This is a genomic window from Mycobacterium sp. Root135 (assembly GCF_001426545.1).
In the GTDB taxonomy this organism is placed as follows: domain Bacteria; phylum Actinomycetota; class Actinomycetes; order Mycobacteriales; family Mycobacteriaceae; genus Mycobacterium.
The window spans coordinates 171,608-229,278 of sequence record NZ_LMEZ01000007.1; the positions used below are offsets into that span (position 1 = coordinate 171,608).

Annotated in this window: 55 protein-coding genes (2 of these 55 running past the window's edge); 16 read left to right on the forward strand and 39 right to left on the reverse strand. The window is 66.4% G+C overall.

Features of this window, described 5'->3' with window-relative positions; translation table 11 throughout:
* From rsgA to ASD37_RS21080, 4 genes are all read left to right on the forward strand, one after another.
* Positions 1–690, forward strand: partial view of a ribosome small subunit-dependent GTPase A gene (rsgA, locus tag ASD37_RS21065; protein WP_056555974.1) — the 3' portion only. The gene continues 291 nt to the left of window position 1, outside the view; the window shows 690 of its 981 coding nt (coding positions 292–981); its start codon lies beyond the left edge, outside the window; its stop codon occupies positions 688–690.
* Between the two features lie 2 nt (positions 691–692).
* Complete coding sequence (locus ASD37_RS21070; protein WP_056555977.1) at positions 693–1,343, forward strand: class I SAM-dependent methyltransferase; 651 nt, start codon at positions 693–695, stop codon at positions 1,341–1,343.
* Between the two features lie 12 nt (positions 1,344–1,355).
* Positions 1,356–2,204, forward strand: a complete 849-nt coding sequence (locus ASD37_RS21075; protein WP_056555980.1) for an aldo/keto reductase — start codon at positions 1,356–1,358, stop codon at positions 2,202–2,204.
* Positions 2,205–2,400: 196 nt separating this feature from the next.
* A complete protein-coding gene (locus ASD37_RS21080) occupies positions 2,401–3,249 on the forward strand; it encodes an aldo/keto reductase (protein WP_056555983.1) in 849 nt (282 codons plus the stop codon).
* A gap of 66 nt (positions 3,250–3,315) precedes the next feature.
* On the opposite strand, the gene ASD37_RS21085 is transcribed toward ASD37_RS21080, so the two are convergent.
* The 6 genes from ASD37_RS21085 to ASD37_RS21110 all read right to left on the reverse strand — a co-directional run bounded on the left by ASD37_RS21085 (position 3,316) and on the right by ASD37_RS21110 (position 10,336).
* Entirely contained in the window at positions 3,316–4,542 is a 1,227-nt protein-coding gene (locus ASD37_RS21085) for a fatty acid desaturase (protein WP_056555986.1), read from the reverse strand.
* A gap of 69 nt (positions 4,543–4,611) precedes the next feature.
* The gene (locus ASD37_RS21090; protein ID WP_056555989.1) at positions 4,612–5,757 is read right to left on the reverse strand and encodes a ferredoxin reductase; all 1,146 of its coding nucleotides are present in this window, start codon (positions 5,755–5,757) and stop codon (positions 4,612–4,614) included.
* A 92-nt stretch (positions 5,758–5,849) separates the two neighbouring features.
* On the reverse strand, positions 5,850–6,356 hold the full coding sequence (locus ASD37_RS21095) for a hypothetical protein (protein ID WP_156721005.1): 507 nt from the start codon (positions 6,354–6,356) through the stop codon (positions 5,850–5,852).
* Positions 6,357–6,703: 347 nt separating this feature from the next.
* On the reverse strand, positions 6,704–7,918 hold the full coding sequence (locus tag ASD37_RS21100; RefSeq protein WP_056555995.1) for an IS110 family transposase: 1,215 nt from the start codon (positions 7,916–7,918) through the stop codon (positions 6,704–6,706).
* A 132-nt stretch (positions 7,919–8,050) separates the two neighbouring features.
* The gene (ppk2, locus tag ASD37_RS21105) at positions 8,051–8,902 is read right to left on the reverse strand and encodes a polyphosphate kinase 2 (RefSeq protein ID WP_056555998.1); all 852 of its coding nucleotides are present in this window, start codon (positions 8,900–8,902) and stop codon (positions 8,051–8,053) included.
* A gap of 24 nt (positions 8,903–8,926) precedes the next feature.
* A complete protein-coding gene (locus tag ASD37_RS21110; RefSeq protein WP_056556002.1) occupies positions 8,927–10,336 on the reverse strand; it encodes a wax ester/triacylglycerol synthase family O-acyltransferase in 1,410 nt (469 codons plus the stop codon).
* 166 nt (positions 10,337–10,502) lie between these two features.
* Between ASD37_RS21110 and ASD37_RS21115 the strand changes: the two genes are divergently transcribed.
* Positions 10,503–11,018: an Rv3235 family protein gene (locus ASD37_RS21115; protein WP_200959956.1), complete on the forward strand. Its 516-nt coding sequence runs from the start codon at positions 10,503–10,505 to the stop codon at positions 11,016–11,018.
* 4 nt (positions 11,019–11,022) lie between these two features.
* Here ASD37_RS21115 and secA read toward each other — a convergent pair whose 3' ends face one another.
* The 12 genes from secA to ASD37_RS21175 all read right to left on the reverse strand — a co-directional run bounded on the left by secA (position 11,023) and on the right by ASD37_RS21175 (position 24,608).
* Entirely contained in the window at positions 11,023–13,881 is a 2,859-nt protein-coding gene (secA, locus tag ASD37_RS21120; protein ID WP_056556007.1) for a preprotein translocase subunit SecA, read from the reverse strand.
* 137 nt (positions 13,882–14,018) lie between these two features.
* Positions 14,019–14,651, reverse strand: a complete 633-nt coding sequence (hpf, locus tag ASD37_RS21125; protein ID WP_370073082.1) for a ribosome hibernation-promoting factor, HPF/YfiA family — start codon at positions 14,649–14,651, stop codon at positions 14,019–14,021.
* A 338-nt stretch (positions 14,652–14,989) separates the two neighbouring features.
* On the reverse strand, positions 14,990–15,613 hold the full coding sequence (locus ASD37_RS21130) for a ComF family protein (protein WP_056557448.1): 624 nt from the start codon (positions 15,611–15,613) through the stop codon (positions 14,990–14,992).
* A 171-nt stretch (positions 15,614–15,784) separates the two neighbouring features.
* Positions 15,785–16,075: a hypothetical protein gene (locus ASD37_RS21135; RefSeq protein ID WP_056556013.1), complete on the reverse strand. Its 291-nt coding sequence runs from the start codon at positions 16,073–16,075 to the stop codon at positions 15,785–15,787.
* Positions 16,076–16,166: 91 nt separating this feature from the next.
* The gene (locus ASD37_RS21140) at positions 16,167–16,556 is read right to left on the reverse strand and encodes a hypothetical protein (protein WP_235568494.1); all 390 of its coding nucleotides are present in this window, start codon (positions 16,554–16,556) and stop codon (positions 16,167–16,169) included.
* Positions 16,553–19,114: a WXG100 family type VII secretion target gene (locus tag ASD37_RS21145; RefSeq protein WP_056556020.1), complete on the reverse strand. Its 2,562-nt coding sequence runs from the start codon at positions 19,112–19,114 to the stop codon at positions 16,553–16,555. Before ASD37_RS21145 ends, ASD37_RS21140 begins: the two co-directional genes overlap by 4 nt.
* A 3-nt stretch (positions 19,115–19,117) precedes the next feature.
* Complete coding sequence (locus ASD37_RS21150) at positions 19,118–19,405, reverse strand: WXG100 family type VII secretion target (RefSeq protein ID WP_056556023.1); 288 nt, start codon at positions 19,403–19,405, stop codon at positions 19,118–19,120.
* Positions 19,402–19,704 (reverse strand): WXG100 family type VII secretion target, encoded by a 303-nt coding sequence (locus ASD37_RS21155; protein ID WP_056556026.1) that lies wholly within the window; start codon positions 19,702–19,704, stop codon positions 19,402–19,404. Before ASD37_RS21155 ends, ASD37_RS21150 begins: the two co-directional genes overlap by 4 nt.
* 119 nt (positions 19,705–19,823) lie before the next feature.
* Positions 19,824–21,569, reverse strand: coding sequence for an MtrAB system accessory lipoprotein LpqB (gene lpqB / locus ASD37_RS21160; protein WP_056557450.1), 1,746 nt, complete (start codon positions 21,567–21,569; stop codon positions 19,824–19,826).
* A 20-nt stretch (positions 21,570–21,589) separates the two neighbouring features.
* Positions 21,590–23,239: an MtrAB system histidine kinase MtrB gene (gene mtrB / locus ASD37_RS21165; protein ID WP_056556029.1), complete on the reverse strand. Its 1,650-nt coding sequence runs from the start codon at positions 23,237–23,239 to the stop codon at positions 21,590–21,592.
* Positions 23,236–23,922 (reverse strand): two-component system response regulator MtrA, encoded by a 687-nt coding sequence (mtrA, locus tag ASD37_RS21170; protein WP_056556032.1) that lies wholly within the window; start codon positions 23,920–23,922, stop codon positions 23,236–23,238. The genes mtrB and mtrA overlap by 4 nt, the downstream gene beginning before the upstream one ends.
* A 56-nt stretch (positions 23,923–23,978) precedes the next feature.
* Positions 23,979–24,608 carry a dTMP kinase gene (locus ASD37_RS21175; protein WP_056556035.1) on the reverse strand — a complete coding sequence of 210 codons (630 nt, stop codon included), beginning with the start codon at positions 24,606–24,608 and terminating at the stop codon, positions 23,979–23,981.
* A gap of 85 nt (positions 24,609–24,693) precedes the next feature.
* Here ASD37_RS21175 and ASD37_RS21180 point away from each other — a divergent pair, with 85 nt between their 5' ends.
* The 4 genes from ASD37_RS21180 to ASD37_RS31605 all read left to right on the forward strand — a co-directional run bounded on the left by ASD37_RS21180 (position 24,694) and on the right by ASD37_RS31605 (position 30,302).
* On the forward strand, positions 24,694–25,500 hold the full coding sequence (locus tag ASD37_RS21180) for a WXG100 family type VII secretion target (RefSeq protein WP_056556038.1): 807 nt from the start codon (positions 24,694–24,696) through the stop codon (positions 25,498–25,500).
* Positions 25,497–25,799, forward strand: a complete 303-nt coding sequence (locus tag ASD37_RS21185) for a WXG100 family type VII secretion target (RefSeq protein WP_056556041.1) — start codon at positions 25,497–25,499, stop codon at positions 25,797–25,799. Before ASD37_RS21180 ends, ASD37_RS21185 begins: the two co-directional genes overlap by 4 nt.
* Positions 25,800–25,828: 29 nt before the next feature.
* Complete coding sequence (locus tag ASD37_RS31595) at positions 25,829–28,861, forward strand: hypothetical protein (RefSeq protein WP_156721007.1); 3,033 nt, start codon at positions 25,829–25,831, stop codon at positions 28,859–28,861.
* A 358-nt stretch (positions 28,862–29,219) separates the two neighbouring features.
* Positions 29,220–30,302, forward strand: a complete 1,083-nt coding sequence (locus ASD37_RS31605) for a hypothetical protein (protein WP_156721009.1) — start codon at positions 29,220–29,222, stop codon at positions 30,300–30,302.
* 149 nt (positions 30,303–30,451) lie between these two features.
* Here the strand turns inward: ASD37_RS31605 and ASD37_RS21205 are convergent, their stop codons facing one another.
* The 9 genes from ASD37_RS21205 to ASD37_RS21240 all read right to left on the reverse strand — a co-directional run bounded on the left by ASD37_RS21205 (position 30,452) and on the right by ASD37_RS21240 (position 39,320).
* Positions 30,452–30,838, reverse strand: coding sequence for a hypothetical protein (locus ASD37_RS21205; RefSeq protein ID WP_056556052.1), 387 nt, complete (start codon positions 30,836–30,838; stop codon positions 30,452–30,454).
* Between the two features lie 362 nt (positions 30,839–31,200).
* Positions 31,201–32,241 (reverse strand): lipopolysaccharide assembly protein LapB, encoded by a 1,041-nt coding sequence (locus ASD37_RS21210; RefSeq protein WP_056556056.1) that lies wholly within the window; start codon positions 32,239–32,241, stop codon positions 31,201–31,203.
* Between the two features lie 141 nt (positions 32,242–32,382).
* Positions 32,383–33,699, reverse strand: a complete 1,317-nt coding sequence (locus tag ASD37_RS21215) for a lipase family protein (protein WP_082570364.1) — start codon at positions 33,697–33,699, stop codon at positions 32,383–32,385.
* Between the two features lie 164 nt (positions 33,700–33,863).
* On the reverse strand, positions 33,864–35,330 hold the full coding sequence (ahcY, locus tag ASD37_RS21220; protein ID WP_056556059.1) for an adenosylhomocysteinase: 1,467 nt from the start codon (positions 35,328–35,330) through the stop codon (positions 33,864–33,866).
* A 117-nt stretch (positions 35,331–35,447) separates the two neighbouring features.
* Entirely contained in the window at positions 35,448–36,110 is a 663-nt protein-coding gene (locus ASD37_RS21225) for a TetR family transcriptional regulator (RefSeq protein WP_056556062.1), read from the reverse strand.
* Positions 36,111–36,139: 29 nt separating this feature from the next.
* Entirely contained in the window at positions 36,140–36,319 is a 180-nt protein-coding gene (locus tag ASD37_RS21230; RefSeq protein WP_056556065.1) for a rubredoxin, read from the reverse strand.
* Complete coding sequence (locus ASD37_RS31115) at positions 36,316–36,489, reverse strand: rubredoxin (protein ID WP_082570315.1); 174 nt, start codon at positions 36,487–36,489, stop codon at positions 36,316–36,318. The genes ASD37_RS21230 and ASD37_RS31115 overlap by 4 nt, the downstream gene beginning before the upstream one ends.
* Positions 36,486–37,745, reverse strand: a complete 1,260-nt coding sequence (locus tag ASD37_RS21235; protein ID WP_235568495.1) for an alkane 1-monooxygenase — start codon at positions 37,743–37,745, stop codon at positions 36,486–36,488. Before ASD37_RS21235 ends, ASD37_RS31115 begins: the two co-directional genes overlap by 4 nt.
* Positions 37,746–37,847: 102 nt before the next feature.
* A complete protein-coding gene (locus ASD37_RS21240; protein WP_056556071.1) occupies positions 37,848–39,320 on the reverse strand; it encodes an APC family permease in 1,473 nt (490 codons plus the stop codon).
* A gap of 57 nt (positions 39,321–39,377) precedes the next feature.
* Between ASD37_RS21240 and ASD37_RS21245 the strand changes: the two genes are divergently transcribed.
* Complete coding sequence (locus tag ASD37_RS21245) at positions 39,378–40,790, forward strand: NAD(P)/FAD-dependent oxidoreductase (RefSeq protein ID WP_082570316.1); 1,413 nt, start codon at positions 39,378–39,380, stop codon at positions 40,788–40,790.
* Here the strand turns inward: ASD37_RS21245 and ASD37_RS21250 are convergent.
* The 5 genes from ASD37_RS21250 to ASD37_RS21270 all read right to left on the reverse strand — a co-directional run bounded on the left by ASD37_RS21250 (position 40,747) and on the right by ASD37_RS21270 (position 45,904).
* Positions 40,747–41,667 carry a cation diffusion facilitator family transporter gene (locus ASD37_RS21250; protein WP_056556074.1) on the reverse strand — a complete coding sequence of 307 codons (921 nt, stop codon included), beginning with the start codon at positions 41,665–41,667 and terminating at the stop codon, positions 40,747–40,749. The two genes, ASD37_RS21245 and ASD37_RS21250, sit on opposite strands and share 44 nt — an antisense overlap.
* 13 nt (positions 41,668–41,680) lie before the next feature.
* Entirely contained in the window at positions 41,681–42,907 is a 1,227-nt protein-coding gene (gene manA, locus ASD37_RS21255) for a mannose-6-phosphate isomerase, class I (protein WP_056556077.1), read from the reverse strand.
* 3 nt (positions 42,908–42,910) lie between these two features.
* The gene (locus ASD37_RS21260; protein ID WP_056556080.1) at positions 42,911–43,984 is read right to left on the reverse strand and encodes a hypothetical protein; all 1,074 of its coding nucleotides are present in this window, start codon (positions 43,982–43,984) and stop codon (positions 42,911–42,913) included.
* Positions 43,981–45,378: a phosphomannomutase/phosphoglucomutase gene (locus ASD37_RS21265; protein WP_056556083.1), complete on the reverse strand. Its 1,398-nt coding sequence runs from the start codon at positions 45,376–45,378 to the stop codon at positions 43,981–43,983. The genes ASD37_RS21260 and ASD37_RS21265 overlap by 4 nt, the downstream gene beginning before the upstream one ends.
* A gap of 115 nt (positions 45,379–45,493) precedes the next feature.
* Positions 45,494–45,904, reverse strand: a complete 411-nt coding sequence (locus ASD37_RS21270; protein ID WP_056557454.1) for a DUF3499 domain-containing protein — start codon at positions 45,902–45,904, stop codon at positions 45,494–45,496.
* 132 nt (positions 45,905–46,036) lie between these two features.
* On the opposite strand from ASD37_RS21270, the gene ASD37_RS21275 reads away from it, so the two are divergent.
* The gene (locus tag ASD37_RS21275) at positions 46,037–46,459 is read left to right on the forward strand and encodes a metallopeptidase family protein (RefSeq protein WP_056557456.1); all 423 of its coding nucleotides are present in this window, start codon (positions 46,037–46,039) and stop codon (positions 46,457–46,459) included.
* Positions 46,460–46,481: 22 nt separating this feature from the next.
* Here ASD37_RS21275 and ASD37_RS21280 read toward each other — a convergent pair whose 3' ends face one another.
* A complete protein-coding gene (locus ASD37_RS21280) occupies positions 46,482–46,751 on the reverse strand; it encodes a WhiB family transcriptional regulator (RefSeq protein WP_200959973.1) in 270 nt (89 codons plus the stop codon).
* A 438-nt stretch (positions 46,752–47,189) separates the two neighbouring features.
* Here ASD37_RS21280 and cofD point away from each other — a divergent pair, with 438 nt between their 5' ends.
* Genes cofD through ASD37_RS21295 form a run of 3 tightly spaced genes read left to right on the forward strand, consistent with a single transcriptional unit; the run spans position 47,190 to position 50,132 of the window.
* Positions 47,190–48,203 carry a 2-phospho-L-lactate transferase gene (cofD, locus tag ASD37_RS21285; protein WP_056556088.1) on the forward strand — a complete coding sequence of 338 codons (1,014 nt, stop codon included), beginning with the start codon at positions 47,190–47,192 and terminating at the stop codon, positions 48,201–48,203.
* Complete coding sequence (locus tag ASD37_RS21290) at positions 48,200–49,558, forward strand: coenzyme F420-0:L-glutamate ligase (protein ID WP_056556092.1); 1,359 nt, start codon at positions 48,200–48,202, stop codon at positions 49,556–49,558. The genes cofD and ASD37_RS21290 overlap by 4 nt, the downstream gene beginning before the upstream one ends.
* A gap of 28 nt (positions 49,559–49,586) precedes the next feature.
* Positions 49,587–50,132, forward strand: coding sequence for an NUDIX domain-containing protein (locus tag ASD37_RS21295; protein WP_056557458.1), 546 nt, complete (start codon positions 49,587–49,589; stop codon positions 50,130–50,132).
* On the opposite strand, the gene ASD37_RS21300 is transcribed toward ASD37_RS21295, so the two are convergent.
* From ASD37_RS21300 to rfbD, 3 genes are read right to left on the reverse strand one after another with little or no spacing between them, the layout of a single operon-like run.
* On the reverse strand, positions 50,114–51,202 hold the full coding sequence (locus ASD37_RS21300) for a sugar phosphate nucleotidyltransferase (protein WP_056557460.1): 1,089 nt from the start codon (positions 51,200–51,202) through the stop codon (positions 50,114–50,116). The genes ASD37_RS21295 and ASD37_RS21300 overlap by 19 nt on opposite strands.
* 16 nt (positions 51,203–51,218) lie before the next feature.
* Positions 51,219–52,118 carry a glycosyltransferase family 2 protein gene (locus ASD37_RS21305; protein ID WP_056556095.1) on the reverse strand — a complete coding sequence of 300 codons (900 nt, stop codon included), beginning with the start codon at positions 52,116–52,118 and terminating at the stop codon, positions 51,219–51,221.
* Complete coding sequence (gene rfbD / locus ASD37_RS21310) at positions 52,115–52,996, reverse strand: dTDP-4-dehydrorhamnose reductase (protein WP_056556098.1); 882 nt, start codon at positions 52,994–52,996, stop codon at positions 52,115–52,117. Before rfbD ends, ASD37_RS21305 begins: the two co-directional genes overlap by 4 nt.
* Before the next feature lie 68 nt (positions 52,997–53,064).
* Here rfbD and ASD37_RS21315 point away from each other — a divergent pair, with 68 nt between their 5' ends.
* Both ASD37_RS21315 and ASD37_RS21320 read left to right on the forward strand, forming a co-directional pair.
* Positions 53,065–54,543, forward strand: coding sequence for an LCP family protein (locus tag ASD37_RS21315; protein ID WP_056556102.1), 1,479 nt, complete (start codon positions 53,065–53,067; stop codon positions 54,541–54,543).
* A complete protein-coding gene (locus ASD37_RS21320) occupies positions 54,540–55,253 on the forward strand; it encodes a TIGR03089 family protein (protein ID WP_370073083.1) in 714 nt (237 codons plus the stop codon). The genes ASD37_RS21315 and ASD37_RS21320 overlap by 4 nt, the downstream gene beginning before the upstream one ends.
* Here ASD37_RS21320 and ASD37_RS21325 read toward each other — a convergent pair.
* The 3 genes from ASD37_RS21325 to ASD37_RS21335 form a co-directional block, all read right to left on the reverse strand.
* Entirely contained in the window at positions 55,234–56,367 is a 1,134-nt protein-coding gene (locus ASD37_RS21325; RefSeq protein ID WP_082570317.1) for a cellulase family glycosylhydrolase, read from the reverse strand. The genes ASD37_RS21320 and ASD37_RS21325 overlap by 20 nt on opposite strands.
* A 79-nt stretch (positions 56,368–56,446) precedes the next feature.
* On the reverse strand, positions 56,447–57,610 hold the full coding sequence (locus ASD37_RS21330) for an acyl-CoA dehydrogenase (RefSeq protein ID WP_056556108.1): 1,164 nt from the start codon (positions 57,608–57,610) through the stop codon (positions 56,447–56,449).
* 54 nt (positions 57,611–57,664) lie between these two features.
* On the reverse strand, positions 57,665–57,671 hold the end of the coding sequence (locus tag ASD37_RS21335; protein WP_056556111.1) for a class I SAM-dependent methyltransferase. The gene runs 827 nt beyond the window's last position; the window shows 7 of its 834 coding nt (coding positions 828–834); its start codon lies beyond the right edge, outside the window; its stop codon occupies positions 57,665–57,667.

Sequence of the window (57,671 nt, forward strand, 5' to 3'; positions counted from 1 at the left end):
CGACGAACGGTGTTGCGGCGCACCGCCGACGACACCGATCCGACCGAACGCGTCCTCGTCGCCAACGCCGACCAACTGCTGATGGTGGTCGCGCTGGCCGACCCGCCGCCGCGCACCGGCTTCGTCGAGCGGTCCCTGATCGCCGCCTACGTCGGCGGACTCGAGCCCATCCTGTGCCTCACCAAGACCGACCTGGCGCCCCCGGAACCGTTCGCGGCGCAGTTCGCCGGGCTGGATCTCACCGTCGTCACCGCCGGTCGCAGCGACGACCTCGCCGTCGTCGACGATCTGTTGGTCGGCAAGTTGACGGTGCTGGTGGGCCATTCCGGCGTCGGCAAGTCCACGATGGTCAACCGACTGGTGCCCGAGGCCGGCCGCGCGGTCGGGGTGGTATCCGGCGTCGGCAAGGGCAGGCACACGTCGACTCAGTCGGTGGCCCTGCCGCTGCACGACTCGGGGTGGGTGGTCGACACTCCGGGAATCCGGTCCTTCGGGCTTGCCCACATCGCGCCCGCCGACGTCATGCTGGCATTCTCCGACCTCGCCGAAGCCATCGAGAAGTGCCCCCGCGGCTGCGGGCACCTCGGGCCGCCGTCGGATCCCGACTGCGCACTCGACGAGCTGACGGGCCACACTGCCGACCGCGTCGCCGCCACCCGCCGACTGCTGACCGCGATGGCCGCCGACTAGGGATGGACTTCCTCGACCGCACGCGCGACGGGTATGACGCCGCCGCAACGGGGTTCGCCGCGTTGTTCGAGAACTACCTCGACGACAAGCCGATCGAGAAGGCCATGCTGGCGGCATTCGCCGAGCTGGTACACGCCACCGGAAACACCTCGGTCGCCGACGTCGGCTGCGGCACCGGCGTCACCACCAGGATCCTGGCCAGCCTAGGCGTCGAACCCACTGGAATCGACCTGTCCCCCAACATGATCGCCGAAGCGCGCACGCGAGCTCCCGAACTCGGATTCGAGGTCGGGTCGATGACCTCGCTCGAGCTCCCCGACACGAGCATCGGCGGAGTCTGTGCGTGGTACTCCACCATCCACGTCCCGGATTCGCATCTGCCGCAGGCGTTCTCCGAATTCCACCGCGTGCTCGTCGGCGGCGGTGTCGCACTGCTGGCCTTCCAGGTCGGCGACCGGCCTCGGCGATTGACCGAGGCGTTCGGCACGCCACTCGACCTGGAGTTCATCCGGCGCGAACCCGCAGCCGTCGCCGCCACGCTGGAGGCAGCCGGGCTGCCCGTCTACTCGACCACCGTGCGCGAACCGGACGACGACGGCGTCCAGACCACTGCGCAGGCCTTCCTCGTCGCGCGCAAGCGCTCCGCTCGATAGCCTGAGACGGACATGACACCGGTACCCGAGATCACGCTCAACGACGGCGCACGCATACCCCAGCTCGGATTCGGCGTCTACAAGGTCGCCCCCGACGAGACCGCGGCGGCGGTCAGGACCGCGCTCGAGATCGGCTACCGCCACCTCGACACGGCGGCGATGTACCACAACGAGGCGGGCGTGGGCCGCGGCATTCGCGAAGCGGGCGTCGACCGAGCCGACGTCTACGTCACCAGCAAGCTCGACAACGGATTCCACGAACCAGACGCTGCGCGTATGGCATTCGACGACACGCTCACCGCGATCGGGTCGGACTACGTCGACCTGTACTTGATCCACTGGCCGCTCCCCACCCGCTACGGCGGGGACTTCGTCTCGACCTGGCGCACCCTCGAAGAGTTCGCAGCCGACGGTCGCGCACGCAGCATCGGGGTGTCCAACTTCCACGTCCCGCACCTCGAGCGGCTCGCGGCTGAGACCGACACCGTGCCCGCCGTCAACCAGGTGGAGGCACACCCCTACTTCACCAACGCCTCGGTCCGGGACTACTGCAAGCAAGACGGCATTGCGTTCCAGGCCTGGTCGCCGCTGGGCCGCGGCACGCTGCTCGACGACCCGGTCATCCAGCGGGTGGCTGCGGCGGCGGGCAGGTCGCCGGCTCAGGTGGTGCTGCGCTGGCATCTCCAACGCGGCGACGTGGTGTTTCCGAAGTCGGTGTCACCCCGACGCATCGCCGAGAACTTCGCGGTGTTCGACTTCGCACTCGGTGCCGACGACGTGGCGGCGATCGACGGCCTGGACCGGGGCGCCGCCGGCCGCGTCGGCTCCAACCCCGACACGTTCGACGTCATCACGCGGTGAGATCCCGACTCACCGAGATTCGCACCGCCGCACTAAAGATCACCCGACGCGCGATATCCGTGCCCGTGAACGGGTGCGACGCTGAACCGCGTCCCCGCCAGCGTTCGTGTATCGACGAGACCGCGTCTGACCACGGTTTGTGTTCCGGCCTAAACGGGCACGCACAGGAGGGCAAATTGCCAAAGGAGGCTCATTCATGACGAACGTACCAACGATCGAACTCAGCACCGGTGCGCACATTCCGCAGCTCGGATTCGGCGTCTACCAAATCGATCCCGACAAGACCGCAGATGCGGTCAAGACGGCACTGGACATTGGCTACCGACACATCGACACCGCCGAGATGTATCAGAACGAGGCCGGTGTCGGCCAAGGCGTGCGCGATTCCGGGCTGGACCGCGCAGACGTGTTCGTCACCAGCAAGCTCAACAACGGTTTCCACGAACCCGATGACGCGCGCAAGGCGTTCGACGAGACGCTGAGCAAGCTCGGCTTCGACTACGTGGACCTCTTCCTCATCCACTGGCCGCTGCCGACGCGCTACAACAACGACTTCATCTCGACGTGGCAGACGCTGGAGGAGTTCCGGCGTGACGGGCGGGCCCGCGCCATCGGCGTGTCGAACTTCCAGGTCGCGCATCTCGAGCGGCTGGCCAACGAGACCGACACCGTGCCCTCGGTGAACCAGATCGAGGTACATCCGTACTTCGTCAACGACGAGGTGCGTCAGTACTGCATCGAGCACGGCATCGCCGTGGAGGCGTGGTCCCCCATCGCCCAGGGAAAGGTGCTCGACGACCCGGTCGTCACGCAGATCGCCGAGGCGTCGGGCAAGTCCCCCGCCCAGGTGGTGCTGCGTTGGCACATCCAGCGCGGTGACATCGTCTTCCCGAAGTCGGTGACGCCCAAGCGGATCGAAGAGAACTTTGCGCTGTTCGACTTCGAGCTGAGCGATCACGACGTCGACGCGTTGACCGCACTCGACAAGGGCGAGGAAGGCCGCACCGGCCCGAACCCGGACACGTTCGACTACATCCCGGACTGACCTCCCCACGCGAAGACGGCGGGGAGATCGCGAATCGCGATCTCCCCGCCGTCTTTTCGTAAGGCGCTAGGCAGCCTGCTTGGCGCGCCGTCGGGCCCGCACCGCGGCGATGGCCGACTTGAGTCCACCACGCTCGCTGGGCTCGAGTTCGGCGAACATGCGCTCGCTGCGTGTCTCCGGGGCGTCGTCAGCAGTGTCGCGCAGGAACTTGTCCGGCAATGACAACTTGGCGATGGTGCGCCACGTCTTTCCGTACTGCACCGCGAAATTGCCCGTCGTGTAAGGCAAGTCGTACTTCTCGCAGATCTGCTTCACGCGCACGCTGATCTCGTGCAACCGGTTGCTTGGCAGGTCCGGATAGAGGTGGTGCTCGATTTGGTGGCACAGGTTGCCGCTCATGAACCGCAGCGTGGGTCCGGCTTCGAAGTTGGCGCTTCCCAACATCTGTCGCAGGTACCACTGGCCCCTGCTCTCGCCAACCATGTCGGTCTTGGTGAACTTCTCCGCACCGTCGGGGAAGTGACCGCAGAAGATCACGGCGTTGGCCCAGACGTTGCGGATGACGTTGGCGACCGCGTTGGCCGTCAGCGTCGACTTGTACGTGGCACCTGGCGACATCGCCGTCAGCGCGGGGTAGGCGACGTAGTCCTTTAGCACCTGATGACCGGCCTTGACGCCGAACTCGCGGATGCGCTCCATCGTGGCTTCACGGTCGTCGCGGCCCTTGGAGATCTTTCCGAGCTCGAGGTGCTGAAGTCCGACGCCCCACTCGAATCCGATCGCCAGGAGCGTGTTGAACAGCAAGTTGCCGTACAGGTTGAACGGCGTCCACTTGGCGTCCCGGGTCACGCGGATGACGCCGTAGCCGACGTCGTCGTCCATCCCGAGGATGTTGGTGTACTTGTGATGCATGAAGTTGTGGGTGAACCGCCAGTGTTTGGACGCGCCGCTCATGTCCCACTCCCACGTCGAGGAGTGAATCTCGGGGTCGTTCATCCAGTCCCACTGGCCGTGCATGACGTTGTGGCCGATTTCCATGTTCTCGACGATCTTGGCCACGCCGAGTGTCACGGTGCCTGCCCACCACGCCGAGCGCTTGGAGCCCGCGGCCAGCATCAGCCGGCCTGCGACCTCGAGTGCGCGCTGTGCGGCAATGGTGCGGCGGATGTAGCGGGAGTCGCGCTCACCGCGGGAGTCTTCGATGTCCTGCCGGATCGCGTCCAGCTCGTTGCCCAGATTTTCGATGTCCGCTTCAGTCAGATGCGTGAATGCGGGTACGTCGGTAATTGCCATCGTTCAGCCTCCTGTCAACTGCCTACGCTAGCGTAACCTACGATCCCGTAGGTTACTAGCCGGTAAAGCTCAGACATCCAGCACGCAATCGCCAGACGCTGCGGAAACGCACGTCTGCACCCGGCTGCCCGGCTCGTGCTCGACGCCGGTTCGCAGATCCCGGACGTGCCCCTCGACGAGCCCGACGACACAGGACTGACAGATACCCATCCGGCATCCGAACGGCATCCGAATCCCCGCGTCCTCGCCCGCATCCATCAGCGACGTGGCGGCGTCGACCTCGACGGTCTTGCCGCTGCGCTCGAACGTGACGGTTCCGCCAGTGCCGTGCACGGGCGCCCGCGTGGCGGCAAACCGCTCCAGGTGCAGCCGGTCGCCGATCCCCTCCGCCGACCAGACGCGGTGCGCGTCGTCGAGCATGGCCCCAGGGCCACACGCCCACGCCTGACGCTCGCGCCAGTCGGGTACGACCTCGGCCAGCTTGGCCAGGTCGAGCCGGCCCTCCGTACGCGTCGAACGCACCGTCAACCGGTACCCGTCGTGCGCGTCGTGCAGCCGGGCCAGTTCGTCGGCGAACATCACGTCGGATTCGGTCGGCGCGGAGTGCACGTGGACGACGTGACCCGGGGCGCCGATGCCGTCGCGGCGCGCGAGCGTCCGCAGCATCGACATCACCGGCGTGATGCCCGATCCGGCCGTCAAGAACAACACCGACGGGGGCGCGGGATCCGGCAGGACGAAGTTGCCCTGCGGTGCCGCCAGCCGCACGATGGTTCCCGGGCTCACGCCTCCCACCAGGTGACTGGACAGGAAGCCCTCGGGCATCGCCTTGACGGTGATCGTGATGGTGCGGTCCCGGGTGACGGGAGTCGAGGTCAGCGAATACGACCGCCAGCGCCAGCGACCGTCCATCAGCACGCCGATGCCGACGTACTGACCGGGCTCGTAGCCGAAGTGAAAACCCCAGCCCGGCTTGATCACCAGTGTCGCGGAGTCGACCGTCTCGCGGCGCACCTCGACCACGCGGCCGCGGAGTTCACGCGCCGACCACAGCGGGTTGGCCAGCTTCAGATAGTCATCCGGCAGCAACGGCGTGGTGATGCGCCCGACGACCGAACGCAGTGCCTGTAAACCAGGATGCTTGGTGCCGCCCTTGGGAATTGGGCGAATGGTGTCGGCCACGTTGGCCGCAATCTTGATCTCGTTCTTGGCCATGACGGCTCCTGCTCACCTTCGCCTGAATGTCCGCGAGCCAGCTCGCGGCCAGCAACCTACGGTACCGTAACTTAGGGCGTGCCAGCCAGACCTCAGAGCAGCTCGAGCAGAAACGGCAACTCCTGGGTGGCGTACCAGGCCAAGTCGTGGTCCTGCGCGTCACCGACGGTCAGTTCGGCATCCTCGTCCCCGAAATCTGCCAGGTCGACCACCTCGATCGCAGCCCTGACGGACGGCTCCGCTCCCGCGTTGTCGAGGTACGCGGCGACGACGTCGCCGACGCCGATCGGCCCCGCCAACCTCACGACGGCGTCGTCGAGATCCGGGCGGATCGTCGCGCCCTCGACGTCGGCCACCAGCACCGCCCGCCGCAGCGGAAGCCCGCCGGTATCACTCCCCTCGGCGGCCAGCAGTCGCAACGACGCCAGCGCGGCCTCGCGCAGCGCGACTTCGGCAAGTTCGTCGTCGTCGCCTTCCGCGTAGGACTCCCGCAGCGTCGGAGTGACGGCGAACGCCGTCCCGCTCAAGGCATGCATGGACTGATCGGCGACGAGGCGCTGAAGCATGGCCAGGGTCGCAGGAATGTAGACACGCACCAGGGCAGACTAGCTGGCTGTAGGTCGAGTCAAGGGGTGTGGAGGCCGTAGTGGGCCGCCGCCCGGGGTGGGGCGTGATTTAGTGCGTCCGGTGGTGTTGCTTGGAGTTGACGGGTGCCTGGCGCCCACGCTGATGTATGCAACCTCGGGTGGGTTATCTGGCGTCGTTCGGGCTGCCTATGGAGGCGAAGGGCCGGGTGCCAAGCTAGTCACGGCGTAACCCGATGAGGGGTCCGCCATAGCGGTCACGGCATCTGATCCGGCCCTTCGTCCCGTCCGTCTAGCGTGGCACTACCGACGGAAGTTGTGAAGGGGGTCTGATCAGTCCTTTCGCGGTTGGTGTCGAGGGTTCAGGCCCAGCGCGTGGGCTCGTAGCTGGCGTGGTCGCGCACGAGTGCGTAGGCGATCCGGTTGGCGCGGTGGGCCAATGCGCAGGCCACGACACCCCCGTGTTTGCCGCGGTCCTTGAGGCCATGGGCATAGCTCTTGGACGCCGACTCGGTGAGCCACAATCCGACCCCGAGGTCGATCAAGGCGCGGCGCAGCGCCACGCTGCCTTCGCGACTGATGCCGCCGTCGCGGCGTTTGTGAGCGGATTCGTATTGCATCGGCGACAGTCCCGACGCGCGGTAGATTTGGCGTGGTCCCGGCCAGCGTTTCGGATCACCAAGGGCGGCAGCATAGTTGGATACTCGAACCGTGCCCCAGCCTGGCACCGAGGTCAATGTCGCGTATGGGCTGCGCGGCAGCAACGATTCCAGTGCGGTTTCCGCGGCGTGGATCTGATCGTCGAGATCGGCCAGCAACACCAGGTCCGCAGCCAGTATCCGGCGCGCGATCACCGCGTCGCGGGTCGGTAGCGCGTCGCGGGCCGCGGCGACCACACGCTCGGCGACCGGGCGGCGCAGTTGCAGATCGCGGACCGCGGCGAACCGGATCAACCGGGTGACCCCGAGCCTGGCCAGCCGCGCCGGGTCGGCGAACTCGGCGGCGATCAGCCGGCCGATCTTGGTACCCAGCACGTCGGGCAAGGCAAGGGTAAGACCCGGGAACGCCCGGTCCAGCTGCCCGAGCAGCTGATTCTTCGTCGCGGTACGCGTGGCGACCCGCCGACCCCGATGCACCGCCCAAGCGCTCACCTCACCGATCACGGCATCGCGATCGGTGACCGGGCGTCCGTACCCGGCCAGCACCAGCTCGGTGATCGCCTCCACGTCGATCGCATCGGTCTTGATCCGGCGTCGACCCTGCACGCGACGCTGCTCGGCGACCTGAGCGGGGTTGAGTTCCAACACTTCCCACCCATCGGGCCAGCGATGATCGAGCACCGGACGGTGGTAGTGACCGGCGGCCTCCACGCCAACCTTGACCTGCACCGAAGCAGGCGCAGCAGCCAACACGCGAGCCGCCGCCGCGGCCAGGCCCGACCCAGTCATCGCGAACTCCGAAGGAGCCACCAGCCGATGACGAGACGCGTCAGTCACCGAAAACACTGCCGAGGTCTTGCCGACATCGACGGCAACGACAATCGTGGACGACGTGACTGGAGCTACATGCACAGACACAACAACACCTCCGGGGTGTGTCAGGAGGTCCACGTGCGTCACCACACGGACCCCGAAAAGGAATCATTTACAGATCCCTCCTGACACCTCCGGAGGCGTTTGAGAAGGACTAACTCGATCTATATCAGCGGTCTACTCCCTGTCCCCGATCAACGTCGCGACATGGTCGGGCACGTACGTCGACGACGAACGCGGCGGACGCTCGTAGGTCTTGCTGACGATGGCTCGCTCCGGCAGCGTCACCCGTGGAAGGTCCACCTCGTGGTAGTCGACGGTCGAGAGCAGATGGCTCATCATGTTCAGCCGGGCGTGCTTCTTCACGTCGGACTCCACCACGTACCAGGGGCTCGCAGCGGTGTCGGTGTGCGCCATCATCTCGTCCTTCGCCCGCGAGTAATCCTCCCAGCGGTACACCGACTCCAGGTCCATCGGACTCAGCTTCCACTGCCTGACCGGATCATCCATCCGCGATCTGAACCGTCGAAGCTGCTCGTCGTCGGATACGGAGAACCAGTACTTGCGAAGGAGGATGCCGTCGTCGAGCAGCATCTGCTCGAAGATCGGCGTCTGACGCAGGAACAGTGAATGTTGTTCGGGCGTACAGAAACCCATGACCTTCTCGACGCCGGCACGGTTGTACCAGGAGCGGTCGAACAGCACGATCTCGCCCTTGGCGGGCAGCTCGGCAACGTAGCGTTGGTAATACCACTGGCCGCGTTCGGTGTCGTTGGGCGCCGGCAGGGCGGCAATCCTCGCGACCCGGGGGCTCAGATACTCGGTGATGCGTTTGATGGTGCCGCCCTTGCCCGCCGCGTCCCGACCCTCGAACACGACCGCGACGCGGGCCCCGGTGTGGCGGGTCCACTCCTGCAGCTTCACGAATTCGGTTTGGAGGCGGAACAGTTCGGCCTCGTAGACGGCGTTGACAATCTTCGGCTTCTTCGACTTCTTCGACTTCTTCGACTTCTTCGCAGCCTTGCCCATCGCCAAATCGTAGTGCGACGGCAGCTACTGCGCGGCTTCGAGCAGCTCGTCGAGTGACTCCCGCAGCAGGGTTGGCAGCATGTCGACGTCGCTCATCGCGTCACGGTCGGCGTTGACGCCGAAGTAGAGCATGCCGTTGTAGGACGTCACGCCGATCGCGAGCACCTGCTTGTTCAGAAGCGGCGGAACCGAGTAGGTCTCCAACAACTTGGTGCCGGCGACGTACATCTGCTTCTGCGCGCCGGGAACGTTGGTGATCAGCAGGTTGAACTGCCGTGCCGAGAAACTGGTCGCGACCCGAGTTCCCATGGCGTGCAACGTCGGTGGCGCAAACCCGGACAGCGTGACGATGGTCCTGGCGTCGACGAGGCTGGCCGCCGTCGAGTGCGATTCGGTGGCGTGGGCGATCTGCGACAGCCTCACCACGGCGTTGCCCTCACCGGTTGGCAGGTCGACGAGGAAGGGCGAGACCTCACTGATCGCCTGGCCCGGCCCCGACACGTCGAGCTCCGCTTCCGGGTACACCGACATGGGCACCATCGCCCGAATCGTCGACGTCGTGGTGACGGGCTCCCCGCGCGACAACAGCCAGTTGCGCAACGCCCCGGCGATCACCGCGAGGATGACGTCGTTGACGTCGCAGTCGTAGCGCGCCCGCAGCTTCCGGTAATCGTCGAGCTGATGCCCCGCCACCGTGAAGCGACGATTGCGGGACACCGTCGTGTTCAGCGGACTGCTCGGCGCCGTGCCGCGCGCCAGCGTCCGGGCGACGTCGGCGAACCTTCTGCCCGTCTCGGCCAGTTGACCGCTGCTGGTGACCGTCTCCACGACCGCCGAACGCACCGCCGCCAGCTGGGTGCCGGGCCGGGCGACGAACTCGCCGACGGCGCCGACGGCCAACCAGGCGTCGCTGGGCTCCCGCGCCGGAATCCAGATGTCCTCACCGAACTCGGGGGCCTTCTGGGTGCGGTCGGCGATCACATGGCCGATCTCCAACGCCGTCATGCCGTTGACCAACGCCTGATGCGACTTCGTGTAGATCGCGATGCGATTCTTGGTCAGGCCCTCGACCAGGTACATCTCCCACAGCGGGCGGGACTTGTCGAGCGGGCGCGAGCCGAGGCGCGCCACCAGGTCGTGCAGTTGCGCGTCGCTGCCCGGGGACGGCAGGGCAGAGCGCCGAATGTGATAGGTGATGTCGAAGTCGCGGTCGTCGATCCACACCGGGCGCGCCAGCCCGTAGACCACCTCGCGCACCTTCTGCCGGTACCGCGGAATCTGCGGCAACCGCTGTTCGACCGTCTCCAACAGGGTCTCGTAGCTCAGCCCGTTGCGCGGCTTGCGCAGTATCGACAGCGACCCCACGTACATCGGGGTGGACGTGTTCTCGAGGTGATAGAACGACGCGTCAGCGGCCGACAACCTCGTCACCATGACCGCCAACTCCCCTCGTCCCACTCCCGATCCCCGTCACGGTAACCGGCGAAACCCGTGCACCGCATTACGGGTGCGTAGAGGTGTCCCCAGGCCGTGGGATCATGAATCGTCTGCGCCTCTCCAGCAGATGCCGTCCATTCGTGTCGACCGCTGGAGACCTGCCGTGACCGCATCACGCATACCGACTCGTCGTACCTCGTTCACCTCACCGGTCGTCGACTACGAGCCACCGCCGCTCGCGACGTCTGCGATCGGACCGTGCCCGCCGCCTACGTCCGCCGCCATGCACCGCCACGGTGCGAGACCGCTGCGGGCGGTGCCCGCCGCCACTCCGCACGACGGTGAACCACCCCCACCGCAGGCTGCCGCCGTCTTCGCCGAGACCGTCCTGCGCCGGGTTCTGGAGGTCTCGGATCGACGCCGCCCCGTCGCCCAGCTGCGGCCACTCGTCGCACCGGAACTGTTCGACGCGGTGGCGGCGTTCACCAGAGCCGGTTCACGCGACGGCGCGGCCGTCCTTCGACGGGTACGCCTGCGGTCGGTGCACGTGCTCGACGGCGAGGCGGCAGCCGCGGAGGTGTTCGCCACCTACTCGCGTGGGCGTCGCGTCCGCGCCATCGCCGGGCGCGTCGAACTCGTCAAGGGACGATGGATGGTCGTCGCCCTACAAGTCGGCTGATTGATTACCCGCGGCGGGCCTTCGGCGGGCCGCCCCGCGTCTGACGGCGCGCCGCTTCCCGACGCTCGCGCCGTGAGCTACCCGTGGGCGCCGCGTGCCTGCCGCCGCCGCCCTCGCGCTGCACCTCGGCCGAACCGTCCTCGGCCGGACCCGTGTAGGTCATCGGCCGCGACTTCTCGTCGTCGATTCCCTTGACCCGCAACGCGGCTGGTGCCTGCCGGACCGGCTCTGGAGCCACCTCGTCGGAGTCGGAGTCGGTGAGGGTGTCCACCTGGCCAGCCCTCGCGGCGGCATCGGCGGCGAACTGTGCCAGGTTCGGCGGCGCTGCCGTCGCACCCACCTGCGACGCCGGGGTGGGCGCTGCCTGGACCTGGGCGTTGAACAGCAGACCGACCGACTCTTCCTTGAGCCCGTCGAGCATGCCCATGAACATGTCGTAACCCTCGCGCTGGTACTCCACCAGCGGGTCGCGCTGCGCCATGGCGCGCAGCCCGATGCCCTCCTTGAGGTAGTCCATCTCGTAGAGGTGCTCGCGCCACTTGCGGTCGATCGTGGTCAGCAGGACGCTGCGCTCGAGCTGACGCATGGCACCCTCGCCGCCGATGGCCTCCAGCTCGGCCTCGCGCGCCGCGTATGCCCGTCGGGCATCCTCGATGAGCGCTTCGCGCAGCTCGTCGCTGGTCAGCTCGCCGGGCTCCCCGACCGAGTCAGAGTCGACCAGGTCGTGGTGGTCGATGCCCACGGGGTAGAGCAACTTCAGCGCGTCCCACAGGGCACCGAGGTCCCAGTCCTCCGAGTAGCCCTCCGACGTCGCACCGTCCACGTAGGCGTTGACGACGTCCTCGACCATCTGCTTGGCCTGCTGCTGCACTTCCTCGCCCTCGAGGATGAGCCGACGCTCGGCGTAGATGACCTTGCGCTGCTGGTTCATCACCTCGTCGTACTTGAGGACGTTCTTGCGGACCTCGAAGTTCTGCTGCTCGACCTGCGTCTGCGCACTCTTGATGGCCCTCGAGACCATCTTGGCCTCGATCGGGACGTCCTCGGGAAGGTTGAGGCGGGTCAGCAGCGACTCGAGCGTCGCGCCGTTGAAACGCCGCATCAACTCGTCCCCGAGCGACAGGTAGAAGCGCGACTCGCCGGGGTCGCCCTGACGGCCGGCACGTCCACGCAGCTGGTTGTCGATGCGGCGCGATTCGTGACGCTCGGTGCCCAACACGTAGAGGCCGCCGACTTCGCGGACCTCCTTGGCCTCCGCCTCGACTTCGGCCTTCACCTGAGCCTGCACGTCGTCCCAGGCGGCTTCGTACTCGTCGGGGTTCTCGACGGGGTCCAGCCCGCGGTCGCGAAGCCGCTTGTCTGCGAGGAAGTCGACGTTGCCGCCGAGGACGATGTCGGTACCGCGGCCGGCCATGTTGGTGGCGACGGTGATGGCGTTGCGCCGTCCCGCCTCGGCGATGATGTTCGCCTCCTGCTCGTGGAACTTCGCGTTCAACACGTTGTGCGGAATCCGGCGCTTGGTGAACTGCTTGGACAGGTACTCCGAGCGCTCGACGCTGGTGGTGCCGATGAGGACCGGCTGCCCCTTCTCGAAGCGCTCGCTGACGTCGTCGACGACGGCGATGTACTTGGCTTCCTCGGTCTTGTAGATCAGGTCGGACTGGTCGGTGCGGACCATGTCTCGGTTGGTCGGGATCGGCACCACGCCGAGGCCGTAGATCTCGTGCAGCTCGGCGGCCTCGGTTTGGGCGGTGCCGGTCATGCCGGAGAGCTTGTCGTACAGGCGGAAGTAGTTCTGCAGCGTGATCGTGGCCAGCGTCTGGTTCTCGGCCTTGATCTCGACGTGCTCCTTGGCCTCGATCGCCTGGTGCATGCCCTCGTTGTAGCGACGGCCGACCAGCACGCGGCCGGTGAACTCGTCGACGATGATGACCTCACCGTCGCGGACGATGTAGTCCTTGTCGCGCTGGAACAGCTCCTTGGCCTTGAGGCAGTTGTTCAGATAGCTGACCAGCGGTGAGTTGGCCGCCTCGTACAGGTTTTCGATGCCGAGCTGGTCCTCGACGAACTCGACGCCGATCTCGTGCACGCCGACGGTGCGCTTGCGGATGTCGACCTCGTAGTGGACGTCCTTCTCCATCAGCGGGGCGAGCCGCGCGAACTCGACGTACCAGTTCGACGCGCCGTCGGCGGGCCCGGAGATGATCAACGGGGTACGGGCCTCGTCGATCAGGATCGAGTCGACCTCGTCGACGACGGCGAAGTTGTGGCCGCGCTGCACCATGTCCTCGACCGAGTGCGCCATGTTGTCGCGCAGGTAGTCGAAGCCGAATTCGTTGTTGGTGCCGTAGGTGATGTCGGCTGCGTACGCCACGCGCCGCTCGTCGGGCGTCATCTGGCCGAGGATCACGCCGACGTCGAGGCCGAGGAAGCGGTGCACGCGACCCATCCACTCGCTGTCGCGCTTGGCCAGGTAGTCGTTGACGGTGACGACGTGCACGCCGTCACCGGAGAGCGCGTTCAGATATGCCGGCAGCACACAGGTCAGGGTCTTGCCCTCACCGGTCTTCATCTCGGAGACGTTGCCGAAGTGCAACGCGGCGCCACCCATGATCTGGACGTCGAACGGGCGCTGATTGAGCACCCGCCATGCGGCCTCCCGGGCGACGGCGAACGCCTCCGGCATGATGTCGTCGAGCGTCTCACCACTGGAGACGCGCTTCTTGAACTCGTCGGTCTTACCGCGTAGCTCGTCGTCGGTGAGCTTCTCCACCTCGCCGGACAGGGAGTTGACATAATCAGCGACCCTCTTGAGGCGCTTGACCATGCGGCCTTCACCAAGACGGAGCAACTTCGACAGCACGCTAATTTCCCCTAAGCCTGGACGCGGCCTCGATTGGCCTCGATCGCTTCAAACGAGGTCCATCGTAGGTGACTGGCCGGGCCAGCCGGCCGAACGCGCCGCACGGGGCGGTCGCGCCGGCCGCTGGTGACCACCGGCTAGGACAGCCGGATGAGTCCGTAGTCGTAGGCGTGACGCCGGTAGACGACGGTCGGCTTGTCGGTTTCCTTGCAGTGGAACAGGAAGAAGTCGTGGCCGACGAGCTCCATTTCATAGAGCGCGTCGTCGACGGTCATGGGTGTGGCGGTGTGCTCCTTGGTTCGCACGATCCGACCGGGTTCGTGTTCCTCGGGAGCCGGGCCTTCGTCTTCGACGGGCGCCGACAGCGGCTCGACGAGATGGTTGATCGCGGTGGCCTCGGCGAGCGAGACGGGCGTCTTGTCCCCGTAGTGGATCTTGCGGCGGTCCTTGCTGCGCCGGAGGCGGTTCTCGAGTTTGCTTACCGCCGATTCCAGCGCCGCGTAGAAACTGTCGGCGCAGCCTTCGCCGCGCGCAACGGGTCCTCGGCCCCTGGCCGTGATCTCGACGTGTTGGCAGTTCTTGCGCTGCCGGCGATTGCGTTCGTGGTCGAGTTCGACGTCGAACAGGTAAATGGTGCGGTCAAAGCGCTCGAGGCGCGCCAACTTCTCGGAGACATAGGTGCGGAAGTGATCGGGAATTTCGACGTTGCGGCCCTTGACGACGACCTCGGCGTGGGGGCCGTCGTGCGGCTCCTCCTCGGCGCCCACCATCGTTGACTGGTTGGTGTCCATGGATTGTATTGACATACTTGGCAACTCGCTTCCTCTTCGACGGCGCACGCGCTGAGGCGTGCCGGCAAAAAACGGGAGCGCAGCAAGGGAACCCGAACGAAGTCCGCCCGCGGCGCAAGGTGTCGAGAGCTCACCTCCTCGCTTTTCGGGCGATGTGGCGCCAATGGTTCTAGACGCCGCCGTGAGTCGTTCACGGGTGGTTGGTCCCGACGGTAGTCCGTGTTCACCCGCCTGTGCCACATATTCGGCACACGTGTTTTCAGTAATTCATTCCGGTTTGATCTCACGGTAATTTGACGGCTCCGCCGGCCGCAGGATCAGGCATGCGCGACGGCAAGGACCGCGGCCACACGCGCTCCGGTGGTTTGCAGGACGCGGACCGACTCCCCGGCGGTGGCACCCGTCGTCACGACGTCGTCGATCAGAAGCACTTCCCCACCCACGGCCCCGCGGACCCTGACCCGGCCCGCGATGTTCCGCTCCCGCTGCCCGGGCGTCAGCCCCACCGAATCCCGCGTGAAGGCCCGCATCCGCAACGCCGCGAGGACGACGGTTCCTGGGACGACCGAGGCTTCGGCGATGGCCGTCACCGGGTCACCACCGCGCCGACGCGCCGCCGACCGCCTGCTGGGCGCGGGAACCAGCGCCAGAGGAGCATCGACGACGCCCCACGTCAGGAGCCGCGTAAGCCCGGCGGTGACCGCCGTCGCGAATGGCGCGACGAGGTCGGTGCGGCCGTGTTCCTTCATCGCAATGATCGCCGCGCGCCGCGACCCCGCGTAGCGGCCTAGGGAGAAGACCGGCACACCCGGATCGAGGCGCGGTGTGATCACCATCGGCTCGTCGGTGTGCACCGTGAGCGCCCGTGCGCAGGTCTGGCACCACCGGGTGCCCGGTGCGCCGCATCCGCCGCACTCCAGCGGGAGGACGAGGTCGAGCAGCATGGGGTCAGTGTGGCGGCCGGGTCCGACACAGCTCTTGACCTCACGCCGAATGTGGAGTTGTGCCACGCATTTCAGCGAAATCGCGCCAACAACTCCACGCTCGGCCGGGGGTACGAGACGGCGGCGTCCCCTCACTTTGTTTAGGCGCGGCCTGACATGAAGCAATGGTCATTTCTGCACATATGTGTAGTAGTTGCCCACTGCGGTCAACGCTTCTCGCGAGAGTTCGGGGTGACGCTCGTGCATCGTCGACTCGACGAGGTCTCCCGCCCCGTTCAAATCCAGCACCGACCAGTCCAACTGAAGATTCAACGCTTCGTCGAGGATCCTTCTGACTGCATCCCGGGTCGCGTCGACGGCTGTTCTGTACCGAGAAGCGAACTCTGCGCCGTTGTCACCGGGAAACTTCTTCAAGAAGACGACGACCGCCTCACTCAGGGCCGTCGAGCCACCCGCCATGTGCGGGCCTTGCTCCCACGGTCGTTCCGTTGGCAGGCCGACCGCGATCCTTGGGGCCCTTGAGTCCGGCTCACATCGATCGCTTGATCCGTCACTCATGAGCCAGTAGGGCGGCATGGGCGGCCGGGAAATGGGCTTCGAACAACGCCCGTCGCCACTGCCACCAAACGTCAGCGGCAGCGTCAAGTGCCGGCGTCGACAAACCGTCGTCGAAGTCACTCAGCAACAGTAGGAATTGCCACTTCTTCGATTTGTTGAGAAGCCCGAACTCATTCGGTGCGTCGACCGACGCGAGCAAGAAGTCGATTCCTCCCTCGCGCGCGGACCAACACACTTGGAGCTTGCAATCCTCGCGTCGATAGAAAACCGACCAAGCGGGAAGGTCGCCGAACTCGATGTCCCCGGTCGCACCGTCGGGCGCGAAACCGTGTTGTGACAACACCGGCCCCATGTAGGCATCTACTTCGAGCCAATCGTTCATCCGCTGCCCCTCAGAACCCATGAGTTTCCGTCGCGCACGTATCCGTACCTCGAAGCATTCTCATTGAGAAAGTTAATTTCCAACGCCGAGAATGTTTCCCGACGCACCCGTGCTACCTGGTCAACACTGTCGAAGCCGTCGGGCAAGACGTACTCGATCCATGAAACGTGGTCCTCCATCTGCATGCGCAGGAACTGCTCGTTCACCTCCCACCCAAGAGCTTTTGACTGCTCGGGCGCGAGTCCGTCTCCCACCGCGTCCCATACGTCCTTTCCGGTGTCGTAGTAAATGCCGCCGTGATGCTTAGCTTCGCCGATGTATCCACCGTCCTGCCCGTCGTACTTGCCGAGCACGACGCGATCTGAGTCTCCGACGTGATGGGTCGCTCCTTCGGCTACCTGCCGAGCCAGATCTTCCGTCGGAAGTCCGTTCCTGAAGGCGTCGTTGAGGTCGTTCGCAGTGTGCACCGGGTCGTGCGCGCCGGATGAGGTGTCTGAATGATCACCCGGTTGATGGTCCTCGCCATGCTCGTCTCCGGACGAACCCGAAGAATCGTGATTCCCATGTACCGACCCACCATCCGATCCATGCCCGGGCCCGCTCGAACCATGACCAGACCCACCGGACCCGTGGTCGCCGACGCCATGCCCTGAACCACCGGCACTGTCGCCCACCTCCCCGCTGTGCGCGCCGACGCTGACGGGAACCTTGTCGTCGGCTCCGACAGGAGACGACAGCTCACCACCGTGGTTGGCCGCAGCGGGGGGTTCGCTCGCGACCGACCCCGGCTGGGAGGGACCTCCAGACGAGTGCGAGGGATTGCTTTCCGCGACCTGCGCCGGCTCGGAACCATGGGACGGGGGCGGCGCGTCGGCATGCGGCGCGGCCGGAGCATCGGCGTGCGGCGGCGGGGATTCCGAGCCGTGTGGTGCGACGGGGGCGTCGGCATGCGGCGGAGCAGGTTCCGCCGGCGACGGTGAACCCGGCTCTGTCGCATGCGGTTCCGGTGCCGGAGCAGGAGGCGGCGCGGTGTCGACCGGCGGGCGCCCCGTCGGCGCCGACTCCCCCGGCGCGGCCCCGGGCGTCGAACTCTCGGGCACCTTGATGCCGTCGAGGTCACTGCCGACACGACCGGCCTGGCTTGCGATGGACTTCGATTCGGCGGACGCGACTCCGAGGCCGGGAATTCCGTCCCGGGCGGCACCGGCCGCGGCCCGCTCCTCGGCTGAGGCCGCCCGTCCGGCAATGCCCGCGCCGTCGGCGGCAACGTCGGCCTCGCCGGCGCCGGGGATGAGGAAGGAGCCCACCTGCGCGACGTCGTACCCGAGGGCGCGAAACGGGTGCCCGGCTTCGACGTCCTTCCAGTCGACGACATTCTTGACCGTGTCGAGCGCACCCTCTGGGTCGCTCGCGATCGTCGACGCCAATAGGGCCGGGTTCGTCAAGACGGCGGCCGTCTCCCCCAATCCCTCCCACGTCTTCGCCGCTCCGGACGGGTCGTAGAGGAACCGCGTCGGATCCAGCTGACCTATGCCCTGCGCGGTCTCGGCGACGAACTTCAACCCACCCTCGGAGCCGTCGACGATCGCGTTGAACTCGAACGCCAGCGCGCCGCCGACGGCCTGACCCAGGACGCTGGTGAACTCCTTGGTCGCCCACGCCTCAAGCGAGTTCGTCGCGGAGTCCAGCTCGTTGATCCCCTGGTTGAACACCGTTGTGAGTGCGTCCGCTTCACGCTTCATGTTGTTCAGGACGGTCTTGATCTCGTCGGCGATCTTCTTGATCTCGTCGAGCGGGTTGTGTCCGGTGAAGATGCCCCCGATCGTCTCCAGCACGCCGGCCGGACTGAGCTGATGCAGAAGGTTGCGGACGGCGGTTTGGGTGGCGTCGACCGTGGCGGCGAATCCGTCGACGGAGGTCGCCAACGTTCGTGCTCCGTTGGCGATCTTCGTCAAGCCGCCGCCGATCTTCCCGAGAGCGTCGGTCATCTGGCCCGACTCGGGAATCTGCTGCGCGCTCAGGCCGGGACCTGCCGCCTCGACCTGCCCGGCGAGGCCGGTGATCGTAGCGGCGAAGGTTCGCCAGGCGCCTGCCGCGGCGCGCATGTCGCCGGGGTTGCCGTCGGGCCATACGTCGCCGACGAACGCCTCCACCAGCGCCCAGCCCACCGGCGCGGCGACGCCGGAACCCAGCGGCGGCGGCATGCCGGGTGCGGTGAACCCTGCTGGAGCGGCCGGCGCGGGGGCCGCCGACGTACCTCCCCCTACGGTCGAGGAGGCGTTTGCGTGGCCGTAGTTCGCCGCGGAGGTCTGGATGCCGAATCCCACCCGGCGGCCCGCGTTGACGGCCGACGCGGCGGCGTCGAGCAGCGCCTTGCCTGACGCGGTATAGCCCTGGGCGAAGACCAGACCTGCGGCGTCGTGGCCGAACAGCGCGCCCGCGCCGGACAGGGACGAGTCGAGGGAACCGACGGCGGCGGCAACGGCGTCACCCTCCCCGGCGACGGTCGTACCGATTGCAGCCAGCGCAGTCGGGTCCACCGTGATGGGTGGTGCCACGCCTTAGCCCCAGTTGCGCACGTTGGTCTGCGCGGCGCTCGAGTAGTTCTCGTGGGCACCCTCGGCGATCTGACGCAAACGCGCCAACGCGTCACGCATCTCTTGGGCGCCGTGATCCCACTGTTGTTGCGCCGAACGCTCGGCTTCCCCGCCGTCGCCGTACCAGGACGTGCCCAGCGCGGCGACCGAACTCCTGGCGTGCGCCAGGTGCGCTTCCAGTTGGGAGTCGAATTCCGACATCCGGTCGACGACGGCCAGCAGCGCCGCGGGGTCGACTTGGAAGCCGCTCACAGGCCGATCTCCGACACGCGGGAGGCACCTGCCGCGTCGGTCGCGTCGTACCGTTGCGCCGCGTCGCCTATTAGCCCGGACATCTTCGCGAGCCCGTCGACGACTTGTTGGGCGCCGTCGTGCCATTCCCGCCACACCGCGTCGTACGCCGACGCCGCCTCGCCCGACCATCCCGGGCCAAGCAATCCGGACACCTCACCGTCCAGCGAGCCAAGACCGGTGCGCAATCCGGTGGCCACCGACTCCAAGTCACCCGCCACCGCGCCAAGCACGGATGACGTCACGTGCAGTTCCGACATCGAAATTCACCCCCCGCTAGATCGCCGACTTAATCAGGGTAACTCGATGCGGAGAGGGCCAAATGCACTGAATCAGAACACTTTTGGCAGGCAATTCACAGGAAGCTGGTAGGAGTCGATCAGCCGGGAAGTACCGGAATCGCCCCCGCGACCATGAGCGGCCGCACCTCGGCCCACATCAGGTCGTTCTCGGCAGCCGATCCCGAAAGTTGCAACACGCCACGCTGATCGGCGACGTAGAGCGTCGACGGATTCGCCGCAACGGTCGCGACCGGTGCCAGGAGGTTCCGGCTGGGGCCGTCGGAGTTGACGCCGTCGAGGTTGACGTAGGAGACCGGATGCTGCGGATCGGTTCGACTGACGACGATGTCGTCACCGGTGCGCCACGACAACGACACCGCTGTGTCGCCCAGACCAAAACCCAGTCGACGCGGATAGGTCAGGGCGTAGAGCCCACCTTGCGTCTGCTCGACCCCGGCCAGGATGACCTGTCCGTTGACGACCATCGCCGCGCGGGTGCCGTCTCGCGACAGTTGGAGTTCCGAGACCGGGCCGGGGAACTTCGTGAACACGGCGGTGGCGTCCACGGGGATTCGCGCGGGCTGACCCGAGGCCGCTTCCTGGATGACGCGGACGACGTTGTTGCCGTCCACCACGACCCAGATCGCGTCGTCCAGTGACCAACTGGGGCGTGACAGCGTTCGGCCGTCGATGGCTTGGGACGAATCGCCTCCAAGTTGGCCGATCCAGAGCGACGACGCCATGTCGGGCGCACCGGGTCTCAGCGTCACCACCGACGCCACTTCCTGGCCGCTGCGTGACAAGGCCGCCGCCGTCTGCCCCGGCAGGTTTCCGAAGGAGCCAGCAACCCGTGGCGCCTTCTGCCCGTCCAGCGACACCAGTGATCCGCCGATGAGGGCGTGCAGTCCAGCGGCGGCCCCGGGGTCCGCCCCGGGGTCGGTGGCGGCGACGTCGGAGGAGTTCCAGCCCTCGGCGAACCGGTCGTCGAGCGCGGCACCGTCGGCGTTGATCACGTACGGCCCGTTGACCCCGGCTCGGTTCAGCGTCCAGATGATCTGTGCCGCAAGCAATTGTCGTGAATGCGGATCGGTCGTCGACAAGTTCTCGAGGTCGACCCGCGCGCCGCCGTAGCCCCGTCCGACGCCGGTCTTTCCACCGTCGGCCCTGGTGACCGGCCCCCGCAACCGCAGCGGCGCGCCAAGCAGGTTGCGCACGGTGTTCGCCATCTCCGGCCGGGCTCCGGACACCAACTTGCTCACCAATTCGGTGGGCAACTGGTCCGGATCCGACACGGCGACGTAGCGCGGATCGGGAACGACGGTCTTGCCGGTCGGGTCGACGAAGTACAGCGTGCTGCGCTTGTAGGTGGCCAAAAACTGCTGCCAGTCCAGGAAGACGCCGTTGGGCAGCTTGTCGATTCGCCAGCCGCCGGTGGTCTTCACCAGTTCGATTGGCCCGGGATCGGGCAACGCGCCGTCGCCGGTCTCGAACACCCCCATGTCGGAAAGGGAACCGAGGATGTCGGCCTTCATGGTCACCGAAACACGATCGGGCTGACGGGTTTCAACGAACACCACCCGGTCGATCAGCAGTGCGCTGCCCGCGTCGTCCCAGTCGTTGGACGCCGACTCGGTGAGAAACTGACGGGCGGCGAGATGGCGGTTCGCGGGATCGGCCGTCGCCTTGAGGAATTCGCGCAGCAGGACGTCGGGATCCATGCCGGGGGTCGGAGTCGGCAGGCTCGGTGGGGCCGGGCGGTCCATGGTGCCGAGCGCTTGCGGCGCCGACGAACTCGGCACGCCCGCACACCCAGTGAGAGTCAACGCGACAGTCAGAATCAGCATGACGGCGACCAGCGCGCGTCTCACGCGCGCTCCCCGGCGGTTTCCCGGTCGCGCGCCGGTGTGACCGACGGCTTGTCCTGGCCAATCGGCTTGAGCGGCAACGGGCTTGCCGTCACCTTGTGGCCGCGCACCAGCGGCAGCGTCAACCGGAAGCACGCGCCCTTGCCGGGCTCTCCCCACGCCTCGAGCCTGCCCTGATGCAAGCGTGCGTCTTCGATGGAGATGGCCAGCCCCAGCCCGGTGCCACCGGAGCGGCGCACCCGTGACGGGTCCGAGCGCCAGAACCGGCTGAACACCAGCTTCTCCTCACCGGGGCGCAGACCAACGCCGTAATCGCGCACCGTGACCGCGACGGTGTCCTCGTCGGCCGCCATCCGAATCCGCACCGGCTTGCGCTCGGCATGGTCGATGGCGTTGGCGATCAGGTTGCGCAGGATTCGTTCCACCCGCCGCGCGTCGACTTCGGCGATCACCGCCTCCGACGGCATGTCCACGACCAGCTCGACCGAGGCGTCCTTGGCAAGATGACCGACGTTCTCCAGAGCGCTTCCCACCGTCAACCGCAGATCCTCGGATTCCACCGACAGTTCGGCGACACCCGCGTCGTGGCGGGAGATCTCGAGGAGGTCGCTGAGCAGCGTCTCGAACCGGTCCAGCTCGCTGACCATCAATTCCGTCGCGCGCCGCAGCGCGGGTTCGAGGTCGTCGCTGTGGTCGTAGATCAGGTCGGCGGCCATGCGCACCGTCGTCAACGGCGTACGTAGCTCGTGACTGACGTCGGAGGTGAAGCGGCGCTGCAGGTTTCCGAATTCCTCCAGCTGGGTGATCTGACGCGACAGGCTCTCCGCCATGTCGTTGAACGACACTGCCAGTCGCGCCATGTCGTCCTCACCACGCACCGGCATCCGCTCGGTCAGGTGTCCCTCGGCGAACCGCTCGGCGATACGCGACGCCGACCGCACCGGAAGCACGATCTGCCGGGCAACCAGCAGCGCGATGGCGGCGAGGAGCCCCAGCAGCACGATGCCGCCGGTGGCCATCGTGCCGCGCACCAACGCGATGGTGCTCTCCTCATTGTTCAACGGAAAGATCAGGTACAGCTCGAGATTGGTGACCTGCGACGACGTCGGGCTGCCGACGATCAGCGCCGGCCCCGAGAAGCCGTCGGTGTTCACCGTGGCGTATTGGTAACTGACCTGTCCGGCCTTGACGAAGTCGCGAAGCGCCGCGGGGATCTGCTGCACCGGTCCGGCCGCGGTGGCGGCTCGCGGCCCGTCCCCGGGCACCACCAGCACCGCGTCGAAGGCGCCGGCGAGACCAGCCCCCGAATCGACCTTGCGGTCGACGAGTGTGTTGCGCGCCAACTGAAGACTGCTGTCCAACGAGCGAGTTTCCTCGCCTCCGACGATCCCGCTGACCGTCGTGCTGGCTCGCTCGATCTCCTCGGTTGCCGCCCGCACCTTGATCTCGAGGATGCGATCGGTGATCTGACTGGTCAGCACGAAGCCGAGCACCATGATGACGGTCAGCGACAGCCCGATGGTGAGCGTCACCACCCGAAGTTGGAGCGAGCGTCGCCACGCGAAGCCGAGCGCTCGGCCCAACGTGCCAAGACCCCGCAGCATGGGAGCCGAGCGGCTCCGAATGCGTCGGCGGGAGCCCCAGATCACGGGGGTCCGGCCTTGTACCCCACTCCTCGAACGGTGAGCACCACCTGCGGGTTCTCCGGATCCGTCTCGACCTTGGCGCGCAACCGCTGGACGTGCACGTTCACCAGCCGGGTGTCGGCCGGATGCCGGTAACCCCAGACCTGTTCGAGCAGCACATCCCGAGTAAACACCTGCCGCGGTTTACGTGCCAGCGCCACCAAGAGGTCGAACTCCAGCGGCGTCAGGGAAATCTGCTCCCCGCCGCGGGTGACCTTGTGTGCGGGCACGTCGATCTCGACGTCGGCGATCGACAGCATCTCGGCCGGACCGTCGTCGTTGCGGCGCAGCCGGGCCCGGACCCGCGCGACGAGCTCCTTCTGCTTGAAGGGCTTCATCACGTAGTCGTCGGCCCCGGATTCCAGACCGAGCACCACGTCGACGGTGTCGGTCTTGGCCGTCAACATGACGATCGGAACGCCGGAGTCCGCGCGCAGCACGCGGCACACGTCGATGCCGTTCATGCCGGGCAACATGAGGTCGAGCAGCACCAAGTCAGGCCGCAGTTCGCGAACAGCCGTCAACGCTTGGCTGCCGTCAGCGACCACCGCGGTATCGAAGCCCTCGCCCCGCAAGACGATGGTCAGCATCTCGGCGAGCGACGGATCGTCGTCGACGACCAGAATCCTTTGCCTCATGGTGCCCATCGTGTCACCGAAACGCGATAAACCTGAGTTACCACACCGGGCGTTTTGCCCGCAGATCAGGCAGTCAGCGTCTGCGCCAATTCCTGCGGGACCACGTCGGGTCCGGCGACGGCCCAGCGACCCTGCCAGTTCGCGGCGGCGAGCGCGGCGTAGGCGGCGTTGGTGCGACGCTGAAGACCGTCGTCGCGCTCGTATGCGTCGCGGGTGCGGTCGGCGTCGGCCGCCTCGCGACGCAACGCCCGTTCGGCGGCCAACTCGGTCGGTACGGCGAGCAACACCTGCCAATCGGGCTGCGGGATGGCAAACCGGCCGAACTCGAGTTGGGCGACCCAGGCGACGATGCTTCCGTCCGCCTCCTGGTGCAACCGCGCGGCGCTGTACGCGGCGTTGGACGCGACGTAGCGATCCAGGATCACGACGTCGTGTCCGGCGCACAGCCGTTCGATCTCTGGCTTGGCGTCCGCGCGGTCGAGGGCGAACAACGTCGCCATGGCGTAGACCGAAGACGACAGGTCGCCATGATCGCCGTGCAACGCCTCCGCCGCGATGTCCGCGTGCACGGATTGGTGGTAACGCGGGAACGCGAGGCGGGCGACGGTCTTGCCCGTCGACTCGAAGGACGCCTGCAGGCCGTCGGTCAGCGTCCGCTTCCCGGCGCCGTCGACTCCTTCGATCGCGATGAGCACGCGGCGAGCGTAACTGGTGCCTTCAACCGCGTTCGACCGCCGATAGGCTTGCCAGCGACCGTCTAGTGGCTGGGAGGTCTGTCAGGTGGGACAGTCGGTTGAACTCGTCGAATCGGAGTTGCACGCCGCATCCGCACGTCTGGAGAGCGCCGCGCAACGGCTGAAGGAAGGGTTAGCCAGCGTCAACGACGAGACCACACAACTGCTCGGTTCGGGGTGGAAGGGCGGGGCCGCATCGGCTTACGGCCCGGCGTGGGACGGCTGGCACGAGGGAGCGGAACAGGTCGTTCAAGCCCTGCAACGGATGTCGGAGCTGTTGTCGATCGCCGGCAAGGAGTACGCCAAGACAGACCAAGCCGGCGCCGATGCGCTTGGCTCGACGGTCCAGACTTCTGGCGGGGCGACCGACAGCGGAGCGAGTGTCGGTGGCGGCGCTCCCAGTCCCCAGAGCCTCCCCGACCTCGGCCTGGGCGGCCCGAGCGGCACCAGCAGCGGGAGCGCGGGCGGCCAGTCCGGAGACATCGGGCAGCAGGCGATGTCGTCGGTTTCGCAGTTCGGTCAGGCCGCCGCTGGGATGGCCCAGCAGTCCGGCCAAGCAGTGGCCGGACTTGCCCAACAAGCCGCTCAGCTGGCGATGGGGCTGGCTCAGCAGGCCGGGCAAGCTCACGAGACCGGGGACGCTCAGACCGACAAGGCCGATGCACTTGCCGCCGATACACCTCCTGCTCAGGGTGCCGAGGACAGGGACGACTACGAGAAGGACGAGCAGCGCGAGCGCGAACGGGATGACGCCGCAGCAGCGTCCGGCGAACAGTCGACGGGAACCGCGCCCGTCGATCTTGGCGACGTGACACCGGCACCTGACGACCAAGCGACCAAGAGGACGCTATGAACGAGCTGGAAGGCGAGCTGGTAGTCGACTTCGCGAAGATGAGCGCGGCCATCGATCACATGTCCAAGTTCGAATCGGACGTGAAGGAGGTCCTGTCCGACGTCGACCAGGCCATGGCCGCCTTGCGCGCGACGTGGCACGGCGAGGCGTCGGACCAACAGGCGCAGGCGCAGCAGCAATGGGACACAGGCGCCGAACAGATGAACACGTCGCTCGAACAGCTGAAGAAGATCGCTCAAGCGGCGGAGAAGAATTACACGGACGCGGTCAAGAAGAACGAGGAGATGTGGGCGCAGTAGCCGCGGGTGGCCGAATCGAGGTCGACCCGGTGGTCCTGCTGCGGGCCGGCCAGAGGATGGGTTCGATCGGTGCGCAGTTGGACGCGTTGTCGACGTCCCTCGGCGCAGCGTTGGGTAGCGGCATTGCCTCGGGTTGGGACCCGGCCGGGGCCGACTTCGGATTGAAGTACGGGGACACTGCCCAGGAGTTCGCCAACACGTTGGCAGAAGCTGCGAACGCCTTCAAGTACTCCGGTCAGCGCTTGGAGGCGACGGGCTACAACTACAAGAACGCCGACGCCGGGTCGACCATCGGCGGACGCACCCCCATGGGCTCGGTGGGTGAGGCGCCCAGTGAGACGAAGGCCGTGGACGCCCCCACAGGTCCAAGCGGGGCGATCGTTCCCCCGCCGCCCAATTGGTGGCTGATCGACGGGTTGCTCAATGCGATACCGCTGATCGGATCGGTTGCGGGAGCGGCCATGACGTGGCCGCAGGGCAATCCCTCGCTGTTGCGTCTCACCGCAGCACAATGGAAGAACTTCGCTACCGGCTTGGCTGCCTTCAACGACGACGTTCCGGCACTGAAAACTGCTGTGTCACAACAGCACATCCCCGAACAGGCAAAGATTCAGGAGTGTCTCGGGGCACTCAGTACGTACTTGCCGTGGTTGTCAGAACAAGCGACGGCCATGGGGACCAAGATCGACGATTTCGCCAACGGCGTGCAGGAGGCCCAAGACGCCATCCGCCGCCTCTTGGACCGGATCTCCGGCGAAGGTCTGTGGGACACCGTCACCGGCATCTTCAGCGGCGACGGTCTCGACATCCTGCAACAAATCGCCGACGACGTCGGTACGGTCCTGGAGAACTTCCAGCGACAAGTCAAGGGAATCGTCGGGCTACTCTCCGAGCTTTCCAAAGCCCTCGGCGACGCCTTGGATGCATTCCAGAAGTGGGTAAAACCAGCCTTGGAGGCCACCTTTGGCGATGAAGTGGGAGGCGCCCTCGCCGAGGCGGTCACGTTCTACACCGACGTACAGCTCGGTTTGATCAATAGCGTGATCGGCACCGTGTCGGGTTTGGTGTCGCTGGCCGACATCGACGTCTTGAAGGGCATGGCCGAAATGGCCCTGTCGGTGGCCGAGGATCCAACGAAGCTGCCCGGCGTGCTGGAGAACATGGGCAAGCAGTTCATCGCCTACGACCAGTTGACCGGTGACCACCCGGGTAGGGGTGTCGGCGAGGCAGCGGGCAACATCGGAATGCTCTTCCTCCCGGGTGGAGCGGCCACCAAGACGGGCTCGGTAGCGAGGGGTCTGAGGTACGGCAGCAAGCTGCTCGACGAGGGACGCCTCCCCCGCATCTCGGACATTCCCGGCATGGGTGGTGGCAGGTCCCTCCCCTCCGTGGACAATCCGCCAGGGGCCGGGCCCGGTCACCCGGGAGCTCCGGAGTTCACACCGCCGCGGCTCCCCGAATCGCTCGCCAACCCTCCTTCTGCTCCGCACGCCCCCGAGGCGCCATCCACTCCGCAGCCACTTGGCGACTCAGGCGGGCCACCTGGCGGCGGTCCGCCCGGTGGTGGCGGTCCGCCCGATCCCCCGGGGGGACGGGGCGTCGGTCCGCCCGACTCTGGGTCGGGCCGGGCCGACGGCCCCGCGCCACAGTCGCCATCGTCGGGTGCTGTTGAACCGCAACATGTTTCGGATCCAACGACACCGTCGACGCCGACCCACGCACCCACTTCTGGTGATGCGCCGGCACCCGCCGCCCCGCACGCGCCCGAATCGCCAGGCCCTGCAAGCCCTCACGAAACTGGCGGCCAATCGCCGTCCGAGCCCGGCCCGTCACCGACCGAGCACTCGCCGGCGACTCCGGAGTCGCACGGAAATGGTGTGGCCGAACCGCGGGCCGACGGCAACCATGCGCCGAACGAGAGCCACCAGCCGGCTTCGGAGGGCCACAGCGGAGGTACGGCCGACGGAACTCATGCACCTGCCGACCATCAGCCCGCTGCCCATACGCCCACGACCGAATCACCCACTGCGCATGAACCGGCCAGGACCGACAACGGCCAGCCACACGAACCAACGCACGCACCAGGTGAGGCAGCCGAAGCTCGGCCGCACGAGCCGGCGGCGACGACACCAGCGGCTCCCATGGCAGGCGGTATGCCGATGGCGCCCCACGCTGGGGGTGGAGTGCACAGTCCGTCCGACGGCCCGGCCAGCAGAGCAGCGAGCCCGGAGTCCCCGACGCGCACACCGGAAGCCAAGGCGCCGCAATCGAGTTCACCGGAAACCCCACGCACGACGGCGCCTGCCAGTGCCGGGCCAGGTCCAAGCAACACGCCGTCGGCGCCGGTAGACCCACCCATGAAAGCCACCCACGGCGCGCCGGGCGAACCGCGAGCTCACGGACCAGAGCTGTCCTCTCCACGACCGGCGAGTCACGGAGCGAACGAGCCGCAGGCACCCACCTCGCCTGAGGCACCTGTCGACTCGCCTTCCGCGACCGAACCTGGATCTTCGGAATCAAGCGCACCAGCGGATTTCGCAGATTCTCATCCACCGCTACATCGGGACAACCCGCTGCCGGTAAAGCACATGCCTGGTCATTTTGCATTTGAAACCGACCCCAACCATCCACGCAATCCGTTCCCTGGACAGAGTGTCGAGCGTTGGTCCCCCGAAAAGCTCGAACAGCACCGCGTTGTCGTCGATGAAAACGGACTCTTGCGCAACACCGACGGTTCTCTCTTCGATACCACTGGCGCCAAGTCCCACTGGACTCCAGATGGCGGTCGGGCAATATTCATCATGGACCGGCACGGGAACATCTACGCATCACTTGAGCAAGAACGCGGTCGACTTCATCATTCAACCCTTGCAAGCGGAAACCCCGTGACCGGTGCCGGAGAATTATCCGTGGCAAATGGGCGTCTCGTTGAGGTAACGGGCAACTCCGGACACTACATGCCCGGTCGCACCAATACGCAGAACGTTATAGATGAACTTGCTAGACAAGGAATAGACTCTCATTCGATCACAGTCGAATGGATCGCCCCGGAAGGAACATGAGATGGCTACAGAGTCTTGGCGCGGTGCGATAAATATGATTCTCTATGGGCTACTTTTCAAAGAAAACCTTGATGATGCTAACGCCGCTATGACAGCAGACGCCATCATAGAATATCGATCATTCGGCCAGGGCCCCGAGTTCTTTTTCAATGCCATTGAAGAAGCACTCTCTTCTGACACACCGATCATGACTGGTGTGTTCGCGGAGCCCCCGCATGGCCTCGATGAACTTCGACACTCCGAACATGACATGCGTAGTTTTCTAGCGTCAATAGCCGAGAATTTGCGGAGGCGCCAACCCTGGCCGCCCAAACCTGGGGCGGAGAACTGAAGACCAACTCTCTGCCAGCGGAAAGGCGTGACCATCATGTGGTGGCGTAACGCGATCAGCCAGATACTCTACTGCCTACAGTACGTTCCGACTTTAGACGGTCGAACGGCACTCGAAATATCAGAAGCAATCGTTGCTCGGCGATGTCTCGAAGATGGCCCAGAAACCTATCTTGAGGCAATCGAGGCAGCACTCACCCAAGGCGACGAACTCAACACAATCCCAACGCCTCACGCCGACGCCTCCATCCGATCCTTCGTTTCCGCACTAGCCACAGAATTGCGAAGACTTCATACCTGGACGCTACCTCCGATGGTTCAATTAAGATTGGAACAATGGGAGCAAATAATCGGCGCTGCCCAACCAATCGGCAGAATTGAATTGCGCCAACTCGAAGTGAGCAAGCGATTGGGATTCGAATTCGTCGAGGTGGCAACCCATCGACCTAGATTGCTTCTCCATTTGGAGACTGGAATGGTCGTTGGGTTGTCAGCTCCGTTGAGTATCAACGATTCAGGAGTCGCGGTGTTCGTCGCTAATAATGTCGGAGCACGACCCATCGCCGAAGAGATCCAACGCACTACCGGACTAGGCCAAACCGATCTGACAGTGTTCGCGCCGTCTAGCGCCCGACCGGGGCTCGCGAAGGATCCGCTGCAAACCCAACAACGACGCCTCATGCCAGACCTGACATCTCAATCGTCTGGTGTTGAACGGTGGTCGCCAGGTCAGCTAGAACGGCACCGCGTCGTAATCGACGACGAAGGACGATTCAGAACAATTGACGGAGGCATGTTGGACACTCGGATGGCTACGGCATCATGGCGTCCGAACGCCGAACTCGCCCTGTTCATTCTCGACCCACACGGCAACATCTACGTATCGCTGCGTCGAGTCGTTTCACGTGTCCACCACTCCACGCTGTCGGGAGGCGGCCCTGTAGCGGCTGCAGGCGAGCTCCGTGTTCGTGATGGGCACTTGTTGGCACTAACCGACCACAGCGGCCACTACCCACCCACACATTCAAGTAATCAGATTCTCGTCGACGAACTGCAGCGTCAAGGAGTAAAGACGACGGACGTCCTATTCGACTTCGCTGCAACGGAATAGAGTGGATGTGCGTTGCGTCCGCCAACGCACCCATGATCGATGACCCCTGCGGTCGGACGCCCAAACTTCAGGCCAATTCGCGCCGCAAATTGACGGGAGTCGCAGCTTCGCCTTCCGATTGTCCAACCGAGTGCTCAGATGCCCAGTCCCTATAGCCGACTCTCCGGCAGCACGTAACCGGGCGTGAATCCCTTCTCTTGCACAACGAGATTCAAGGTCCCGAGGCTGAACTCCTCGATGTCGTCGAACGCGATGTCCGGCTTGAGATCGGTATGGAAGATGGGGTGCCCATCCGCGTCGTACCCGCCATATACCTTGTCGCCGTATAAATCCACGTACTTCTCGATGCCAAGGCCACTGACCACTTTGCGCGCATAGGCTTCGCCGCCACCTGACCACACCATGATGCGGGCGTTCTTCATGCTCGACAGCGTGATCAGCAGAGTACGGATCCGTTCATTCGCGACGTAGGCACCGGTGATGGTGTTGTCTCGAAGTGTTCCGTCAATGTCGAAAGCAATGGTGACCGTCTTCATCGCGTTTCATCCCCCGGGTCGGTATCGCCTCAGCCATGGCCAGCCTTCTTGCCGGAGCAATTTTAGCTGGCGACGGAGAGCGCGCTCTGCACCGAAGCGCCACCACCGCAATCAATGACGCGCAAAACCTCGTCAATCGCGAAGTTCTCGCGAGATGACGGGTTCGCATGGACGATTCCGCACTCAGTACGGCGATCATCGAAGCAAGCGGTCACACGGCTGGGCGGCACGTCGACGGGGAGAAGACGCTCTCCCTCCACGGCTCCAAGGTCGGTAGTCAAATGGCCCCGGACGTTCTCGCATTCGTGCGGAAATGGAACTGGCGCTAGGTCACCGACTGCATTGCCTGCCGCTTTACGCCCTCACCACAACCGCTCGCCGGTGAACCCACCAATGATCATGACAACGGGCACCGAGAGAAGCAGGAACCCCGCCGCCACCCCCGGCACCGTCAACGCGCCAACAGCGGCTGTCACCGCACCCAAGACCGCCGCGGCGACCAACTGCAGGACCCTGACGACGAGGGTGAGGTGTTGCCGCAGAACCGATGTGAGCATCGAACCGGGCACGTTGCGCAGCACCGGGATCGACATCGCCACCAGCAGCACCGCTCCCACACCGGCGATGATGCGCGGGACGACCGTGGTGCCGCCATCCTCACCAATGTTGTAGGTCGCGACCACCGCGATCGTCACGAGCAACACCACCCATGCCGAGCGCCGCAGTACGCCGCTGACCACCACCCCGACGTTTCGACGCACCACTTCGCCGAACCGCGGGTCGAGCCGTTCGGCGGCGATGAAGCCACGGACCGCGCTCCATCGCCGACCCCGCTGGTGCTCGAGTCTCGCCAAGTTGTGGACGATGCTGGCGTCCCTCGGATTCAGTTGCAGCGCATGCCGATAATCGGCCTCGGCGGCGTCGAGCTCAACGAGGGCGACGTGGATGTCCCCGCGAAGATTCAGCGCGTCGACGTCCTGTGGGTTCAGTCGCAGCGCCTCGTTGACGGCCGTCATCGCCTCGACGGGACGCCGCGCATCCGACAGCATTCGTGCATACGTGTGGTGCGCCAGATGACTATGCGGATGCGTCGTCACCGTCCGCCACGCCACCGTGAGCGCTTCGGGAATTCGGCCCTGCAGCTCGAGCGCATGACTGCAGACGCGCATCGCGTACTCGTCGTCCGGAGCGACCGACAGCGCCGCGTGCGCGCTGTTCGCCGCTTCCGCAAGGTCACCCTGCCCCAGCTTCACTCGGGCGTAGAGCGTCAGCAGACGCGGCTGGTTCGGGTGGGCGCCCAGCGCCGACGCGAGGACCGACTCGGCGCGCCAGAAATCACCGGCCGCCATGTAGGCTTCGGCGGCGTGCACGACGGCGTCGACGCCATCGAATGCCGCCGTCATCGAAACTGCCTGTGTCGGCGTTGATCTCGCTCGTCCAGCATTCCCCTCAACAGCCTCTCCGTCTCAGACGCCCACCCGGTCCGATCCTAGACCGGGCCATCGCGGGCACCGGGCACGAATCACGTCAGGTGCGTGCCCCGGTCAGGACGTCCCGCAGTTCGGCGCGGTCGGCACCCCGTTGAACCGGTCGGCGATCCACTGCATCGCAGCCTCGCCGTCGACGAGCATCGGCAAGGCGTGGTTGATCACCATCTTGTTGAGGAACGGTGGCTGCTCGTTGGTGCGGAACTCGACGTCGGCGCCCTTGGCGCACCAATCCCGACCGAGCTGGTTGGCCGCGGTCCACGGCACCAGCGGGTCGAAGCGGTTGCTGTTGATCAACACTGGCGTCGTCGGCTTCAGATATCCGATGCGTTGCATGTCGAACAAGGACTTGAACGGCTCCTCGGCGACCAGCGCAGTGATGTCCTCGGTGAAGTACGGCTGCAGGTGCCGGAACATGAACTTGGAAACCGTCTCTGCGATGCACTGGTCCTGAACCTTCTGCAGCAGATCGGCGCCACGCGGCGTCATCTTCGACCGGATCGCGTCCCCGAATTCGGGATAGGTCGTGATCACCGAATTCAGTGCATAGCCGACAACCCCGACCAACGCGCTGCCGTCGGCGTAGGGGAACAGCTCCTTGAGGTCGGCGGGTGGCGCACCCGCGTAGGTTCCCACGATCGTGAGATCGGGAGCGTAGGTCGGCGCGAGTTCTGCGGCCGACGCCGCCGCTCCCCCACCCTGCGAATAGCCCCAAAATGCCGTCGGTCCATGGGGATCCAACGACGTGTCGGGCAAGCGCATCGCCGCCCGGCCCGCGTCGAGCATGGCATTGCCCTCCGCCACCCGGTTGACGTAGGTGTGCAGGCCGGGCGTGCCGAGTCCTTGGTAGTCGGTCATGACGATGGCGAAACCACGGGCCACCATCGTCGCGACGAACAGCTCTTCGTAGTTGAAGGAGAAGTCGAGGTACGGGGCGAAGTGAATGCCCTGGTTGAACTGCCGCGACGGCGCGCACTGGTCACCTTGGCCCTGCGTGCCGGGCCCGTAGACGATCAGCGGACGGGGCCCGCGCCCCGGCCAGTCGTTGAACGGTTCGAAGTACGTTCCGGTGACGGCCATGGGATTGCCGCGAGCGTCGATGCTGCGGTACATGATTCGCGTGCCGGTCGCCATGATGGCACCCAGTTGCCCGGAGGGTTCCAACACCAGCCTCGAGGGCTCGGTGCGGATCAGGTCGCCCGGTTGCCCGGGCGGCAACGGTTCGGGCGGAGTGTAGAACGCGGTGTACTCGTCTTCGTTGTACTTCGGATCACGCACGTCGTTGGTGGGGTCGGGGGCCGCATGCGTCGTCGGCATACCGACGAGAGATCCGACCAGCAGCGCGGTCAGCAGAAGCCCCAGGATCCGCACCATGACGCGGACCATACCATTTGGTACGTCTTCGTCCGGCGTTCACCCCGCTTCGCGAAAGTGCTTATGCCAACACTCATTAAGCGACGACGGCCGAAACAAACGAAAGCCCCCGACCCACCGAAGTGGGCCAGGGGCCTTCAGGAGCTACTTGAGAGCTACAAAACTCAGTAGCGGTAGTGCTCGGGCTTGTACGGGCCGTCGACGTCGACGCCGATGTACTCGGCCTGCTCCTTGGTCAGCTTGGTCAGCGATCCGCCGAGGGCTTCGACGTGGATCTTGGCGACCTTCTCGTCGAGGTGCTTGGCGAGGCGGTAGACCTCGTTGTCGTATTCGTCGTTCTTGGTCCACAGTTCGATCTGCGCGATGACCTGGTTGGAGAAGCTGTTGCTCATCACGAAGGACGGGTGTCCGGTCGCGTTGCCCAGGTTCAGCAGACGTCCCTCCGACAACACGATGATCGAGTGGCCGTCGGGGAAGATGAATTCGTCGACCTGGGGCTTGATGTTGATGCGACGGATGTCCTTGTCGCGCTCCAGGCGGGCCATCTCGATCTCGTCGTCGAAGTGACCGATGTTGCCCAGGATGGCCTGGTGCTTCATCGACCGCATGTGTTCGAGCGTGATGATGCCCTGGTTCCCCGTGGCGGTGATGACGATGTCGGCCCAGCCGATGGCCTCTTCGACGGTCTTGACCTCGAAGCCGTCCATCAGCGCCTGCAGGGCGTTGATCGGGTCGACCTCGGTGACCGCGACGCGTGCGCCCTGCGCCTTGAGCGCCTCGGCGCAGCCCTTGCCGACGTCGCCGTAGCCACACACCAGCGCGGCCTTGCCGCCGATGAGGACGTCGGTGCCACGGTTGATGCCGTCGATCAGCGAGTGACGGGTGCCGTACTTGTTGTCGAACTTGCTCTTGGTGACCGAGTCGTTGACGTTGATCGCCGGGAACGACAGCTCACCGGAGGCGGCGAACTGGTACAGCCGCAGCACACCGGTGGTGGTCTCCTCGGTGACGCCCTTGACCGACTCCGCGACCTTGGTCCACTTGGTCTTGTCGGCGTCGAGCGAACGACGCAGCAGGTTCAGGAACACCTTGTATTCGTCGGAGTGCTCCTCCTCCTCGGGCGGCACGACGCCGGCCTTCTCGAACTGCGCGCCGCGCAGCACCAGCATGGTGGCGTCGCCACCGTCGTCGAGGATCATGTTGGCGGGCTCACCCGGCCACGTCAGCATCTGGTCGGCGCACCACCAGTAGTCCTCGAGGCTCTCGCCCTTCCAGGCGAAGACGGGGACGCCCTTGGGCTCCTCGGGAGTACCGTGCGGGCCGACGACAGTCGCGGCGGCGGCATGGTCCTGGGTGGAGAAGATGTTGCACGACGCCCAGCGGACCTCGGCGCCGAGACTCACCAGGGTCTCGATCAGTACGGCCGTCTGAACGGTCATGTGCAGCGAGCCGGACACCCGTGCGCCCTTCAGCGGTGCCACGTCGGCGTATTCGCGACGCAGGGCCATCAGGCCGGGCATCTCGTGCTCGGCCAGCCGGATCTCCTTGCGGCCGAATTCGGCAAGCGAGAGATCGGCGACCTTGTAGTCGACGCCGTTGCGGACGTCGGCGGTCAGTTCTGGTGCAGTCATGTAGAGCCTCTACTTCGTTGGTTCTCGGGTCGTCAAATGCCGTGTGCGCACGCATGGCGCGCCGGCGACACCCGAAGCCTGCGGACTCGCGGGACAGGCGCTATGGCGCACTGCCGGCTAGGAGGTGTCTATGACACCGTATCGCTCGGCGAACGGTGTCATCAAACGGGCCAGGTCACGGGCAACGTCTCCCCCACCTTCGGAGGGCGGTACCCCCAGATCGGCGGGTCCCGGCGGCATCGAGACGTAGCTCATCGCGAGCCGGACGATGGCTCTGGCCAGCACTCCGGCGTCCTCCTCGCTGGCGCGGACCCAGCTGTGCATGAACGTCGACGTGAGTCGCTGCGAACATCTCGTGATGATCGGCGCGCTGTCGGTGGTGATGATCTGCAGCAGGTCGGGCTTGGCCGCGCCGGTCAGCAGCGAGATGACCAGCGGGTCGGACGCCGACTCCGCGAAGAAGGCGCGGAAGCCTTCGAGGAAGGCGGCGTAGACGTTGCCCACGTTCCCTTGGATGGCGTCGTCGACGGCGTCCMCCAGCCGGTCGGCCAACCGCAGGGCGTAGCCCTCGGCCAGGCCCTGGCGTGACCCGAATTCGTTGTAGATGGTTTGACGGCTGATACCGGCCGCCTTGGCGACGTCGGTCAGCGTGATGGACGACCAGTCCCTGACCAGGAGCATGTCCCGCATGCCGTCGAGGATCGAACCGCGGAGCAGAACTCGCGACGCCTCGGCGTACGGCACGCGCGCGGCCGTACGCCGGTCGGTCGGACTGTTCATACGCGCGAGACTATCGGTTCGAGGGGCGGTCAACCCCGTGCAACCTCGACCATCTCGAAGTCCGACTTCGCCGCGCCGCAGTCCGGGCAACTCCAGTCCTCGGGGATGTCGTCCCAACGGGTGCCCGGGGCGATGCCGTCCTCGGGCCACCCCTTCTCCTCGTCGTATTCGAAACCGCACTGCACGCAGACGAACAGCTTGTAATTCATGTCGTCACTCCCAGTTCTTCGAAGTCGATCTTCTCCCGAACCGCACAGTCCGGGCAGCACCAGTCGTCGGGCACGTCACTCCACGACGTCCCCGGCGGAAAGCCTTCGCGGGGAGCACCTTTCACTTCGTCGTAGACGTAATCGCAGCCGGGGCAACGGTAGGCGCTCATTGGGCGGTCCCATACTTGGCCATCACCTTGTCGCGCACCCGGGGATGGATGTTGACCCGACTGATGTCGCCGTCGTAGTGCGCCAGCACGCGGTGGTCCATCACCTTGCGCCACAGCGGCGGAAAGTAGGTCAGTCCGATCATCGAGGCGTAGCCGCTTGGCAGGTTCGGCGCGCCGTCCATGCTGCGCAGGGTCTGGTAGCGGCGGGTCGGGTTGGCGTGGTGGTCGCTGTGCCGCTGCAGGTGGTAGAGGAACAGGTTGGTCACCAAATGGTCTGAGTTCCAACTGTGTTCGGGCCCGCACCGTTCGTAGCGTCCGCTGGCGGGCCTACCTTCTCTTCGCGCAAGCGGCTCATCAACCTTCTGCCGGAGCAGCCCGTAGTGCTCGAGGTAGTTGACGGTCTCCAACAACGCGAAGCCGAACACAGCCGAGATCACGACGTAGGGAATGAGTGCGACGCCGAAGTACGCGATCAGCGCGCCGTAGAGCACCACCGACATCGCCCAGGCGTTCAGGACGTCGTTGGACGGGTGCCAGGGACTCTTGTCGAGTCGACGCAACCGCGCCGCCTCGAGCTTCCACGACGACGTCAGGCTTCCCCACACACTGCGCGGCAAGAACTCCCAGAACGTCTCGCCGAATCGGGCCGACGCGGGGTCCTCCGGTGTCGCGACGCGTACGTGGTGGCCTCGGTTGTGCTCGATGAAGAAGTGGCCGTAGCACGTCTGCGCCAGGGTGATCTTGCTCAGCCAGCGTTCGAGAGTGTCCTTCTTGTGCCCCAATTCGTGCGCGGTGTTGATGCCGACGCCGCCCATCATTCCGACTGACAGCGCCAGCCCGATCTTGGCCGGCCATCCCAACGATCCGTCGATGCCGAGCCATCCGAGGTCGGACGCCGTGAACAGATAGGCCCCGAGGACCACGGTCAGGTACTGGAAGGGGATGAAGCTGTAGGTGCAGTAGCGGTAGTACTTGTCGTTCTCCAACCGCTCCATCACCGCGTCCGGAGGGTTCTCTCCGTCGGGGCCGTAGCGCCGATCCAGCAGGGGCAGGACGACGTAGACCAGGATCGGGCCGATCCAGAAGGGCACCTGCGCGGCGGCGTGCCAGCCAAGGTGGTTGAGCGCCCACACCACCGGCAGCATCACCAACACCGCGGTCGGCACGATCAGCCCCATCAGCCACAGATACCGCTTCTTGTCCCGCCATCGATCGACCGGAACCGTGCCGTCCGCGGATTCCACGTGTGTCGTCACCGCTTCACCTCCATGTGAGTGCCATCACCAGCTGCGGTTGACTATAACCGCCTATTTGTCTGGCGTCTAGACATGAAGGCATTGTTTGTAAAGACGCGGGGGCTACACCTCAGCGGCTTCGCGTTGACCGAGAACCGACTTGCGGCGGCCGTAGAGCAGGTACACCGCCACACCGACGACCATCCAGATGCCGAAGCGGATCCACGTCAACCCCGTGAGGTTCAACATCAGCCACACGCACGCCACGATCGACACGATCGGCAACAGGGGCACCAGCGGCGCCCGGAAGCCGCGCTCGAGGTCCGGTCTCTTCTTGCGCAGCACGATCACCCCTGCCGACACCAGCACGAACGCAAAGAGCGTTCCGACGTTGACCATCTCCTCCAGACGGTCGATCGGGAACACCGAAGCAGCGAGCGCGACGACGACCCCGACGAGCACCGTGATGCGCACCGGCGTTCCCCGAGAACCGGTCTTGGCGAGTTGCCGCGGCAGCAGCCCGTCGCGCGACATCGCGAACAGCACCCTGATCTGGCCGAGCAGCAGCACCATCACCACCGTGGTCAAGCCGGCCAAGGCGCCGATCGAAATCACGGTGGCCGCCCAGTCGACGCCGTTGGCGGAGAAGGCGGACGCCAGGTTGGCCTGCCCGTCGGGGCCCGTCTTGAGGTCGGTGTAGGACACCATTCCCGACAGCACCACCGTCACCGCGACGTACAGCGTCGTCACGATCCCCAACGAATAGAGGATGCCGCGCGGCACGTCGCGCTGCGGATTCTTGGTCTCCTCCGCCGTGGTGGCCACGATGTCGAAACCGATGAAAGCGAAGAACACGATCGAGGCGCCCGCCAGCAAGCCGTACCAGCCGTAGGTGCTGCCCTCGGCGCCGGTGATCAGCGAGAACACCGACTGGTCGATCCCAGACCCGGTCTCCCCGCCGGACTCGGCGGGCGGCACGTACGGCGAGTAGTTGGCCGCCTTGACGTAGAACGCACCGACGACGATGACCAACAGCACGACGGCCACCTTCACCGCGGTGATGACGGCGCTGACGTTGGACGACAGCTTCGTTCCCCGCGCCAACAACAGGCAGATCACGCCGATGATCAGCAGGGCGCCCCAGTCCAACGTGACGGGACCGAGGTCGACGGTGCCGCCGGAGAAACCGAACACGGTGCCCAGATACGACGACCACCCCTTGGCCACCACGGCCCCCGCCACTGCGAACTCCAGAATCAGGTCCCATCCGATGATCCACGCCGTGAACTCGCCAAAGGTGGCGTAGGAGAAGGTGTATGCGCTTCCCGCCACGGGAACCGTCGAGGCGAACTCGGCGTAGCACAGCGCCGCCAGACCGCAGGTGACGGCGGCGATGACGAACGACACCGAGATGGCCGGGCCGGTCAGGTCGCCCGCCGTGGACGCGGTGATGGTGAAGATGCCCGCGCCGATGACGACCGAGACGCCGAAGACGGTCAGATCACGCCAGGTCAAGTCCTTTCGAAGACGCGTGTCCGGCTCGTCGGTGTCGGCGATCGACTGCTCGACCGATTTGATACGCCACCGATCCGTCATATTTATTCATCCTTTTCAGTTGGTGTGACCGGGAACATACCCACTACCGTCCAACGAATGGGCAATCACGCAATAGTCATCGGCGGAAGTCTCGCCGGGCTCTGCGCGGCCAGGGTGCTGTCGGACTTCTACGACCGCGTCACGATCTACGAACGCGACGCACTTCCCGGCCAGCCCGACAACCGCACCGCAGTGCCGCAGGGTCGACACGTGCATCTGCTGATGGCCCGCGGAGCGGCGGAATTCGAAGGACTGTTTCCCGGTCTGCTCGACGACATGGTGGCCGCGGGCGTCCCGAAACTGGAGAACCGGCCAGACTGCATTCACTTCGGCGCCGCCGGGCACGTGCTGGGCACCAACACCACGCTCAAGCGGGAATTCACCGCCTACGTGCCGAGCCGACCCCACTTGGAATGGCAGATCCGCCAACGCGCGCTGGCCATCCCGAACGTCGACCTGGTGCACGCCAGCGTCGCCGAGTTGCGATACGACGCCAACGAACGACGCGTCAAGGGCGTCCTCCTCGACGCGGGCGACCCAGCCAGCGCGGTCGCCGCCGACCTGGTGGTCGACGCCACCGGCCGTGGCACCCGGTTGCCGGCTTGGCTGGAACAGTGGGGCTTCGGACGGCCGACGGAGGACAAGGTCGACGTCGGCATCGACTATGCGACGCATAGGGTCCGCATCCCCGCCGACGCCATCGTGGAGAAGGTGGTGGTCGCCGGCGCATCCCGCGAGCAACCCGTCGGCCTCGGCATGCTGCTGTACGAGGACGGACTGTGGAGTGCGACGTCGTTCGGCACCGGAAGGGTGCCTCCGCCGCAGAGCTTCGCCGAGATTTGCGACGTGGCCGACGCTCTGCTGCCGCCCCACCTCAGCGGGGCGCTCCGCGCGGGGGAACCCGTGGGCGCCATGGCCTTTCACAAGTATCCCGCAAGTAAGTGGCGCCGCTACGACCAGATGGACCGCTTCCCCACCGGGGTCATCCCCTTCGGCGATGCCGTGGTCAGTTTCAACCCGACCTACGGCCAGGGCATGACGATGACGTCGATTCAGGCGGCCAACCTGCGGTCGGTGTTGCAGTCCGGGACGACCGACATCGCTGGTGAGCTGTCGCGTGCGACGAAGAAGACCACTTGGCCGGTGTGGACGATGAACGCCATCGGCGACGTCACGATGCACAACGCCACCGCCGACGACGCGCCGTGGTGGTACATGACGGTCGGCAATCTCTTCGAACAGTTCCTCGGCGCGGCGGAGACGGACGCCGACCTTGCCGAGTGGTTCCTACGACGGTTCAGCCTGCTTGACAGTCTGTACATGGTGCCGGATGCCACGACGCTGGGCCGGACGGTGCGGCACAACATGGGCTTGCTGCTGTCCGAGAAGTACGGCCGGGCCAAGACATACGTCCGGACCAAGCGGGCTAATTCCTCAGTGCGCGATCGAGATCCGGCTCCAAGTAGATGACCGTTGCCGCGGGTACCGCGGCGCGGATCGCCGCCTCGGCGGCGTCGATGGTCGCGGCCACGGTGGCCAGGTCGGTCTTCGGAGCGAGCGAGATCTTCGCACCGACCAGCATGTCGTCCGGACCCATGTACTGCGTCCGCAAATGAATCACGCGGTCGACGTGGGCGGTCTGCTCCAGCGCGGATCTGATCGCCTCGTCCTCCCGAGGCGTGGCGCCCTCACCGATGAGAGCGCTGTGCATCTCGACCATCAGGATGACGGCGATCACCGCCAGCAGCCCACCGATGCAGAGCGTGCCGACGCCGTCCCAGACCGGGTTGCCGGTGAGGACCGTCAGACCGACGCCGGCCAGGGCGAACGCGAGACCGATGAGCGCGCCGGTGTCCTCCAAGAGCACGACGGGCAACTCGGGGTTGCGCGAGCTCCGGATGAAACGCCACCAACTGCCGGTCCCCTTGAGCGGCCGCGACTCCACCATCGCCGTCCGAAAGCTGTAGGACTCCAAGCAGATTGCAACGCCCAGAATGGCTATGGCCACCACCGGTGACGTCAGCTCGTGGGGGTCGACGATCTTCTCGTATCCCTCGTACATGGCGAAGGCGGCACCGAGGGAGAACAACACCAGCGCCACCACGAACGAGTAGAAGTAGCGGCTTCGGCCGTACCCGAACTGGTGCAACGCGTCGGGCTTCTTGGCCGCCTCCCGCTGTCCCCACAGCAACAGACCTTGGTTGGACGTGTCGGCGACGGAGTGCACGGCCTCCGCAAGCATTGACGAGCTGCCCGTGATCACGAACCCGATGAACTTGGCCGCCGCGATGCCCGCGTTGGCGAGCAGTGCGGCGACGATCGCGCGCTTACTTCCCGATGCCGACATCGTCGAACTCTTCTCAGATGCCCACGGTGGCACGGAACAACGCCGACGGCTGGTCGGCCACCAGACGGATGGGTCCGTCGTCGGCGGCCACCCAAGCGGCGGCGCCACGGTCGAGGGTCAGCACACTCGACTTCCCGTGCACCTGCACCGAGCCCTCGGTGCACAACAACACTTGAGGGCCGTCGTGACGCGAGGGTGCGTCGATCTCGTGGCCGAGGTCGGCGCCGTCGAGGCGCAGCAACGAGACCGCGAACTCGGGTGCCGGCGTGTCGTAGACGATCTCGATTCCCTCGCGCGTGGACCGCGGCCGCAGCAGGGATTCGTCGGTCGGGGTGAAGTCGAGGACGCGAAGCAACTCGGGCACGTCGACGTGCTTGGGAGTCAAACCACCGCGCAGCACATTGTCGGAGTTCGCCATCACTTCGAAGCCGACGCCGTGCAGGTAGGCGTGAAGATTGCCGGCGGGCAAGTAAATGCCCTCCCCCGCCGCGAGGCTGATCCGGTTGAGCAGCAGGGCGGCCAACACGCCGGCGTCGCCAGGGTACAGCTCACCCAGCTGCAGTGCGGTCTTCGCCTCATTGGCGAATTCCGTTGCGCCCGAACGTAGATAGGTGACGGCGCCGTCCAACACCAGCGGCACCAGCACGTCGAGGTCGGCCTGCGGTGCGGTGATCCAGGTCGTGAACAGTGCGCGCAAACCGTCGGCGTCGGCCTGCCCGGAGAGCAGGTTGACGAAGGGGTCGAGGTCCGCCACCGTCAGCGCGCGCAGCAGCTCGATGCTGCGTGCGACCGGACGGAATCCCGCCAGCGCCTCGAAGGGACCGAGGGCGACCAGCAGCTCGGGCTTGTGGCTCCGGTCGCGGTAGTTCCTGATGGGTGCCGAGATCGGGATGTGGAGGCGATCCTCGCGGGCGAAGCCCTCCATTGCCTGCTCGGCACTGGGGTGCGCCTGCAGTGACAGAGGCTCCTCGGCTGCGAGCACCTTGGCGAGGAACGGCAGCGCGTCGCCGAACCTCTCTCGGGTGGCGGCTCCCAATTGGCCCTCGGGATCAGCGGTGATGGTGTCGAGCAGCGACCGCTCGCCGCCGTCGCCTTCGAGCCGGGCGGGGTCGCCGGGGTGGGCACCCAACCAGAGTTCGGCCTCGGGATGCGGTGTGGGGCTGCGCCTTCCGGTGAATTCGGCGATGGCAGTGTGGGAGCCCCATGCGTAGGTGCGCAGCGCACCGCGTAACACGTCCACTGGCTAACCTCGGACCAATCGCAGGTACACCGCGGCCATCTCGAAGCGCACGGCCAAGATCACGAGTTGCTGCTCACGGCGTCCACTCGGACGGGACACCACGTCCTCACCGACGTCGTCGGCGCTGACCACGTCGACGTCGTCATAACCACTGAGTGCCGCAACCATCGCAGGTCGTTCTTCGTCGGTGGCGAACACCATGGCTCGCACCCGCTTGGCCTGCGGACCGTCGATCTCGTCGTCGTGGAAGATCGACGACTCGTAGTTGGTTGAGCCGCTCGACAATCCACGGCGCAGCGCAGTCATGACGTCGGCAAGGCCGACCGCGGCCGCTGGCCGTTGGGCGACGCGAAGCAAGATCGACGCGGCATGCCTGGCGAGCGCCACGCTCGCCGCGTTGCCACCGGCCAGGACGACGTCGCGGTCCGACATCCGCTCAGCCAGGGACTTGGCCGGGTTGGTGAACAGGTCGCGGCCGGCGCTGTTGCGCAGGGTCTCGGCGTCCAGCGCGTCGGCCACCTCGGCGAGGTCGACGCTCATCCCCGGAAGCACGACGTGCAGGACGGCCAGGCCGACGGCGAGATAGCGGACCAGCGCGAACTCGTCGGACACCAGAAGCCGTGGCGCCAACACCACCGCCTTGCCCGCCGCCACCTCGCGGAGCGGACCTTCGTCGGGTGCGGCCACGACAACTCTTGCGCCACGACGGATTCCGCTGGCGGCCGTGGCCACCAGCACCGGATCGGCGGCGTCGTCACCGGCGACGATCATGACGTCGAGCGCACCGATCCACGGTGGCACCTCGGACGCCACCACGATCGGCGCCCCGGTCGATCCACCGAATGCGGCGGCGAGCATCGCGCCAGCACCCTCGGCGGCGCCCCGGGTGGCCACCCAGATCACGGTGCGCGGTGGGTGATCCCCGTGGAGCGACGCCAGGGCGCCCTCCTCGAGTGCGGCGGCGGTGGCCCGCATCTGTGCACCCGCCATCGACGCCGCACGCAGCAAACCCTCTCGGTCAGCCGCCAGCAGGCCCTCGACGTCGTCGAGGTCGATGGTCGCGTGCGGAGCGCTCACCTCGTGGTCCCGCCTTCGGTTGTCTGGGCGGCGATTTGGGCGCCGATGTCGTCGACGAGCGCCGCGACGTCTTCGGAAGTCCGCGCCTCCACGTTGAGCCGTAGCAACGGCTCGGTGTTGGAGGTGCGCAGGTTGAACCAGGTGCCGTCGCCGAGGTCGACCGTGACGCCGTCGAGGTGGTCGAGTGCCTGAATGCGGCTGCCGAAGGACTTGAGCACCGCGTCGACGCACGCCGGGGCGTCGGCCACGGTGAAGTTGACCTCGCCCGACTCCTCGTACCGCTGGTAGTCGGCCATCATCTCCGACAGTGGCCGGTCCTGCTCACCGAGCGCGGCGAGCACGTGGAGCGCGGCGAGCATTCCGGAGTCGGCACCCCAGAAGTCGCGAAAGTAGTAGTGCGCCGAATGTTCGCCGCCGAAGATCGCACCCGATTCGGCCATCAACGCCTTGATGTAGGAGTGCCCGACCCGTGAGCGCAGGGCGGTGCCGCCTCGCTCCACGATGAGTTCGGGCACGGCCCGCGACGTAATCAGATTGTGGATGACGGTGGCGCCGATCTCACGCCCGAGTTCGCGGCCTGCCACCAGCGCGGTGACCGCCGACGGCGACACCGGACGGCCGCGTTCGTCGACGACGAAACAGCGGTCGGCGTCGCCGTCGAAGGCGAGCCCGATGTCGGCTTTGGAGTCGACGACGTGGCGCTGCAGGTCGACGAGGTTGGCCGGGTCGAGCGGGTTGGCCTCGTGATTGGGAAACGTGCCGTCGAGTTCGAAGAACAACGGCAACAGCGTGATAGGCGTCAGCGGCCCCAGCACGGCAGGCGTGGTGTGGCCACCCATGCCGTTGCCCGCATCGACGGCAACCCGCAGCGGTCGCAGCGCGGAGATGTCCACCAGAGATCTCAGGAAGTCCCCGTAGTCGGCGAGCACGTCGCGGTCGTCGACGGTTCCTGGTGCGCCGTCGAAGGTGGGCACGCCGGCGATGACCTCGTCGCTGATCGTGGTCAGTCCGCTGTCCTTGCCGACGGGTTTGGCGCCGGCTCGACACAGTTTGATCCCGTTGTACGCCGCCGGATTGTGGCTCGCGGTGAACATCGCGCCTGGGCAGTCGAGAAGACCCGACGCGAAGTACAGCTGGTCGGTCGACGCCAATCCGATTCTGGTGACGTCCAGACCCTGCGCCACGACGCCGTCGGCGAACGCCGCCGCCAGAGACGGGGAGCTGTCGCGCATGTCGTAACCGATCGTGACCCGGACTGCGCCCTCGTCGCGGACCAGCCTGGCGAACGCTCCGCCGACCTCGGTAACGAACTGTTCGTCGATCTCTTCGCCGACCAGTCCACGGACGTCATACGCCTTGATGACGCGGTTGACAGCCGCAGCAGGCCTCGACATTGATCTCCTCGCACAGGGAACACTTGGCACAAGCCTATCGGCTGAGCTTCCGTCCCGCCGACGGTCATCGGCGCTCGCGCACATCATTCGGAGGCGAGCGTCACGACGGACTCGTTCAGTCCAGGGGGTCCGGCAAGACGCGCAGGTGGCCACGCCGACGGCCGTTCTGTTCGGCGCGTTGCACCGGGGGCGCCATCAGCGCGCCTCCGCGCACACCGGTCCCCGGGTCGGAGAACCCGGCGGGTGCGGACGACACCGCGGGGAGCCCTTCCCGCACTGCGTCGGCGAGCGCCACCAGGTCGTCGTCGTCGGAGTGCGACGGCAGCGGACCCGCGTGTCTGACCAACTCCCAACCGCGCGGCGCGGTGATCCGTCCGGCATGGATCACGCACAAATCCCAGGAATGGGGTTCGGAGGCGGTGGCGAGCGGTCCTACGACGGCAGTCGAGTCCCTGTAGACGAAGGTCAGCGTCGCCACGGCGTAGTGCGGGCACCCGGGCCTGCAGCAGCGACGGGGAACGTTCACGGACACGAGGCTATCGCGCGGTGACGCCTCGGGTAGGCGACACGCGCAGTTCGCAACGCGTCGATCTCCAACCGTTACGATCGCCGCATGGTCGACCGGCAGCCCGCACGTGCCCATCGCGGACGCCGAGAGATGCGCGGTCCACTACTTCCTCCCACGGTGCCCGGGTGGCGCAGCCGAGCCGAACGATTCGACATGGCCGTGCTCGAGGCCTACGAACCGATCGAACGGCAATGGCAGGACAGGCTGTCCGGGCTCGACGTCGCAGTCGACGAGATTCCGCGACTCTCACCCAAGGACCCCGACAACATCCAGTGGCCGCCCGAGGTGATCGCCGACGGACCGATCGCCCTCGCGCGGCTGATACCGGCCGGGGTGGACGTGCGAGGAAACAGCACTCGCGCACGAATCGTGTTGTTCCGCAAGCCCATTGAACGACGAGCCAAGGACACCCTCGACTTGTCTGACCTGCTCCATGACGTCCTGGTGGCCCAAGTGGCCACATATCTCGGCGTGGAACCTTCCGTCATCGACCCGACGATCGAAGACGACTGACCCACCAGGCGTCAGAGCTGAATCAGATGATGCCGCGCTTGAGGCGCCGACGCTCACGCTCCGACAGACCGCCCCAGATTCCGAAGCGCTCGTCGTGGGCCAGGGCGTAGTCGAGGCACCGGTCCTTCACCTCGCAGCCGAGGCAGATCCGCTTCGCCTCGCGCGTCGAGCCACCCTTCTCGGGGAAGAATGCCTCGGGGTCAGTCTGCGCACACAGCGCGCGTTCCTGCCATTGCTCGTCGTCGAGTTCCTGATCGCCGAAGACGCCTGCCTGATCGGGCACGACACTCAACTGCGGACGGCCGGTCACCCCACCCTGCGCCGGCCCGGTATTGGTATGCGGTTCGTTGCCTACTGAGCCGAGCATCCGATTGTCGAATCGGATGACACGATCGAAATCAACGTGCTCATAAGACATCTTCCGCCTCCTCACCTGTCTTAGAAATTCCCTGCTTCATCCCCACCACGCACCCTAGTGGCCCCAGTAATTCGAACAAGTGATCGAATCTCGGTCTGCGACACTGGAACCGGAAGCCAACCGGGAAATGACACTGATGTGATTAGACACGCGTTAGCTGCGAGGGTCAAGCGCAGGGGGCAGATTTCATACCATCCCGTGATCAAATGTCGGCGCGTCGGATACCTGGCGTGTCGCGAAAGTGACCAAGTCGGCGCCTAAATGAAAGTCCGGTGGACCACGTCCGCTCCGAAGCGCCTAGTGTCGATCGATGTGAAAGTCACTGTTCTGGTGGGCGGCGTCGGCGGCGCGCGCTTTCTGCTCGGCGTCCAGCAGTACCTAGGTCTCGGCCAATTCGCCGGTACCGCAACGGGGCCCTCCGGTGAGCATGATCTCACCGCGATCGTCAACGTGGGCGACGACGCATGGATGCACGGTGTGCGCATTTGCCCCGACCTCGACACCTGCATGTACACGTTAGGTGGAGGTATAGACCCCGAGCGGGGATGGGGCCACGCCAACGAAACTTGGCACGCCAAGGAGGAACTCGCCGCCTACGGCGTACAGCCCGACTGGTTCGGACTCGGCGACCGCGACCTCGCCACCCACCTGGTCCGCAGCCAGATGCTCAGAGCCGGTTACCCGCTGTCGCAAGTCACCGAGGCGCTGTGCGCGCGGTGGAAGCCGGGAGCCCTGCTGATTCCGGCCACCGACGACCGCAGCGAAACCCATGTCGTCGTCACCGATCCCGAGCCTGAAGCCGAGGAAGGCTCTCGGCGCGCCATCCACTTCCAAGAGTGGTGGGTCCGCTACCGCGCCCAAATCCCCACCCACGACTTCGCATTCGTCGGCGCCGACAAGGCAACGGCGGCACCCGGCGTCCTGGAGGCCATCGCCGAGGCAGACGTCGTGTTCCTCGCCCCGTCGAATCCGGTCGTCAGTGTCGGCGCAATTCTCGCGGTCCCGGGAATCCGTGGCGCACTTCGGTCGACCGCCGCACCGGTGATCGGCTACTCCCCCATCGTGGCGGGCCGAGCATTGCGCGGTATGGCCGACGAGTGCCTCACCGTCATAGGTGTCGAGACCTCGTCGCAGGCCGTCGGCGCACACTTCGGAGCGCGATCCGGAACGGGCCTCCTCGACGGTTGGCTCGTCGACGACGGTGACACCGCAGTCGTCGACGGCGTCGCCGTCCGCTCCGTCCCGCTGCTGATGACCGACCCGAGGGCAACCGCCGAAATGGTGCGCCACGGAATCGAACTCGCGGGTCTCGAGACGGTCTCGTGACGGACTCGAATCGAACCACCGAGCACGGGGCAGCCGCCGCCGTCGAGATCCTGCCCGTGCCCGGCCTCCCCGAGTTCCGGCCCGGTGACGACGTGGCCGCCGCGATCGCCGCGGCCGCCCCGTGGCTACGCGACGACGACGTCGTCGTGGTCACCAGCAAGGTGCTCTCCAAGAGCGAAGGACGCATCGTCTCGGCACCGACGGATCCCGAGGAACGAGACGCCCTGCGCCGCAGGCTCGTCGACTCCGAAGCCGTCCGGGTGCTGGCCCGCAAGGGACGAACGCTGATCACCGAAAACGCGATCGGACTCATCCAGGCCGCAGCCGGGGTCGACGGATCCAACATCGACACCGCCGAATTGGCACTGCTGCCAGTCGATCCCGACGGAAGCGCCGCACGACTCCGAGATCGACTCGCCACGATGCTCGGCGTCACCGTCGGCGTCGTCGTCACCGACACGATGGGGCGTGCCTGGCGCAACGGCCAGACCGACGCAGCCATCGGAGCCGCGGGCCTGGCCGTGCTGCACGGGTACGGCGGCGCACACGACGACCACGGCAACGAACTAGTGGTCACCGAGGTCGCGGTCGCCGACGAGATCGCCGCGGCAGCGGATCTGGTGAAGGGCAAGCTGACCGGCATCCCGGTGGCGGTCGTGCGCGGGCTGACGCTGCGCGACGACGGCTCCAACGGCCACACCCTCGTCCGAGCCGGCGAAGAGGACCTGTTCTGGCTCGGCACGGAAGAAGCGATCGCGATGGGACGGCGGCAAGCACAGCTGCTCCGCCGATCCGTTCGCTCCTTCACCGCCGAGCCCGTCGACCCGGCAGTGGTCGAAGCGGCTGTGGCCGAGGCACTTACCGCGCCGGCCCCCCATCACACCCGCCCCGTCCGCTTCGTGTGGGTCCGCGACCCCGAGGTGCGCCAACGCCTGCTGGATGCGATGTCCGACCGGTGGCGCGCCGATCTCCTCGGCGACGGCCGATCCCCCGACTCCGTCGAGCGACGCGTCAGCCGCGGCCAGATCCTCTACGACGCACCGGAGCTGGTGATCCCGTTCATGGTGCCCGACGGGGCCCACGCCTACCCAGACGCCACCAGGACGGCCGCCGAGACCACGATGTTCACCGTCGCCGCCGGCGCGGCCGTACAGGCGCTCCTGGTCGCGCTCGCCGTCCGTGACGTAGGAAGTTGCTGGATCGGGTCGACGATCTTCGCCGCGGAGTTGGCGCGCGACGTGCTGGACCTGCCCTCGGACTGGCAACCGTTGGGCGCCATCGCAATCGGCCACCCCGAGGAGCCCCCTGCCCCGCGCGATCCCGTGCCGACCGACGGCCTGCTGACCCTCCGATGAGCGCTTGCGCGAAGAGCAGGCGGACCCGATGAGCCTGCACGCATCCGTCGTCGACGCGCTGACCCGCTGGCAGCCCGGCGATCCCGCGCAGGATTCGCTGCGCCATGCGGTGCTCGCCTTCGTCCTCGCCAGGGACGACGCCTGCAGGAGGTCATGTGCCCCAGGCCACGTCACCGCCTCGACCCTGGTGCTCGACCACACGCGCACCCACGCGCTGCTGACCCTGCATCCGCGGATCGGCCGCTGGGTCCAGCTTGGCGGTCACTGCGAGGAGTCCGACCCCGACGTCACCGCCGCTGCGGCACGCGAAGCCACGGAGGAGTCCGGGATCGACGGACTGACCGTCGGCGACCTACCCGTCGCCCTGCATGTGCACGCACTCACCTGTTCGCTGGGGGTGCCGACACACCACCTCGACCTACAGTTCGTGGCCCATGCACCCGCGGACGCACACATCGCCATCAGCGACGAGTCGCTCGACCTTCGCTGGTGGCCGCTCGACGCCCTGCCGGACGGGTCCGACTTCGGCCTGCGGCAACTGGCGCGAGCGGCGTCTCAGACGTCCGTCGAGTAGCGGATGCCGCCGTCGGGGATCCGGACCCCCGGCCACACCCTGGCCCCGCGGAGCAGTTCACACCGCGCGCCGATGTCAGCTCCGTCGCCGATGACGCCGTCGCGGATCAACGCCCGCGGGCCGATCCGTGCCCCGAAACCGATGATGGAACGCTCGATGACCGAACCGGCCTCGATCTTCGCTCCGTCGAATATCACCGCGCCGTCGAGTCGTGCACCTGGACCGATCTCGGCGCCCCGGCCGACGACCGTTCCGCCGATCAAAAGGGCGCCCGGCGCCACGGAGGCACCGTCGTGGACGAGCTCCTCACCGCGGTGACCGTTGAGCGCGGGTGACGGCGCAATGCCACGGACCAGGTCGGCCGAACCGCGCACGAAGTCGTCCGGCGTACCCATGTCACGCCAGTAGGTGGCGTCGACGTAACCGCACACCTTGAGCCCGTCGGACAGCAGGGCCGGGAACACCTCGCGCTCCACCGAGACCGCGCGCCCCTTCGGGATCCGGTCGATGACCTCACGCTTGAACACGTAGCAGCCGGCGTTGATCTGGTCGGTCGGCGGATCCTGGGTCTTTTCGAGGAACGCGGTGACAACACCCTCGGAATCGGTTGGCACACAACCAAATGCGCGGGGGTCACCGACCCGGACGAGGTGCAACGTCAGGTCTGCGTCGCGGTCGTGGTGACTGTCGAGCAGGGCGTTGAGGTCGGCACCGGAGAGCACGTCGCCGTTGAACACCAGGGCGGTGTCGTACCGCAGCTTCGACGCTACGTTCGCGATGCCGCCGCCCGTGCCGCGCGGCTCGTCCTCGACCACGTAGTCGATCTGCAGACCGAGCTTGGACCCGTCACCGAACTCGGCCTCGAACACCTCGGCCTTGTACGACGTTCCCAGCACGACGTGCTGGATGCCCGCCGCCGCGATCCGCGACAACAGGTGAGTCAGGAACGGAAGCCCCGCCGTTGGCAGCATCGGCTTCGGGGCGGACAGCGTCAGCGGACGGAGGCGCGTGCCCTGCCCGCCGACGAGCACGACGGCGTCGACCTCTGCCGGATTGACCGAACTTCCCATCGCCAGCCCCATCTCTTCATCGTCTTCTGGTGCTCCGCCGAGAATTGCCGACCACCAGCGCGGCCCGAGCTGCGAGGGCCGACCTGATGGCCCATCGAAGCGGAGCCTGCCACCGGTGAGGATGTCGGTCGGCCAGGAAAGTGTAGGTGCTGGTGTGGTGGGCCGCCAAGTTGCGGGCCGGGTCGCGGCCCGTCGAGTGCCCCTTGTCGTGGAGCACCTCTGCCGACGGCACGTATACGTTCTGCCAACCCGCCGCGGCGAGACGATCTCCGAGGTCAACGTCTTCCATGTACATGAAATAGCGCTCGTCGAACCCGGCGATCGCGTCATAGGCCTCTCTGCGCAACAGCAGACACGAGCCGGACAACCAGCCGACGGGACGTTCGCTGGGCTCCAACCGCTCCTGCCGATATGCGGCCGTCCACGGGTTCGACTTCCACACCGGACCGACGACGGCGTGCATGCCACCGCGGACCAGACTCGGCTGGTGCCGGGCCGACGGGTAAACCGAACCGTCGGGATCCCGGATCAGTGGCCCGAGCGAGCCCGCCCGCGGCCACCGCTGCGCCGCCTCCAGGAGGACGTCGATGCTGCCGGGGCCCCACACCACGTCGGGGTTGGCCACGATGAAGAACTCGGCATCGCTCTCCGCCGAACCGTCTTCGGTGCCGTCCGCGACGTACGTCTGCACCGCCCGGTTGACCGCCGAGCCGTACCCCAGATTTGCGCCGGTGCGCAGGAGCCGGGCGTTCGGGTATCGCTCGAGCGCCTCCTCGGGGACGCCGTCGTCGGACCCGTTGTCGGCCATCACCACCGTCACCGGCCGCTCCGTGGCATGGCCGAGCGAGGCGAGGAACCGGTCGAGGTGAGGGCCCGGTGAGTAGGTCACCGTCACCACGATCAAGCTCGGAGTCACGGCGTAGAGGGTAGCGGGCCGTCCGACAGGGCGTCGGCGAGCGCGTCACGCCATGGGCGCAACGGGGTCAGGCCGGCGACCGCGGATTGCTCGGACCCCAGCGCCGAGTAGATCGGCCGCGGGGCGGGGCGGGGATGCCGGTCCGTTCCGACCGGCCTGACCCGCTCCGGGTCGGCGCCCACCAGTTCGAACACCGCGCGGGCCTGGTCGAACCGGCTGACCGCGCCGTCGTTGGCGGCGTGGAGCACCGATTCCTCGATCCCTCCCGCTGCCACCTGGAGCAGTGCGCCCACTAGGTCCCCGACGTAGGTCGGCGACCCGATCTGGTCGGCCACGACCTCGACGGTTTCGCCTCCTGCGGCCAATCTCCGCATGCCGGAGACGAAGTCGCTTCCGTTCTCGCTGCCCGCATAGATCCAGGCGGTGCGGACGACGTGCGCGTTGGGCATCGCGGACAGCACCTCGAATTCGCCTTCGAGCTTCGTGCGGCCGTACACGCTCGTCGGGCCGGTCTCGTCACCGATCTCATACGGGCGTGGCCGACCCCCTCCGAAGTCGCCGCTGAACACGTAGTCGGTCGAGACGTGGACGAGTTCGGCCCCGGCCCTGGCGCAGGCGTGTGCGACGTTCTCGGCACCGGCGGCGTTGACGGCGCGGGCCCTCGCCTCGTCGGCCTCGGCCTGGTCCACCTTGGTGAAGGCGGCACAGTTGACCACCACGTCGCCGGGGGCGAAGTGTCGTTCCGGGGCGGCAGGGTCGGTGATGTCGCATTCGGCCGAGCTCAACGCCAGCACCCGTTGCCCCCGCCGTCGCGCCTCGGCAGCCAGTGCCCGCCCGACGAGACCGCTCGCACCAGTGATCACCAAACGCTCAGACATGTCTGCAGAGTCTGGCACGCGGACCCGCGTTACCCCGCTTTCGGGCAACTCGCCAGTAGCCTGGGCTGATGCCAGGTCGCCTATCCCGCATCGTTGCCGTAGTCGCGGCAGCGGTGATCGTCATCGGCACCGGGGTGGCGTGGGGCAAGATCCGGTCCTTCGAGAACGGCATCAACCACGTGACGGCGGCGTCACTGGGTGGTGGCGGCGAGGACGGCGCCATCGACATCCTGCTCGTCGGCATGGACAGCAGGACCGATGCGCACGGAAACCCCCTGTCGGCCGACGAACTCGCCACGCTGCGCGCCGGCGACGACGTCTCGACCAACACCGACACGATCATCCTCGTCCGCATCCCGAACAACGGCCGGTCCGCGACCGCGATCTCGATCCCGCGCGACTCCTACGTGGAGGCGCCAGGAGACCTCGGCAAGACGAAGATCAACGGCGTCTTCGGCCAGGTGAAGCTGGAGAAGATGAAGGAGCTCGTCGAACAGCAGGGCGAAGACGCCGCCGTTGCCGAGCCGAAGGCGACCGAAGCCGCGCGCGAGGCCTTGATCTCCACCGTGGGAAAACTCACCGGCGTGACCGTCGACCACTACGCCGAGATCGGACTGCTCGGCTTCGCGCTGATCACCGACGCACTCGGCGGCGTCGACGTATGCCTCAAGGACCCCGTCTACGAACCGCTCTCGGGCGCCGACTTCCCTGCAGGACCACAGAAGTTGGACGGCCCGCAGGCGCTGAGCTTCGTCCGGCAGCGCCACGACCTGCCGCGGGGTGACCTCGACCGGGTGACGCGCCAGCAGGCCGTGATGGCCGCATTGGCCCACCAGGTCATCTCCAGCAAGACGCTGTCGAGCCCCGCGACCCTCAACCGGCTGCAGGACGCCGTGCAGCGCTCGGTGGTGCTGTCCGCCGGGTGGGACATCATGGACTTCGTCACCCAGATGCAGAAGCTGGCAGGCGGCAATGTCGCCTTCGCCACCATTCCCGTTCTGCAGGAGGACGGGTGGAGCGACGACGGCATGCAGAGCGTCGTGCGGGTGGACCCCACCCAGGTCCAGGACTTCGTCTCGGGCCTGTTGCACGACCAGGACGAGGGCAAGACCGAAGTGCTCGCGTACTCGCCGAGCAAGACCACCGCGGACGTGGTGAACGACTCGGACATCAACGGTTTGGCCGCCTCGGTGTCGGAGGTGCTCACCGCCAAGGGTTTCGTCGAGGGCAACGTCGGCAACAACGAAGCCGAACGCGTGGCGAGCAGCCAGATTCGCGCCGCCAAGATCGACGACATTGGCGCGCAAGCGGTCTCGAAGGAACTGGGCAACCTCCCCGTCGTCGAGGATCCGTCGATGGCTCCCGGTTCGGTCAAGGTGGTGCTCGCCAGCGACTACACCGGCCCCGGATCGGGCCTCGGCAACGAGGTCTCCAGCGGAGATTCCACCGATGCGGTCGACCCGGCCGCCGTCTCGTCCACCGACGTGCCCCTGCCCGCGCCGCCCATCATCACCGCGGGCTCCGATGGACCGGAGTGTGTGAGCTGACGAATCTTGGCTCGGCGGTACTGGATCCGCTACTGGCCCTTCCCTCCGCACCCCGCATCACCTACTACGACGACGCGACCGGTGAGCGCATCGAACTGTCGACGGTGACCCTGGCCAACTGGGCGGCCAAGACGGGCAACCTCCTGCGCGACGAACTCGGCGCCGGGCCGGGGAGCCGGGTGGCGGTCCAGTTGCCCGCCCACTGGCAGACGCTCGGCGTGCTACTCGGCATCTGGTTCATCGGCGCGGAAGTCGTTCTCGGACAAGACGGTTGTGACGTCGCGTGCTGCACGGTCGACCGCCTGGACGAGGCGGACGCCGCCGTCGGGCCGATGGGCGACGTGGTCGTGTTCTCCCTGGACGCATTCGGCAAACCGGTGCCCGACGTCCCCTTCGGCATCACCGACTACGCGACGTCGGTCCGCGCGCACGGCGACCAGATCACCCAGGAGCGCCAACCCGGACCGGCGCTGAACGGACTGTCCACCGCCGAAGTCCTCTCGGCGGCAACCACGTCGGCCGCCGCGCGTGGTCTGGATTCGGCCAGCAGGGTGCTGTCCTCGGCACCGTGGGACACCGTCGACGCCGTCGTCGACCACGTGCTCGCGGTGTTGGTGGCGGGCGGTTCCCTGGTCCAGGTGGCCCATCCCGACCCGTCCGCGCAGGTACGTCGGCGGGAGGCCGAAAAGGTCACCGCGGAGCTGGACTAGCTCCGTCGAGACGAGACCCTCGCATGCCGAAATAGGACGTCACCACGCGTTCGGCCGGCTTGGCGGTGCCGTCGGACCGGAAGATCCCGAGGGTGTCGTCCGGCGCGCGGCTCTGAGAGTTTCGGTCCCGCATCGTGTAGACGTAGACCGGACCGGCGTAGGGCAGGTTGCGCCACTTGCCGAGCATGTCGTCGAGAAACTCCGCCTGTGCTGCTTCGCCGAGCTCGGAGGAGGGTTCGCCGTATTCGGTGGCCCAGATCTTCTTCTGCGCATCACCGTTGGCGAGCATCAGCTGACGCATCCCGCTCAGCTGGTTGATCGGTGCGTCGGGATGCGCGCTCTCGGTGAACTTCATCGTGTACTGATACGGGTGGAACGCCAACGCGTCGAAGAAGTCCTTCGCCCCTGACGCGTACATGGTCGAGACGAAATTCACCGGATCCATGGTGAGCGTCGAGTAGTCCACGACGGAGCCAAGGCCCGCGGCGACGACCACCGCGGACGGGTCGGCGGCCTTGATCGACGGGTACGCGGCCTTGAGCAGCTCGGTGTAACCAGCTGGGTCGGGGGCGGGCGCGAAGAACGCCGCCCCGTTCGGCTCGTTCCAGATCTCGTATGCCGACACCTTGCCGTGAAAGTGCTCGGCGACCCTTCCGGCGAAGGACCCGAACGCCGCGGGCGACGCCGGCCGTCCGGTGATCGCCGGTTGACCGGGAACCACCGCCCATTGCGGTGGCGAGTTCAACGTGGCAAGGATCGACATGCGTTGCGCGACAACGGCGTCCACCGTCTTGTCGACCATTGTCCAATCGTATGAATCCGGGGTGCGCTGGATTGCCGCCCACGGGATGAGCAGGCGGACGGTCGTGACGCCCATTTGCTTCATCAGCCCGACGGCCTTCACGACCCGGTCCTCGGGCAGCCCAAGCAGATCGGAGTCCGCGATGCCGACCGTGGTGGGGCGCTGAGCGATCGGCGGTGCGGCGGCGGACGTCCCAGGGTCAACCGCCGAAGGAGGCGCGTCCGACGCGGGACTACAGCCGACCACCAGCATCGTGCACACCGCGACCGCGGCACCGAGTCGACGGAAACCCGGCGATAGCGCTCGGGGCATCGAGGCCTCCAGTGCTCGGGAGTCGGGTCGGCATCACACTACTAGAACGTGACGCCGGTCTCCCGGCCACCGAAGCGCCTCAGCGCAGCAGGGCGCGTGACATCACGACACGCTGAATCTGGTTGGTGCCCTCGTAGATCTGGGTGATCTTGGCGTCGCGCATGTACCGCTCCACCGGGAAGTCGACGGTGTAGCCGTACCCGCCGAACAGCTGGACGGCGTTGGTGGTGACCTCCATCGCGACGTCGGAGGCGTAGCACTTGGCCGCCGAGGAAATGAAGCCGAGGTTGGGCTCGCCGCGCTCGGCGCGGGCGGCCGCGGAGTACACCATCAGCCGGGCGGCCTCGATCTTCATCGCCATGTCGGCGAGCATGAACTGGGTGTTCTGGAAGTCGCTGATGGACTTGCCGAACTGCTTGCGTTCCTTGGTGTAGGTAATCGAGGCGTCCAACGCACCCTGCGCGATGCCGACGGCCTGCGCACCGATCGTCGGACGGGTGTGATCCAACGTGGCCAGCGCGGTCTTGAAACCCGTTCCCGGCTCACCGATGATCCGGTCACCCGGGATGCGGCAGTCCTCGAAGTAGAGGTCGGTGGTCGGAGACCCCTTGATGCCCATCTTGCGTTCCTTGGCCCCGACGCTGAACCCGGGGTCGTCGGCGTGCACGACGAACGCCGAGATGCCGTTGGCACCCTTGTCCGGGTCGGTCACCGCCATCACGGTGTACCAGGTGGACTTGCCGCCGTTGGAGATCCAGCACTTGGAACCGTTGAGCACCCAGTCGTCACCGTCGGCCTTGGCCCTGGTGCGCATCGCGGCGGCGTCGCTGCCTGCCTCGCGCTCGGACAGGGCATAGGAGGCGGTGGCCTCCCCCGCTCCGATCGAGGGCAGCACCTGCTTCTTGAGTTCTTCCGAACCGCGCAGCAACATGCCCATGGTGCCCAGCTTGTTGCAGATCGGGATCAGCGACGACGAGGCGCAGACCCTGGCGACCTCTTCGATCACGATGCATGCGGCGACCGAGTCACCGCCCTGCCCGCCGTACTCCTCGGGAATGTGGATCGCCGAGAAACCCGACGAGTTCAGCGCCTTCAGCGCCTCGTCCGTATAGCGGGCCTTCTCGTCGACGTCGGCCGCGTACGGCGCAATCTCCTTGTCGCACAGGTCACGAAGGACCTTGCGCATCTCGACGTACTCGTCGGACAGCTGAAAGACGTCGAAGGACGGGTTACCGATGGACATGTTCCACTCCTCGCTACTCGCCGGTAACTTTACCCGCGAGGCGCGCGAAACCCGCTATCGG

Excerpts from the sequence above, each read along its gene's own strand:
- ASD37_RS21070 (WP_056555977.1), top strand. The coding sequence starts at position 693 with ATGGACTTCCTCGACCGCACGCGCGACGGGTATGACGCCGCCGCAACG.
- ASD37_RS21075 (WP_056555980.1), top strand. The coding sequence starts at position 1,356 with ATGACACCGGTACCCGAGATCACGCTCAACGACGGCGCACGCATACCC.
- ASD37_RS21080 (WP_056555983.1), top strand. The coding sequence starts at position 2,401 with ATGACGAACGTACCAACGATCGAACTCAGCACCGGTGCGCACATTCCG.
- ASD37_RS21085 (WP_056555986.1), bottom strand. The coding sequence starts at position 4,542 with ATGGCAATTACCGACGTACCCGCATTCACGCATCTGACTGAAGCGGAC.
- ASD37_RS21090 (WP_056555989.1), bottom strand. The coding sequence starts at position 5,757 with ATGGCCAAGAACGAGATCAAGATTGCGGCCAACGTGGCCGACACCATT.
- ppk2 (WP_056555998.1), bottom strand. The coding sequence starts at position 8,902 with ATGGGCAAGGCTGCGAAGAAGTCGAAGAAGTCGAAGAAGTCGAAGAAG.
- ASD37_RS21110 (WP_056556002.1), bottom strand. The coding sequence starts at position 10,336 with ATGGTGACGAGGTTGTCGGCCGCTGACGCGTCGTTCTATCACCTCGAG.
- hpf (WP_370073082.1), bottom strand. The coding sequence starts at position 14,651 with ATGGTGGGCGCCGAGGAGGAGCCGCACGACGGCCCCCACGCCGAGGTC.
- ASD37_RS21135 (WP_056556013.1), bottom strand. The coding sequence starts at position 16,075 with ATGGCGGGTGGCTCGACGGCCCTGAGTGAGGCGGTCGTCGTCTTCTTG.
- ASD37_RS21140 (WP_235568494.1), bottom strand. The coding sequence starts at position 16,556 with ATGAACGATTGGCTCGAAGTAGATGCCTACATGGGGCCGGTGTTGTCA.
- ASD37_RS21155 (WP_056556026.1), bottom strand. The coding sequence starts at position 19,704 with ATGTCGGAACTGCACGTGACGTCATCCGTGCTTGGCGCGGTGGCGGGT.
- lpqB (WP_056557450.1), bottom strand. The coding sequence starts at position 21,569 with ATGCTGATTCTGACTGTCGCGTTGACTCTCACTGGGTGTGCGGGCGTG.
- mtrA (WP_056556032.1), bottom strand. The coding sequence starts at position 23,922 with ATGGGCACCATGAGGCAAAGGATTCTGGTCGTCGACGACGATCCGTCG.
- ASD37_RS21185 (WP_056556041.1), top strand. The coding sequence starts at position 25,497 with ATGAACGAGCTGGAAGGCGAGCTGGTAGTCGACTTCGCGAAGATGAGC.
- ASD37_RS21205 (WP_056556052.1), bottom strand. The coding sequence starts at position 30,838 with ATGAAGACGGTCACCATTGCTTTCGACATTGACGGAACACTTCGAGAC.
- ASD37_RS21210 (WP_056556056.1), bottom strand. The coding sequence starts at position 32,241 with ATGACGGCGGCATTCGATGGCGTCGACGCCGTCGTGCACGCCGCCGAA.
- ASD37_RS21215 (WP_082570364.1), bottom strand. The coding sequence starts at position 33,699 with ATGGTGCGGATCCTGGGGCTTCTGCTGACCGCGCTGCTGGTCGGATCT.
- ahcY (WP_056556059.1), bottom strand. The coding sequence starts at position 35,330 with ATGACTGCACCAGAACTGACCGCCGACGTCCGCAACGGCGTCGACTAC.
- ASD37_RS21230 (WP_056556065.1), bottom strand. The coding sequence starts at position 36,319 with ATGAATTACAAGCTGTTCGTCTGCGTGCAGTGCGGTTTCGAATACGAC.
- ASD37_RS31115 (WP_082570315.1), bottom strand. The coding sequence starts at position 36,489 with ATGAGCGCCTACCGTTGCCCCGGCTGCGATTACGTCTACGACGAAGTG.
- ASD37_RS21240 (WP_056556071.1), bottom strand. The coding sequence starts at position 39,320 with ATGACGGATCGGTGGCGTATCAAATCGGTCGAGCAGTCGATCGCCGAC.
- ASD37_RS21245 (WP_082570316.1), top strand. The coding sequence starts at position 39,378 with ATGGGCAATCACGCAATAGTCATCGGCGGAAGTCTCGCCGGGCTCTGC.
- ASD37_RS21250 (WP_056556074.1), bottom strand. The coding sequence starts at position 41,667 with ATGTCGGCATCGGGAAGTAAGCGCGCGATCGTCGCCGCACTGCTCGCC.
- ASD37_RS21265 (WP_056556083.1), bottom strand. The coding sequence starts at position 45,378 with ATGTCGAGGCCTGCTGCGGCTGTCAACCGCGTCATCAAGGCGTATGAC.
- ASD37_RS21275 (WP_056557456.1), top strand. The coding sequence starts at position 46,037 with ATGCGCGGTCCACTACTTCCTCCCACGGTGCCCGGGTGGCGCAGCCGA.
- ASD37_RS21295 (WP_056557458.1), top strand. The coding sequence starts at position 49,587 with ATGAGCCTGCACGCATCCGTCGTCGACGCGCTGACCCGCTGGCAGCCC.
- ASD37_RS21300 (WP_056557460.1), bottom strand. The coding sequence starts at position 51,202 with ATGGGAAGTTCGGTCAATCCGGCAGAGGTCGACGCCGTCGTGCTCGTC.
- rfbD (WP_056556098.1), bottom strand. The coding sequence starts at position 52,996 with ATGTCTGAGCGTTTGGTGATCACTGGTGCGAGCGGTCTCGTCGGGCGG.
- ASD37_RS21315 (WP_056556102.1), top strand. The coding sequence starts at position 53,065 with ATGCCAGGTCGCCTATCCCGCATCGTTGCCGTAGTCGCGGCAGCGGTG.
- ASD37_RS21325 (WP_082570317.1), bottom strand. The coding sequence starts at position 56,367 with ATGCCCCGAGCGCTATCGCCGGGTTTCCGTCGACTCGGTGCCGCGGTC.
- ASD37_RS21330 (WP_056556108.1), bottom strand. The coding sequence starts at position 57,610 with ATGTCCATCGGTAACCCGTCCTTCGACGTCTTTCAGCTGTCCGACGAG.